Below are 57,671 nucleotides of genomic sequence, written 5' to 3'. Positions count from 1 at the left end.
TCAAAGACGCTGCTGAATACCAAGTCTCTTTGTTTGAAAAAGAAGGTGCAAGTTCTTTTGCCTTCACTTTAACACCCTACATCCTTGGCCAACCGTTTCGCATTCACGCTGTATGTGAAATGCTAAAATCCCTTCAGAACATAGATGGCTTAGCATTCTCAACAGCCTCAGAAACCGCACTAGATTTTAGTGAAGGAACATCATAATGCGATATTCCGCTCTAGCACTTCAAACAGTGTGTGACGCCGTCAACCAAGATAAGTCTACTGAAGATGCGCATGCGCGTATGGACCGCGCAATTGTCCGTATCACGCAGCAAATCGGTGCAGGAAAAGGCTTTCTAAAAGGCTTTAACGGCTATGACCTCAAACTTGTTGTATTACCAGAATATTGGATGACGGGTTTTCCTTTGGGTGAAACACGGGAAGAATGGCAAGCTAAAGCTGCCATAGATATGGATGGTGAGTTTGCTGATAAACTTGCGGCAGTCGCTCAAAAATTGGGTATCTTTCTATGCTCGAACCACTACGAGACTGACCCCAACTTTCCTAATCTGTATTTTCAATCCAATATCGTTTACGGACCAAACGGGAACACACTTTTGCGCTATCGCCGCATGATTTCCCTCTACACGCCAAGCCCATATGATGTGTGGGATAAGTATCTGGATGTGTATGGCGAGGACGCAGTTTTCCCAGTCGCTGATACTGAAATTGGTGTTTTGGGAACAGTTGCAAGTGAAGAAATTCTCTACCCTGAAATTGCGCGCATGCACGCCTTTAAAGGTGCTGAGATTATTCTTCACTCAACATCTGAAGTTGGCGCACCAACGCTTACGCCTAAGCACATTTGCAAAAAAGCACGTGCAATTGAGAACATCTCCTATGTCGTCTCCGCAAACTCCGCCAGCATTATTGGGACACCAGTCCCCCCAGCATCCACCGACGCAATGTCTACAGTGCTAGATTGGTATGGCCGCACATTAGCAGAAACGGGAACTGGCGAAACACTAAACGCAAACGCTGTTTTGGATATAAATGCTTTACGCGAAACACGTCGCAAAACTGGTATGACCAACACACTCTCACGCCTACCAAACACAGCATTCGCCACCCAGTATGCACAGGCAAATCATGCGCCCGCCAACCGCACACCAGACGGGCAGATGATTGGGCGCATGGAGGCACTAGCCCAACAGCAGGCAGCCATCGACAGCCTCGCATCTCGCAATATATTGAAATAGAAAGAGACCCCATGACGACTTTTCCAGAAAGACCACCCTTCGTACCGAAGATGACACAAACCTGTTATTTAGTGACATGTACTGATGGTCCAAACAGTGCTGAACCTCGCGCCGAGCATTTAGCCGGCCACCTTCAACACGTGGAAGACAATTGGACACGTTATATCACAGCAGGCCCTGTCCGCGAGCCCGGTGGAGAAGCACTTGTTGGGTCTATATTCTTGGTGCTTGCTGATTCTCTTGAAGATGCCCAAACATTAATGAATGGAGACCCATACCTGACATGCGGAATGTATGAAACGGTAAAATACCAAGAGTTTTCCAATTCTATTGGCCAATATATTGGTGGAAAAATCTGGAAAGACCTTGATTCTATTAAACATCGTGCCGCTGGTGGCCCCACAGATGACATCACGAAAGGTGTCAGCAAGTAACCTTGCACGTAAGAATTGAACAATAATAGATTGCGCAATTTGTCGCATTCTGTTTGGACATGTTGGATTTTCAGATTACAAGAGTCAAAAGCCACGACTCTTCAGGAAATCCAACCATGCCCGATCAAGTACCGCTAGTTATATCTCCTTCTGAAATTGACGAGAAATCTAGCACGCCACTATATCAGCAACTTTATGATATTCTTCGCGCCAAAATCATGGATGGCACGCTCGGGCTGAATACAAAACTTCCTGCAGAACAAGATATTACGAAAATGCTGGGCATTTCTCGTATAACTGTAAAACGCTCTATGAACGAACTCGCCGTCGCCGGCCTCGTACGCCGCCAGCGCGGAAATGGCACAGTCGTTATCTATGATGCATCTGCACCAACCATCCGTGGTAGTTTTGAAACCATGATTGATGGTTTGACCCGTATGGGCCTTGAAACTACCGTACAACTTCTTGATTGCACAATGAGCAGTGCAAGTCCTGCCATCGCTGAATCCCTAGAGCTGGAAAAAGGGGCAAGTGTTCAACGGATTGTCCGTCTACGTAAGTTAAATGACGAGCCCTTCTCCTACCTTGTCACATACATTCCTGACGACGTTGCTGACGCCTACGATGATAGCGAACTGACCAATCAATCATTGATCCGCCTACTTGAGCGCGCGGGGCATGCACCGATCAGTGCAGAACAAACCATATCCGCGTCAGCTGCGGAGCCAGCCGTTGCTGCAGTCTTAGGTGTTGCTGCAGGATCGCCACTATTGCGTATCCACCGCGTTATGCGTGATGCAAAAGGTCGCCCCGTGCAAAACATTACCGCGAGCTACCGCGCAGATAAGTTTGAATATCACATGCGCTTAAACCGCAGCGATGCGCACCAAGTTGAGTGGCAAACAGAAAAATAGCAACTAGGTCTCGCCATTCCATTCTTCAAATGATATACCTTTTAAAGAATGGAGATTCCAAATTGCCTATTGAAGCCCTTTTTACTCTGTTACACGTCTTGGTATTCGTCTACTGGTTAGGTGGAGATCTCGGCGCGTTTTACACGAGTCGCTTTTTAATAAAGCCAGACATAAGCCGTGAACAACGTCTTCTCGCCCTAAAGGTCGTGAATGATGTGGACATGGCACCGCGCTCTGCAATTATCCTAGCGCTGCCTACAGGCCTAATCGTCGCGCAAGCAAAAGGGTGGTTAGCAATTTCACCTCTCCTGCTTACTGCGGTTATCTTGGTAAGCTTGGCATGGCTAATTCTTGCGTGGAAACTTCACCTAGACCACGGTAAATCCCCCAAACTGTTTAAAAACCTCGATATGGTCCTCAGACATGGTGCCCTGCTTGGTTTAATCGTTTTTGCAATTGCCGGTTTTATGGCGAAGCTCGATATTCCCATGTTCTTGAGCATCAAAATGCTCATTCTAGCTGGATGTATCAGTCTAGGCCTCTTCATTCGTAAAGTTCTCATCCCCCTCGGCCCCGCCATTGGAAAACTTATACAATCCAACTCTGAAAATGCTCAGAATCAAATTGCAGATACCCTTAATCGCGCTCGCCCTCTTGTTGTCGGAATTTGGACTCTACTCCTAGCCGCAGCATTGATGGGTCTTTGGATGCCGACGTCTTTTTAGGAAACAAACTATGACAAATGAAACCTCCCAAACCACTGAGATGTCCGCAGCACTGCGTGAAGTATTTTCCAAAGCTGGCTGTGTAGATAACGCAAACACCATCGCTCTCATGAGCCAAGATATATGGTCAAAAGGTGAAAATGCAGCCTTTATCGCCACTCCAGAGAATGTCGAACAACTCACGCAAATTGTGAAACTCGCCCATGAGAACGGTGTTGCTCTAAACCCGCGCGGCGGTGGAATGTCCTACACAAATGGGTATACGCCAGACCGAAAAAATGTTGGATTGCTTGATCTATCCCGCCTCAACAAAATCATCGAGATCAACGCCAACGATATGTATATCAGCGTTCAAGCTGGTGTCACTTGGGTCCAAATAGACGAAGCACTAAAACCTCTAGGTCTTAGAACACCTTTCTGGGGACCATTATCAGGTCTATCATCTACTATTGGTGGTGGACTGTCACAAAACAACGCGTTCTTTGGGGCTGGAACATATGGCCCATCAACAGAAAGTGTTACCTCCGTTACTGTTGTATTAGCGGATGGGACAGTTGTAAAAACAGGTAGTGCCGGCACAAATGGCGGCTCCCCTTTCTGGCGTCATTACGGGCCAGACCTCACAGGTTTATTCCTTGGTGACGCGGGTGCTTTAGGATTTAAGGCTGAAGCCACATTCCGTCTAATCCCTCGCCCAGAGTTTGAGGATTGGGCAAGTTTTGAATTTAAAACACAACAAGATAGCGCACGCGCAACAGCGGAAGTTGCCCGCCAAAACATTGCAAGTGAAGTTTTTGGTTTCGATCCAAACCTCACAAAGATTCGCCTAAAACGTGCCTCTCTTCTTGCCGATGTAAAAACACTTGGAAATGTAATCAAGGGCCAAGGGTCTCTGCTTAAAGGATTGAAGGAAGGTGCAAAAATCGCACTTGCCGGACGTGACTTCGTAGAAGCTAACACATGGTCACTTCACTTTGTTGTAGAAGGCAGATCACAAGCTGGCGTAAAAGAAGATATGAAACGCCTTCGTGACATTGTGGCAAAACACAATGCTGAAGAAACAGAAAATTCTATTCCTAAAATCATCCGCTCCAACCCATTCGCACCCCTAAACACTATTCTGGGGCCAGAGGGTGAAAGATGGGTCCCTGTACACGGCATAGTTCCAATGTCAAAGGCCGAGACAGTATGGGATGAGATTCAAGCGATGTTCGCTTCCAGAAAAGACGTTTTCGAGAAACACAAAATCGAAACAGGATATCTCACAACGACTTTGTCAACGAATGGCTTTTTGATCGAGCCCGTTTTCATTTGGCCTGAAGAAATATTTGCAATCCATGAAGCAACAATCGAACAAAGTGTCTTGAAAAAAACCAAACGTCACGCTCCTAATCCAGAAGTAACAGCGCTTGTGGCCGATGCCCGTAAGGAAGTCGTCGCAATCTTCCAGAAACATGGTGCCGCGCACTTCCAGATTGGGCGCACATACCCCTACAGTCAAAACCGTATCGCGGACTCTCAAGCAATGCTTGAAAAAATCAAAGCTGCCATTGATCCAAATGGCACTGTGAACCCAGGCTCTCTTGGATTAGGCTAAATCATGTCCCGTACACTCAATGTTAGAAACCCACGCAATGGCGAACTCGATTACACAATCGAGGCCGCTAATGAAGCTGCAATTCAATCAAAAGCTATCAAACTTCGTGATGCACAAAAAACATGGAGACAATTTAGCTTAGAGGATCGCGCCAGTAAGCTAAAAGACTTTGCTCGCCTAGTCGGACAACACAAAGACGAAATTTCTGCGGCGTTAGAAATAGATACTGGGCGCCGCAAAATCGCTGCCTTGGAAGTCGATACTCTGGTGGGCACCATTATGGGGTGGACAGCTCAGACAGACGGCCTCATCCCAACAGGGTGGACACAAGGTCGCTCCAACCCTGCGATCCAACACGCACCACAATTAATTCCGTATGCACTCGTAGGCGTCATTTCTCCTTGGAATTTCCCGCTTGTACTGTCGATGATTGATACAGTTCCCGCACTTTTAGCTGGCTGCTCTGTGATGATCAAACCATCAGAAGTCACGCCCCGCTTTGCAGATGTCATGAGTTCAGTTATCGCCCAAAGCCCTCTAGCTGACATTTTATGTTTTGTTCAAGGTGATGGCCAAACAGGTGCTGCGCTCATCGAAAATGTCGATGCTATTTGTTTTACAGGTTCTGTAGCCACTGGACGTAAAGTTGCGATTGCAGCAGCCACGAACATGATCCCAGCATTCCTAGAATTGGGAGGCAAGGACCCTCTCATCGTGCTCGAAGATTCAAATCTCGAGCACGCAACAGATGCAGCTTTACGTGGTTCAACATTAGCGACGGGCCAAGCATGCCAGTCAATTGAACGCGTATATGTTCAAAATAGTATTCTTGAAGAGTTCACAACGCTTCTGGCAACGAAAGCGAACGCAGCAAAACTAAACTGGCCTGAGATTTCTTCTGGTCATATTGGGCCAATTATTTTCGACAAACAAGCAGCCATACTTACATCTCACATTGAAGATGCCGTTGCGAAAGGTGCTAAAGTTCTTTCTGGCGGTAAGGTCGAAAATCATGGCGGCGGCTTATGGCTGAATCCAACTGTTTTGACCAATGTAAACCACTCAATGAAAGTCATGGTAGATGAAACCTTTGGCCCGATTATTCCAGTCATGGGATTTGATACCAAAGAAGAAGCCGTCAGCATGGCAAATGATAGCGAGTATGGACTTTCGGCAGCTGTGTTTGCTGGAAACCTTAAAGATGCAACCGCACTAGGAATGCAAATTGAGGCAGGCGCTATCAGCATCAATGATGCTGCTTTAACATCACTCTTCCACGAAGCCGAAAAGCATAGCTTTAAGCTCTCTGGGATGGGTGGGTCCCGCATGGGCCCTGTAGGCTTTCAACGTTTCTTGAGACGCAAGGCACTTATAGCTAACACTGGTGCACCGGCACCACTCAGCGTATTTTCTGAGGACTAATTTTGACACAAGATATCCGATTAGACCTTGTTGGCTCCTATGCCGAAATCGTCTTGAACAAACCCGAAAAACGCAATGCCCTGTCTGTTAAAATGTGGCAGGCTATCCCTGATCTCATTGCTCAAGCTGAAGCCAATGAAGATGTAAAAGTCATTATTATTCATGGCGGTGACGCTGGTACTTTTGCGGCAGGTGCTGACATTTCTGAATTTGAAGAAATCTATAGCACCGCTAAAACAGCTAAAGCAGCCGCCGAGGGAATTGATGCCGCTCTAACTGCAATTGAAAACTGCTCTAAACCCACAATCGCCTCTATTGATGGAGCATGTATAGGCGGCGGTGTGAGTGTCGCAATGTCGACAGATATTCGCGTTGCATCTTCAAAATCAAAATTTGGAGTAACACCGGGTAAACTTGGCATGGTTTATCCTGTAGGTGATACGCGCCGCCTATTACAAGCCATTGGCGCAGGCGCTACCAAAGATATCCTATTCACGGGTCGCATTTTTCTAGCGCCAGAAGCTAAATCAATGGGATTGATTGATCACCTCACAACCGAAACGCCTGCAATTGAAAAGGCACGAGAACTCGCGGCTCAGATCGGTCAAATCTCTCAATGGTCCACGCGCGCAACTAAGAAAATGATCTCCGGCATTCTGGATAAAGGTTGGACGCCTACTTCACCAGAAGCAAAGGAATTATTCCTGCAAGGCTTCGCAAATGAAGACTTTGAAGACGGCTTCAAAGCATTCCTTGAAAAGCGTCCCCCAAACTTCACGTTCAAATAGTCAAAACAAAAAGGCTCCCAATTGGGAGCCTTTTTTCTAAGTATTTACTTTAAATAGATGGCGCTGGTGGCTGGCCAAACAATCGCTCTAATGCAGATGCAGCACTTAAAGTACGAGCATCAGCCCCTTCTGGCCCCATCACCTGACAAGATAATGGCAATCCATTTTCAGATACGCCCGTATAGACAGCACTTGCAGGCAAAGCAGCAAAGTCAGCCCATGCTGTAAAGTCAGCCTGATTAGCAGGCACGTCAGCATCAAATGAGAAAGCATTTTGCGGCGCTGTCGGTGCGATCACAAAATCAAACCGCTCAAACACCGCTTTAGCTGCGTCACGAACTGCCTTCACATGCGCATAAGCGTCTTTCAACTCTTGTGCAGGGCGTGCAACGCCCCATGCCATGAGCTTTCTGAATAGAGGTGAAAACCCATCTGGATTTTCAGCCAATTTTTCCGCATGCACTTCAGCGGCTTCACATTCAGAAATCAACAAGCCTGCACGACGAGATTTACCATACAAATACTCGGGAGGTGTCACGCTTTCTAATGATGCGCCCGCAGACTTTAACTTTGCAACAACATTTGCAAAACCCGCTTCAACATCCCCATCTAGTGCAACATCGCCTGCGCCATCCCAAATGCCGATACGCAGATCCGACAGATCAACCTTCTGGGTCACCACAGCCTGATCACTTAATACTGCTAAAACCGCAGCTAGTTCATCTACGCTGCGCGCATGTGGCCCCACATGATCAAGCGTATAAGACAATGCAATCACACCATCATCAGGCACTAAGTGCGTGGTAGGCTTATGCCCCTGCACACCACAATAAGCAGACGGAATACGCACACTTCCCATTGTGTCAGATCCAAGCGCCACATCACACAATGTCGCAGAAACTGCACTTCCAGATCCCCCGGATGATCCACCAGGCGTATAACCATGTTTCCAAGGGTTTTGCGTGCGCCCAAAAGCTTCATTATCCGTCGTTGCGCCCAAAGCCCCCTCATGCATATTCACAATGCCGAGTATCACCGCACCTGCCGCCCTTAAACGCGCAACAGCCACAGCATCTTCTGGTGCAATCACATCTTTGTACGCAGCAATTCCAGCGTGGTGAGGCATCCCCTTTACAGCAATATTCGCCTTCACACCGATACACCAACCGTCGATTGGTGATAATGCACGTCCATTGTCATGGCGCTGTTGAGATGCTTCAGCGTCCGCCTCTGCTTCTTCAAATCGCAAACTCACAAATGCGTTCAATTGCGGGTTAAGCGACTGGATACGATCGCGATAATATTGAAAGCGCTCAATGGGGGTCATTAAAAACGCTCGTCAATCAAACGGATAGGCTTTTGACGCACTTCAGTTTGCGTCAATGCAGCAAGATCACCCGGCCCAGAAAGCTCAATACCACAATCAATACCAATTTTCTGTTTCAAGAAGGCTTTATACTTCGCCACTTCTGTTTCACCGCGTGGACCATTCACTTCAGCACACACAATAAACTCATCACGGCCAGAACTGTCACGTTCAGCTTTACAGATGAACTCACCGGCGAAATTGTCCATTTCTTCGAGTAATGGACCCATCGCTTGTGGGAAGATATTGATACCGCGAATTTTCACCATATTGTCTGAACGTCCAAGGAAACCTTCAATACGCTTGAAGTTAATTCCCAATGCAGATGAATCTGTACGCACGCGTGTCACATCATGCGTGTTGAAACGAATGATTGGATAAATGTCATCCTTGTAGAGACAAGTACAAACCATGTCTCCATCCTGACCATCCGCCACTGGCTTACCATCATCAATACCACAAACTTCTAAGTATTGAGCATCTTCCATAACGTAGAGACCATTGCGGTCTGGGCCTTCACCAGCAATACATCCAGTATCGCCCACACCATACCAGTCAAAACACTCAACACCGCCCCAAGAATCAGACAAACCTTGTTTATCTTCACGGCCAAGATGTCCAGACACCATGCGGATGTTCAAATCTTTTACAGGATCAATGCCCTGCTCGACCGCAACACGTGCAAGCTTTTTGATATAATCAGCAAAACCAACAATCACAGTCGCACCAAAATCGCGCATCAACTCAACTTGCTTGATAGAGCGGGTCTCAACACCCGTACCCGCAGACATAAAAATAGCGCTTGTCCAGTGAATCACAGACTCACGCACATAGTGGCCACCATTAATCATGCCGTGCCCATAAACAGAATGTACCACATCATCAGGGCGCAGGCCTTGGAAACGATATAAACGTCCAAGTAGCAAGTTTTGCGCTTCACGGCTTTTCGCACCAAATAGCAATACTTGGGGTGTACCTGTTGTTCCCGACGTCGTGTGCATAATGACAGGCGGACGTCCGTCAGGATAAGTATTGAACCCAGAAAAATCACCCAATGGCGGTGCAAGCGCGATAGAGTCCATAATGTCTTTTTTATCAAACATTGGCAGAGAAGATAAAGTATCGAGTCCCTTTATATCTCCCGTTTCAATACCTGCATTTCCCCAAAGTCTTTGGTAAAATGGAATTTGCCATGCACGCGCGACACAACGCGCAAACAGTTTTTCCTGATGCGCGCGAATTTCATCCTTACTTTTCTTTGCGAAAGTGATGAAATCATCCCCAATCGGGTGCTCCTTCTGCATCTGGTTCCAGTCAGCAGAATCAAAGTAATTTTTATGTGTATCAGCCATTTAGGTCTCCTGTCCGGTTGCTAGACGGGAAAGGTGGGCGCAATCGTCCAGCGTTTCCAAATTGTCAGTAAGTTTAATAAGAGTATCTTCAGTTTGCGTGTTGTTTTGTCCCCAGCCAAAAGCGCAGCAGGAACGAAATTTTGCGATATGTTCTTCACGAGACATCGGTGATGCGGGGGAACCAAATAGCGCATCAATTGAAGCTTCTACGGTTTTGCCATCTTTCAAAACGGCAATTGCCGTTTGTGGGGCAAAAGCCGACGGACTAGGATGCCCGTCATTCTCCACAACAATCCGCTGCCCTAATGCATGTATTTTTTCATCTTGAAGCGATGTATCGGTAAAATCTTCTAACGTCACATTTCCTGTCATCAGTGCGACAGCTCCAGAATATTGGAAACACAATCGCGCATAATTGCTGGTCATGTCTTCAACTAAGGGACGCCCCACAAGACGTTCAATAATAGGCGGGGCGCGCAATGTCAGAGTCTCAAGATTGTCGATCGTAACGCCTTGAACTTTTAGCATTTGAACCAATACTATGCCGCCTTGCGCCGCACGTCCGGTCGGGAATGGCTTATGGCTAACTTCTGCGATCCGCCACACTTTACCAAGTGATTGAATAACTGGCTCTAAATCATATTCATCTTCAAACAGCGCAAAATATCCATATGGACCTTCAAGACTATCGTGTGGGCCTTCCATACCAAGCTCAGCAAGATCACACGCCATCACAGCGCCCCGTGCTCCATTACCAATTTGCACTGGTAAAGCCGGCTTACCTTCAACATGAGACTGCATCGTGCCTGAACAGAATGCGAGTGCATACCCAAGTGCGTTCTTGGTCTTCTCAGCATCAAACCCACGCAAACGCGAAATGCCTAAAGTCGCACCAAATATACCAGCATTTGCTGGCCTAAAGAATTTCAAAGGCGAGGAAACAGACACACCAATTCCCGCTGCAAAGTCCACAGCAACGGCCATTGCAACGGCTAGTTCTTTCCCATCAACCGATTTGAATTGACTATCTATCTCAGCCATTAGAGCGGATAATATTGTAGCTAAAGGATGGACTACCGCTGGCTCATGTACACAGTCATACTCCTGACAGTGAATTTGAAAGCCATTGATAAAAGCTGCATTGGCTGCGCTGGTCTTAACGCTATGACGTCCCCAGACATTCGAACGTCCGCCATCTGCCCACCGCGATGCAGAGTCTCTGATCGTTTTCGCGAGAGGTGCATTGGCACCCGCAATACCCACACCAATTGTGTCTAACAAAAAAGTTTTCACAGCAAGGACCGCTTGAGGTGGCATATCCTCAAACCGAACTGTCAAACCATGTTCGACTATCGCATCTATAAATTTCGTCATGCCAATGCTTCCTGCGACAGTTTTTCTGTCAGTTTAAATAAGAAAGAGGTATATTTAATTTGTCCGGACATATTATAGTGTTAGCATAATCAATATGGTTGCGTGAACCCAAAAAGAGCAAATTAGGCAAATTAAATGATATACCATTCAATTTCAGATGCACTAACTATTTTAAAAAAGGCACTTCCAGCAGCTTCAAGACTATATGTTGCAGGCTGTAGCGGAGAACCAATCGCTCTTTCCAACCATCTAAAAGAAAATGACACTTTTGCAGAAAACACCACATTTCTTGGAATTTGGATTCCAGGTGTAAATAAAACCGATTGGGCAAGCCTTCACCCGACAGCAAAAGCAGAAACCATTTTTCTAAGTGCCGATCTGCGATCCAGCTTTGAAACTGGTGACACTCAATTTTTACCACTTTCCTACACTCAAAGTTGGCGCTGGTTATCCTCAACACCTCTTGATGGCGGCGTTGTCATGGTTAGTCCCCCCGATAAAGACGGGAATGTAAGCTTAGGCGTTTCATCAGATTTTTCTCAAGCTATTTTAGCGCGAAATGATGTGCCCGTTCTTGCTTTAATTAACCACGCAATGCCATCGCCTCCCAATGCACCTAAATACCCTCTCAGTCGCTTTTTATGTGCCGCCCAAACCGACACGCCCCTCATTCAAATTGCACCAAATGATTTACCAGACACGTTCGCTAAAATCGGCCAGCATATAGCCAGCCTCATTGACGACGGAGACACACTTCAATTTGGCTTAGGCAACGTGCAACAAGCCGTATTGGGCAGTCTAAAAGAGCACAAAAACCTGAAAATTCACGCCGGAATGATATCTGACCCCCTACTCGACCTTATTGATTCTGACAGTCTTGATCGCTCAAAAGGAAGTGTCACGACCGGTGTGGCAATCGGAACAGACCGACTATATCAACACCTAAAAACAGATGAATCGGTCTGTTTTGAGCCTGTATTTCATACACATGATATTTCAACTCTCAGCGCCATTCCAAACCTAAAAGCCATCAACTCTGCGATTGAAGTTGATCTCTTTGGCCAAGCCAATGCAGAATTCATAAATGGCAAACAAGTTTCAGGAACCGGTGGCCTTGTCGACTTCTTGCGCGGCAGCGCCATAGCACCCAATGGGCAAGGCATTATCGCACTTGCATCAACAGCAAAGCGCGGCACTCTCACACGCATAACACCCCGCCTACAGCCCAATGCCACGTCTATAGCACGTGCCGATATGGATACGGTTGTCACTGAGCATGGAATTGCAGTACTTAAAGGAAAATCTATTGAAGAACGGGCCCAAGCACTCATTGCTATTGCTGACCCTGCTTTCCATTCAGAATTACAAGCTGCGTGGGCAAACATCAGGAGTTCACTCTAATCGATGACCAAAGATACGCAGCCACGATACAAGCAATTAGCTGATATATTTAGAGAAAAAATAATATCTGGCGAACTTAAACCCGGTGACGCATTCCCCACCGAAATGGAAATTTGCGACACTTATACTGTGTCTCGCCACACTGCTCGTGACGCTTTACGTATCTTATCTGAAGAACGTCTTATCCTGCGCCGACGTCGCGCGGGTACAGTTGTCGCTGATTATGGCGCACCAAGTTTTGCTCAACCCATCGGCGATTTTGACTCCATCCTACAATATGCCCGAGAGGCACGTTTTACGATTACAACCGAAGGCATTTGCGACACCGAAATGCTGGAGCGCTTTGACCTCACTGGAAGTTTTAAATGGTTTAGAGGATGTCGAGCCGTGGGTGATCAACCACCTCAAGCAATCACGACAGTCTATATACGCTCTGACTTAGCACCCGAAAACGCGCACATAATCAATACATTAACGGGCCCAATCTCAGAATGGATCGAAGCCCAAAAACAAGTCAGTGTGAAAGATGTTACTCAACGTATGGAAGCAATCGCCCTTACACATGAGCAAGCCAAAATGCTTCACGTTGAGCCTAAAAGTCCAGCACTCCATACGCTTCGTCGATACTTGAATGCGGCGGAGGAAACCTTCCTTCTATCGGAAAGTTTCCATCCTGCCGGCCGCTTTGCCTATGAAATCAACCTAACACGTACTAACGGCTAGTTGAGTCTCTCAAATATCTCCAATCGTGCGCCATCTGGAGCAGACATAGATACAATTTTAACTGGACCAATTCCTGAAAGCTCTAATTCCACAACTTCAGAGACAAACTCACCACCTCGCGCAGAAATAGCTTCCATTGTCGCATCTAAATTTTCGACAGGAAAACGCGTAACGGACACTCCAAAGTTATACGGCAACGCACGTTCTGAGATATCTCGTCCGCTCGCCCCCTCAAACTTCACAAGCTCAATGGACCCTTCGTTAACACCTTGAGGATGAAGGATATATACATCGCGGGGTACTTGAGTTGCTGTTTCAAATGGCAGTCCTAAAACATTGGGACCTGCAACTTCACTAGCTCCATTATGCTCAAGATAAGCCTTCATACCTAACACACCTTGAAAAAAGGAACGCGCTGCATCCATGTCGCGCACCATTTGAGTGGCGTTAAATGTACGGCTCATAGCTTTAAGGTCAGGCCAGCCCTCAAGTGTTGGCTTCAATCGCTCAATAAAAGCTACCCTTACCCCATCTGGACCTCGGGCAATCCATTCAATCACCTCAAAAGGACCAAACGTGTATTGAATAGGTTCTGAATCACCTTGCCATCCACGTGCAATCATTTTCTCACGCAGATCCCGCAAACCAAGAACCCGCACATTAAAATCAAAATATCCACCCACATCCCAAGGACGATCATCAACACGGATCATTTCCTGATCCGTGCCTTCAAGCTCTACAAAGCGAATAAATCCACTCTTCGAACCAATATTAGCAAATACTGTTTCTTGGCCTGAAACATCACCCGGAATGTTCCAAAGCTTTGCTAGCGCTGGGTCAATTTCTCCAGAATCTCGTTCTTCCCATCCTGCATCTTCGGTCAGGAATGATCGCCATTGTGATAAATTACGTGTTGTGATTACAATTTCTGTCCATCCAGAAAGTCCCGTTTCTGGGCCGTCAGGAATAGAAAAATCTTTACTGGCACTCGTTTCATGCGTGTCATGTACCGGTGTAACAGCTTCACTGGATGCGGGCTTATCATCCGCACCACAGCCCGCCAGCAGCAAAATTCCTGCTGCCCCCAAAATGAAATTTCTCATTAGCTTTCAACCTTCTCAAAGGCCTCTACAAGGAATTCGTTCGGTGCCAAGAAAGTCGCTACTCGAATTTTACCGTGAATAGGATCATCGATAAGAGCAGGCTCATGGACAATATTTGTTCCAGCAGTCTTAGCATTTGCCATAACAGTATCTAAGCTTTTCACAGGAAAGCTCCACATGCCTATGCCGCGATTTGGAACGCGTGGCGGCGCGTTTCCTTCAATACCATCAACATTTTTGAAATCGACAAAAAGCATATGCCCACCCGGTCCATATCCTTTTGCAGCTAAAATAGCGAACCGAAATTCAGATCCATTTGGCAGGCTCATTGCGCCATCTTGCCCAGCACTCTTGAAGATGCTGTCACGACGGATCTCTAAACCAAGTACGTCTGTGTAAAACGCCAATACAGGCACAGAATCATCGACAACCTGCGCAGAGTATCCCGGCCCGCCTAGCCCCGTCTCGGCATCAATTGCTCCAAGCGCATCCATATCCACACGTGTAATTCCGACACCATGCACATAATCAGGCGCATCAAAGATTGTTTCTTGAATCTCATACATAGACCCATCAAGGCGCGGCACTTCGTAGATTTCATGCTCATTGCGCGCTGTGAATCCTAACGCACGGATCTTCGCATCCAGCTTCACATTATCCATATTAGGAAAGCCCATTGAGAACCCGCCATATGAGCGAGAATCCCATGACGCATGAACATGTGGCGTTTCCTTATTCAACACCAACACGCGGATGCTCATCGCTCCGCGATCTTGCACCTTTCCACTTGGGCGGGTCAGACTGTATTCCGTCCAATCTACGTCATCTGGAACAGCCCATAATGCCCGTTGAAGTGCTTTTGTTTCAGCAGACACTTCAAACGGGCCATTCAATGTCATCCCCATTCCATCCACATAAAACCTTTTCGTCCCCTCAAAGTCGGTCGTAGAAAGCGTGACAGTCTGCAAAGGTAAAGCGAGTGCATCTTCTCTTTGGCTTTTGGGGGACATTGAATCCAACGGATTAAATTGGAGACTATTGGAAACCTCCACCTGCTCAACAACTGCTTCTGGTGTTTCAACATCAACAGTCTCAACTGGCTCATTGCTACAAGCGACAAGCGTTATAGCAGCTGTGGTCGCTAATATTACTTTTACAAATTCAGATGTTTTGGTCATTGGTTTGCCCCTCCATGGACATTAAGTTCGCTTAATTAGCGACCTGCTCAAGCTTAAATTCAGTTGAAACCACATTCTTCAATTCTGGCTGCTCAAGGATTTGCCAACTTGAACCATCAGGCCCAATGAAGAAGAAACTATCTTCGCCAAACTCATTGCGAATACGTTTGGTAGGTTCAAGGCCACGCTCTTTTGCCAATTTATGAACCATGCCGATTTTTGGCGTAAACACGGTATGCATTGTAATGCCAAGTTCGCCCAACCTTTGCTGGTCAGACCTATCGCGGACAAATTCAGAATCTCGTGCAGTAAAGAATTTTAGCTTTCCGCAAATATTATTAGGGGACACGAACCCACGATACCAATGCGCTGTTCCATCATCCATTTGAAACACTTTGCGCGGGCCATTTTGCCAGTCACCATCCAACACTGGTTCATTTTCTGACACGAACCCCAAAACGTCTTCATAATATTGGGTAACTTCTGCGATATCGCCTTTGATCACAAAGTCATGATGCGTAAATTCGCTCGTTTGCAGTTCGGCATCTTCAATCGTGCCATACCCTGGAATGACATACCCATATCTTTGGAAAAAAATATGATTGAACAACTCGCCATATACAGCCATCTCACGCACACCAACCCGACGCGTGGTGATAGAGTAAGCGCCCTGATCCATATCATATAGATCGTCATATACAGGTTCCGTTGGCGACACAGGAACAACACTTTGCTCTCTCATGTCTTTGAAGACATCAAAAATCCGGAACACATCTTTCGTGCGCATTACAGCCATACGCTGTCCGATAGTTTCAGCTGGTGCATATCCGACACCATCGCCCAGTGGTGTCTCCCATTCGATAATTCGCAGAAGGCCGTGTGAATCGATTTCACCATTCTGCAAACGGTAAATTTTTGCCGCGCTAGGCACGCCGTAAATCTTCTCAGCCTGTTCTATTGTAAGCGCTGTAGATTTTACGACTTCGAAACCAAACTCACCAAAATATTCAATTGAAGGTTCCACATCGCTCACCCCCATTACTACCTCATATACCCCAGAAACCCCTGTATCAGGCCGGCTCTCAGCGTATGCATTCATGCCAAAAGCAACATGCGTTGCCATAGCAAGCATCGTAAAAATGCGTAACATAGATCTCTCCTCCAAAAGACAAATAAATGGTATATCTTTTGAGGAGGTTGAAAAGGTCCAAACTTAAAATAAAGAAAGGTTTTGAGAATTTAGGCCTTAAATCACACCACGTTGCTTTAAATCTGTGACGCTTTTTTCGGGAATGCCTGCTTCTCTTGCAATCTCTTCACTATGTTCGCCATAGGAAGGAATGCTGGCGCTAAGGCGAGGAGGCTCATTTTTAAATTTAATAGCTGGACCGATATGTTTATATCCATCCGCATCCGTGAACACCATTTCTCGCTCTTGCGTAAAAGGGTCGTTCATCGCTTCAGTTAAGCTGCGTACCCAACTCCAACAGCAATCAACATCCGCAAGGAAGTCTTGCCATTCTTTCAAAGTCTTTTCAGAGAAACGCGCCTTAAAGAAATCACGCAAAGGTGCCTGTTCCGGTCCGGGTTCAACTTTAGCATAGGGCAACAAGTCACTACGCCCCATAGCTTCTAGTAAATTGGCAGCGAATTTGACTTCCGACCCACCAAGTATGACAAACTCACCGTCTGAAGTTTCATACAAATTATACATCGCGCTGCCGCCAAAACTGCGCATATCTTTAGCAACAGGCTCTTTATTTTCGCCCCATGTTGGACCCAGCACATTGGGTGTCCAAGCAATACATGCATCAAACATGGCGATATCCACATAATCACCTTTACCCGTTTGCTGCATACGATAAAGGGCCATCAGGATACCTGAAAAAGCCATCAAAGAAGCAGTTGTGTCAGCCACAGGCATATTCGGCATTGCTGGCTTACCATCTTCTAAACCGCGATTAAAATCGACAATCCCCGCCATGCCTTGAATTGTAAGATCATGCGCTGGCTTTAATGCAAGAGAACTATCCTGTCCGAAAGCCGAGATTGAACAATAAACAAGCTTCTCGTTCATTTCCTTCAGCGTCTCATAATCAACGCCTAAACGCTTCACAACACCGGGACGAAAAGCTTCAATGACAACATCGGCTTCTTTGGCCAATGCATAAAATAAAGCGCGACCTTCTTCGTCCTTCAGATTCAGTTTTAAACTGCGCTTTCCTCTCGCTATATTGCGAAACCACACAGAAATACCGTCATCCGTTTTTTGTCCGATCTCCCTAGTAGGCTCTCCCATACCATTGGCAGGCTCGATCATTATCACATCGGCACCATGATCAGCCATCATCATCGTCATGTGCGGACCAGGAAGGAATGCCGAAAGGTCGAGTACTTTGAGACCGGATAGTTTCATTATTTTATCAACTCTTCTGAATGCTCACCCATTTTAGGAGCACGCGTCAGCTTTGGACGCTCTCCGTTTACACGGAATGGCGAAGAAAGCGCACGTAATCCTTTGGGTGCATCGGGATGGTCAACTTGTGACGTCATTTCAACATGCTGAACATAAGGGCTGTCTAAAGCTTCAGCGATATCCATCACCGGTGCAAATGGTACATGCCCGCCTAAAATATCCATCCACTCGGCAGTGGAACGCTGCATCATCACAGCGTCCACTTCCGTAGTGAGAGCCTCCAGATTCTCGCGCCGCGCAGGGATAGTGGCGAAACGATCGTCTGTTGCGAGCGCCTCAGCACCCGTAAGTTTGCACCATAACGACCAAAATTTTGGCGTCTGGCACATGAGAAGGCCCCATCCATCGGACGTCTTTACAGACTGGCTGGGAGCGATGGATGGGTGAGCGCCACGAGGTAACCGTCCCGTTTTATGTTTTTGATTTAGATACCAAGTGGCGGGGTAAGAAAGCTGATGAAGGGCAGTATCGAAAAGACAAACATCGACATCACACCCTTCACCAGTGCGGGAGGAACTTAAAATTCCGGCAAGCAGAGACGTTGCAAGATGACTTCCTGTGTGAAAGTCCACCATAGACAATCCAAAGCGCACAGGTGGGCCATCTGGCTCACCTGTCATAGACATAAAGCCCGCTTCTGCCTGCATTAAATAGTCATAACCGGGCCATGCTGCGCGCTCAGACTTACGTCCATAGGCCGACAAGTGAGCACATACGATTTTAGGATTAATCGCTTTTAAGTAATCATAAGTAATCTTCAGTTTTTCAGGCTGATCACCACGAAGGTTATTCGCCACAGCATCTGCCGTTTTTACCAATTCCTCAAAGGCTTTGCGGCCATCTTCGGACTTAAGATCAAGTGTCACAGACTTTTTCCCATAGGAGAAAGTCTGAAAGAACTCACTGTCTTGTTCACCCAGCATATATGGGCCAACTGATCGCGAAACATCACCGCCGCGACCAGCATCTTCCACTTTAATTACTTCAGCGCCCAGGTCAGCAAGAAGCATAGTTCCATAAGGTCCGGCACCATACTGCTCAACAGAGAGTATTCTAACGCCTTCAAGTAATTTAGCGGTCATAAGATGAACTCCGTTTAAACTGGGTTACGCTTCACAAGCTGTTTGGAAATGATGATACGTTGCATCTCATTTGTTCCCTCACCGATACACATAAGCGGTGCATCACGGTAAAGGCGTTCAATCGGATACTCTTTTGAGTACCCATAACCACCATGAATACGCATCGCTTCTGTCGCACAGTAAACAGCTGTTTCAGAAGCAAAATACTTCGCCATACCAGCTTCCATGTCCACGCGCTCACCTGCATCATACAAGCGCGCAGCATCTTCAACGAGGAGTTCAGATGCACGTGTCTTTGCGGCCATTTCACCTAATTTCAGTTGGATAGCTTGGTGCTCACAAATTGGCTTGCCCATAGTTTTGCGAGATTGCGCATAAGCCACAGATTCGGCCAACGCACGTTTAGCAATACCAACAGAGCGAGCTGCAACGTTAATGCGACCGATTTCAAGGCCGCCGGTTGCCATGTAGAAGCCTTTACCCTCTTCGCCGCCAACGAGGCAAAGCTCGGCATCACATTCATAATCTTTGTAAATCAACTCACCAGAGTCGATGCCTTTATAGCCAAGCTTTTCAAGCTTTTTACCATTCGTCACACCCGGAAGAGGTTCACCCGTTTCTGGGTTTTTCGTCTGGGTAATCAGGATAGACATACCTTTGTAGCGCGGATCTGCATTAGGGTCTGTTTTCACAAACAAAGCCACACACGAACCTTCAATACAGTTGGTAATCCAAGTCTTCGCGCCTTCAACAACGTATTTGTCACCAACGCGAGTTGCTTTCGTTTTAATCGCTTGCAGGTCCGTCCCCGCATCTGGCTCAGTGAGACCAAGCGCGCCACGAATTTCACCTGTCGCAAACTTTGGAAGCCAATGCTCTTTTTGTTTTTGCGTACCAAATTTTTGAACAATCATGGCCATCATCAAGTGTGAGTTAAACACACCCGACAAGCTCATCCATTCAGACGAAATCAGCGTCACAATCTTTGAATACAAAGATGCAGACATTCCAAGACCGCCAAATTCAGGCTCAATTAGCGCACCAAAGAGACCAAGCTCTTTCATGTCTTCCACAAGCTCGTGTGGGTATTCATCGTCATGCTCAAGCTGCATCACGACAGGTTTAACTTTTTGAGTTAGCCATTTCTCGATGGAGTCGAGGATCATGACTTCTTCTTCTGGTGTCATCACTTCGCTAGTCATGGCCGTCTCCTAGTAATTACCGACTTTATCTTCCACAGCGTTTCCGCGTGAAGGGATCAACATGTTACGCACAAATGTACACACCATCGTGCCGTCTTGGTTGTAACCACGTGTCACAATCGTCACGATACCTTGGCCCGGGCGGGACTTACTCTCACGCTTTCTTAGAACTTCACTTTCACCAACAATCGTATCACCAGCGAACACAGGAGCAGTGAACTTCACTTCGTCCATTCCAAGGTTTGCAATCGCTTTTTGCGAACAATCCGTCACGCTCATACCAATCAGCAAAGCCAATGTGTATGGAGACACAACAAGGTTTTTCTTAAACTCAGATGCTTTGGCAAACTCTGCATCAAAGTGCATTGGGTGCGTGTTCATCGTCATCAAAGTGAACATGTGATTGTCATATTCAGTGACAGTTTTACCCGGACGGTGCTCGTAAATGTCACCTTCATGGAAATCTTCGTAATAGCGACCAAATGTTTCGCGATAGCGGTTTGGTCCAACTTCTTTCCAGTTCTGTACCATAGTTATTTCCTTTTATTCTTGGGAGGCTTTCGCCAAAACACGTTGCGCAGCGAGGATAACTGGTCGGTCCACCAATTTCCCCTTATGTAAAACAGCTCCACCTTGAGCCGCTTCTAAAGATTCGATAATTGCTTTTGCATCCTCAATTTCAGAGGGACTCGGGGTAAACACCCCGTTCACACCTTCAACCTGTTTCGGGTGGATACATGTACGACCAGCATAGCCAAACGCTTTGACTTTCGTCGTCATTTCGATGAGGCCATCATTATCTTGGACATCAAGATATGGCACGTCATACGCTGGCACACCCGCCTCACCGCATGCAGCAGCAATCTGTCCACGCGCAACCAACATTGCGTCCCAGTTTGAAAGGTCAGCACCTAAGCTCGCGCTATAATCAGCACCGCCAAACAGCATGCCTCCATCGGACACCGCAGCAATATCAAAGACATTTTTTAATCCGCGACCACTCTCAACAACAGAGATGATCGGTACATTTCCACCGAGTGCCTCTTTAACAATCTCAATATCAATACTGGTTTCAGCTTTGGGAACCATGACAAAGTCTGGTTTGGCATCAGATTGAACAAGCGCCGCTATATCTGCACATCCAGTTGCTGAACGCGGGCTATTTATACGCACCCCAGCCACAACATTGCTTGCGCGTTTGCTCAACCAATCCAATGTCGCTGCCCGCGCGCTATCCTTATCGTCAGGCAACACCGCATCTTCAAGGTCAATAATAATCGTATCAGCATTGGTTGCTGCCGCTTTATCAAACCGATCAGCGCGCGCGCCGGGAACAAATAATAAAGATCTAAATGTGTAGGTCATGATTCAATCCATTTAATTGTCCGGACAAATTAAACTGAACATCCAGAAAATGTCAATCAAGAACTGAAAAGATATATCATAATTCAAGAAAAAAGCCGCAGAGCGATAACGCAGCTGCGGCTTAAAACTATATTGGCCTCCGTTGGAAGCATTCACATATAAAATGCTCTACTTCGCATCCCGTGGATCATGAAGCTTTTGATTTAGTTCAATTGTGTGACCATTCATATCGACAAGCATGGACACCATAACAACAATGTCTCCCGCCGGCGAAGGATAACGTCGCTCATGAGGCTCACCCAAAACTTTTACGCCAGCAACTTTTGAAGCCTTCGCGAAAGTTTCTTTCAAGTTTTCAGCATGAAACAGCAACACAATCTCACCAGGAGTAAAGTCAGCCGGATCAGGTTCGGCAAGATCTTTTTCAGTTTGATCTAAAAACTGCCAAAGCCCTACCATTCCCATTTGCCCAGAATTTGTCTGCATCAAAACAAGTCGCGAACGGTTTTTACCGTCAGCTTTGTGTCGCGTCGACAAACCTTCTGAAGATAACTCCTGATCATACACAACCTGCATACCTAGAGCGTCACGATATAGAGCAAGTGCCGCTTCCATATCTTTCACAACCATAGTGGTTCGACGCAGATTTACCGGGTTCACAGGATAAGGGTTTTTGTCACGATATTGAACGATTTCTTCACCCGTCATGTTACCATGAGCACGAGAAGTATCAGTCGTTGTCGCACAAGCTGAAAGACCAAGTGCAGCTGCGATACCTACAATAAACTTCAATTTCATCTTACTTACTTTCTCGCTGGAACATTTGCCGCAAAGTGCTCAGCAATTTGCTCACGCGTAGCAACCCACACATCAGAGTGATTGCGTACATGTTCTAAAAATTGTTGGAAAACTTCGATACGCCCGGGACGCCCGATAATGCGCAAATGCAGCCCCAAGCTCATCATCCGCGCGCCCTCTTCTTGCGCTTCATTATAGAGCCAGTTGAATGTACGCTTTGCATAATCCAACCACATGTCCGGCATGAATGAAGGATCAATCCAAAACTTCATATCATTGCTATCAATGGCGTAGGGAAGAATTACAATCGGCTCTTTAGATCCATTCGTCATCTCAACCTCATCCCAATACGGAAAATCATCGGAATAATCATCCATGTGATAAAGGTATCCAGCATCTTTCAATAAACCACGTGTATTTGCTGAATATAGATACCGAGACAACCACCCCGCCGGACGGCGGCCACAGGTCTTTTCAATGCTGCTCGCACTTTTTTCAATAAACGCAGCTTCTGCATCTTTTTCCATAAATGCCGTGAAAGCCCATTTATGACCGTGATCAGCTGGCTCATCACCGCGCTTCATAATTGCATCTGCAAGCCATGGTGCTTTTTCAAGGGCTTGCCCACACACTGTCCAAGTTGCGTTCACGCCTGCTTTATCAAGGATTTTAAGCACACGTGGCGCACCGCGATTAATTCCGTATTCGTAATTGCTCTCATTGCTGTAGACACGAATTGGCTTTCTAGGCACCGCTTTTAGTTCGTCCACAGGCTCAGGACCGCGATCGCCCTCATCAACGCGTTTCTCAGCACCTTCTTCAACATTCACAACGATGGACAGCGCTAGTTTTCCACCATTTGGCCAACGAAAATCTGCTGGAGCAGGTTCATTATTCTTCATCATTAGTGTGGCTCCTCTCCACCAGACACATTCATGCTTTCAGCGGTAATATATTGAGCCTCGTCTGAGCATAGCCACGCCACAGCGTTCGCTGTATCTTCAGGCAAACCAGGGCGCCCCATTGGAATACGTGCAGCCATTGCCTTCATATAAGCCTCAACGGACTCAGCGCCTGTTACTTTTGCAAAATACTCATTCTGCCAAGCGCCAAGACCTGTCGTTACATGGTTTGGACACACATTGTTGACGGTGATCTTGTCACCACCCAACTCAACAGCCGCAGATCGCACGAGACCCACGAGACCATGCTTTGAGCTTGTGTATGCCTGAGCATGTGGGAAACCAGATTTGGCCGCCTGACTAGCGATATTGACAATACGCCCGCCCTTGCCCTGCTTCGTCATCACTTCCGCAGCAGCCTTAACACCAAAGAATGCACCCGTTAAATTAACATCAATAACGGCGCGCCATTCTGCCTCGGTTACATCCAGTAATGGCTTCATAATATAGCCAATACCTGCATTATTCACCCAGATATCTAAGCTGCCATGCGTATCCACGGCGTGCTGGGCTAACTCACGAACACTCTCTAGCGAGCGCACATCACAAACCTTTGTAGATACTTCAACACCCATAGCTCGAAGATCAGCAGCAATTGCCTCCATCTCATCAGTCGAACCTATGTGCTCAGCACCTGTAGCGTCGTCTTTAGGGGCACCAATATCAGAGATTACGATATTCACCCCTTCTTTTGCCAATCGGATGGCAATCGCCTCACCCAATCCAGCACGACGGCCCGATCCAGTGATTACAGCTGTTTTACCCTTCATGCTCGCCATTGCTTTTTACCCCAATTTTTCAGTTAGAATGAAAAACAGATCACTCGTCATGCCTTGGAATTCTGCAGCAATCGCTTGCATTGCTTCAGTCGAAACATCTGCACCGAATCCATCCATGTCGTTGACATCAATGATTTCTACGTAAGAATAAGGTGGCTTTTCATCCGTGCCTAAAAGTGCAACTGACTTGAACACAGAAAAATCATCAATCGACTTTAAGCCATTAACAGTTGGAATGTCTGTGCTTTTTGCCCAGTTCTCATAGTCTTCCACGCTTACATCAGGCTTCAAATTAAACAGTGCGACAATTTTAGTACTCATTTTTTTATTCCCCTTATGGCAATTATGGATATAAATGATATATCTTTTATTGGACTTTCATACCCCTCATCCCTAAATGAGTCACGTAGAAAGCCGACATCGGCATCAAAAAAACGGGAGATGCGACATGGTAGACAAAAAAAATAGCGGTAATAACAGCCCAGCTTTCCAATATGACGGGCCTCCGGACTATCGCGTCGTAGGCAAACACGCCGTCTACCCAGAGACAACCCATGATGAAACTGCACGCTTCAATTTTCTAGCGCAGATGAATCGCCACCTTTCCACACGCATTATGGGCGGTGTCGCTGAAGCATATCAAACGCGCGTTGAGCCAGAGTTCAAAGAAGAAAACGGACGAGGTTTTAAAGATCGTCATGAAGTGCGAAAAGCACTCACGAAAGACCCAATGTTTCAATGGTGGTCAGCGCTACGCCGCTCCACAATGGAATCCCGCCAACAAGCAGGCCGCTGGGTGACGCTTCGCCAAGCTGATGCGTTGAATGAAAAAGCCCGCCTCCTTACAGAAGGTGATGACCGCCTCAAACTTGATCCAGACTTCAAACAGCCACGCTCCACAGAGGCAATAGACCATCACTGCATGCCAGGCAGCTACTACACAGAGCTAGTACAGGGCGATATCACAGGGGCAGCAAATTACGATTCTGGTATCTTTGCGACCACTGGCGGCATGCTAGGACGCTTCAATGATGGCGGCGGAGTTGCAGTCTCTCAATGGGTTGCTAAAAACCTACCAGACTTCAAACCCAAGCGTATTCTCGATATTGGTGCAGGTCTTGGACACAATGTCTTGCCTATCGCCCAAGCCTTCCCTGACGCACATGTTGTTGCGGTGGATGCTGGTGCCCCAATGCTACGTTACGGCCTCGCACGTGCAAAATCACTCGGTGTTGAAAATGTTGAGTTTGTTCAAGCTGATGTATCAGACTTGAGCCGTTTTGAAGATGGTAGTTTTGACTGGATTCAATCGACCATGTTCCTGCATGAAACGAGCTACAAATCCATGCCTAAAATCTTCGCAGAGACATACCGCCTCCTAAGCCCTGGCGGCATTGTGCTCCACGTTGAACAGCCGCAATACGCTGACTCCATGCCTCTTTTCGAGCAAGCCATGCGTGATTGGGATGCATTTTACAACAACGAACCCTTCTGGACTAAGGTTCACGAAATCGACCTTGATCAATGGATGGTAGATGCCGGATTCGACCGCGAAAGCCTTATTCATGGCGGCGTCGCAGCGGTTGTAGATGCGGACATTTTCCCAGAAGCAGCTGAAGATACAGAACAAGAAGATTATGGCCGCAAAGCCGCATGGCATGTTGTTGGCGCAAGAAAGGCAGTCTAATGAGCACTCAATCAATTGACCCCGTAAAACTGGCTGGCGCAAAATCTAAAGGCAAACGCCCTTGGTTCTTGGAAGACACTGATGTTGAGCGTCTCATGAACATCACTCACGCCCTTGTCCAAGAGGTCGCCGTCATACGTGAGCGCATGGATACAATTGAACGTCTTTTAGAGCGAGATGGCAAAGTCACTAAGGAATCAATCGAAGCCTACAAACCTGCACGTTTTGAAGCTGATGAGCGTGGCCTCCTTATGCAGGAATATATCGCACGTGTATTCCGAATCATGCAGCAAGATGTTGAAGCAGCCTCCATGCCAGATGAAGCCTCTAGCGCAGAAGTCGCAGAAGAGTTTGCCCAAACGGACTAACATTCTCTCCTGAAATTAAGTCTAAAAATAAGGCATTTGCATAAACATCATTGTGCAAATGCCTTATTTTTTCGAGCATTTCCAAAAAAATCAAACCTGCTTCAATTTCGCCCACTTGCACCATTTTCAAAAAGATATATCATTTACTCCCAAGATACCAATAAAGAATACCAACTCGGAGGGCTCCCATGGGAGAGTTTTTAGCAACGAATGAATTGCACATTCTAAGATGGCTACATATCGTCGCCATGGTGTACTGGCTAGGTGGCGAATGGGGTGTGTTCCAAACCTCTTATAAAGTGGTCAACCACAAGCTCCCCTTGGAAGAGCGTGCACGCCACATGTCGACAGCCTACCGCATCGATATCATGGCCCGCACAGGGATCATCTCCCTACTCCCGCTCGGCCTACACATGGGTTATTTATGGGGCGTCCAACCCCTAGGTGGCGGCTGGTTGGTCGCAATGTGGCTCCTATGGGTTGTATGGATGGTCATCACATGGGGCGCTTTTGCAAACCGCACAAATGAATTGGGCAACAAGCTTGCTTTGGTTGAGGATTGGACGCGCTACCCACTTATCCCAATCCTTATTATTAGTGCTCTTTCATCCCTAATGGGCAATGGTCCATTCGCGGCAGGCGAAGGCCAAATGTGGTTCTCCGCAAAAATCCTAACTTACGGTCTAGCACTCATTATCGGTGTTATTTTACGCATTATCATGCATGAATGGCGTAAGATTTTCCCTATTCTTGCGCAGGGACCAAATGCTGAGCTCGAAGCAAAGCTGGATAAATCAATTCAACTCGGTCGTAATGTTGCGTATCTATACTGGGTACTGATCCTTACAACCGCTTTCTTTGGTGCAGTGAAACCATTTTAATCTGAAACACCAACGTTTCAAACAAAAAGGCCAGCTCAAATCTGAGCTGGCCTTTTTCATATCTACTTTTATTTTATTCTTAAAATTCTGGCCGACTGGGCGTCTCTGTAATGACGAAATTCTCCTCATCAAACACAGTATTCACCTCAAAGTCAGTCCACACTGCTTCATTCGCTTTCTGTCCATTATAGAACAACCTCACCCGACCGGCCTGCTTCCAGCTCACATCAGGCTTTTCAAAGAAATGTGAATACCGCCGCTCATGCCATCCACGTGGCGTATCAAACCCCACATACACGATCGCAAAATCAGACTGTCGAATTCCAAATAAGGTTTGCTTTTCTGAGGGGTCAGTTAACTCAATCATATACGTCGGCTCGCCATCTATTTGACGATCCGCGACTCGCTTTTGAGACCATCCATCATCTAGCGCATGGCGAATTGCACCAAATCCAAAACTATTTGCCCACATCTCATTGGCAGATTGGTCTTCCATCAAACCGTTTTGGTTATAGGTCTGCTTTCCATCAAAAGAGAGCAACAATTGAAGCTTTCCATCCGTCCAGCCCTCAATTCTTACCTTGCCATTTGCTTCGTGCGCATCCGTTTTGTTTGACGCATACTCTCGCCACATAGCGTACTTATCCCAAAGCAATTCCTTATCTCCAGCACGGATTATATTATAACCCTTCAGCCAAAGCGTTTGAGGGCGCGTAAAACTATCCCCGCCCGCAGCCATATAAGCAGATTCTAAAATCGCCTTGGCGGACATCTCACTTTTCATCTGCACAGCGGCAGGCATGGATTCGCGCGAATCTGCCAATGGAGGTGGCTGCGCCATCGCAGCCCCAACACAAGCAGTCGACACCAACAAAACACCAATAAAACGTTTCATCATGCTGGCTCTTCTACAACCATCACATGAGCTTCACTATAAGGCGCACGCGCTTCTTTTAGTTTCTGATATTCAGCACTTTCCCAAAAAGCATTTATTGCTGCTTTATCTGGCCATTTGGAAATCACAACACTCTGACCATCAAACATACCGCCCTCTTTGGCCTCAACGCCTGGCGCACGCACAACATATTCACCGCCATATTGCGCAACAAGTTTGGCTGCCGGCACCGCATATTTCTCAATGAAAGGTTGGCGATCAGATATTTTTGCGAAAACAATCATATAAGCAGACATAATAACTTTCCTTTTGATTTGGAACTTTACACATCAAATGATATATCATTTAGTAAGTAAAGCACTTTCGCTCGATTTGAAAAGGACAATTGAATTATGAAATTGTTACGTTCAGCAACTCTCGCCGTTGCCGACATCAAACGCTCGACCTCTCTATATGCCGAGTATTTTGATTACACAGTCATAGAGGAAGGCCAAATCGACGCGAATCTAGCAGAAAGCTGGGGTACGCCAAATTCAACCAACTGCCCTTATGCGATTATGCAACCAAGCTCTGGTGCAGAAGTCTATATCCGTTTTGTCGAACAACCAAGCGTTAAAAGCTATAAAGCGCTGCGTACATATGGTTGGAATGCAATTGAAATTTGCGTTACCGATGTCCTTGCTGCAAATGAACGTGTCCTCAATAGCCCATTTGAAATTATCGGCCCTCCGCGTGAAATAGAGGGGCTTCCTGCAATTCATCCAATGCAAGTAAAAGGCCCTGATGAAGAGGTTGTTTATCTAACTCAGATCAAAGATGACCTTCCTGCATTTGACCTCCCAAGAGCTGAAACTCTATTCGATAAGCTATTTATCCTCGTTATGGGCGCAAGCGATATGGACGCAACGAATAAATGGATAGAAAAGCATGTCGGACTTCACATGGGACGCGACATGGAAATCGTCTATACAATGCTTGCAAACGCATATGGTACAGACATAAACGCACTACACCGCATCTCAACTATGGTTCACAATAGAGATGTATTTTTGGAAGTAGACCAATACCCAGATGCAGCTAGCCAACGCGAAAGACACTCTGGAATGCTTCCGCCCGGATGCGCCATTGGTACATTCTGGCATCCTGACTTTAATACGCTCACTGGACCATGGATCACCGAACCAGTCATACGTAACGGCCCTATATATAAAGGCAAACGCGTTGGCACCATGAAAGACCCTGACGGCACCCTCATTGAAATCGTAGAAGGCTAAACAATTATGAAACTGATCACTACAAAAACAACAATAGATCACAAACCAACCGCTGATGATTTCATCGCTATTGATGTGCCTACACCTAATTGTCCTGAAAATGGTGCGCTTGTGCGTGTCGTTCACCTATCGTTAGACCCATATGTTGGCTCCATCATTCGCAATCGTCATATGGGACATACAGCCCCAGTACCAATGAAAGAAGCTATCTCCGGAGCCATTGTTGGTCAGGTATTGGAAAGCAAGGTTTCTGGCATTAGTGCTGGCGATTGGGTGCATTCAATGGAAGGTGGGTGGCAAGAAATTATTGCTATTGATGCACAACACCTTCGTAAAATTGACCCGTCCATTGCGCCATTGTCAGCGCATGCTGGTGTATTAGGTATGCCAGGCCTAACGGGTTGGGCTGGGATTACCCAACTCGCGAAAGTAGGTGAAGGTGACACAGTTCTCGTGGATGCAGCTGCTGGTCCAGTAGGTGGAACCGTGGGACAAATTGCACGCATTAAAGGCGCAAAGCGTGTTGTAGGTATTGCTGGTGGTGCTGAAAAATGTGCCCTTGTTGAAAACACATACGGCTTTGACAAATGTGTTGACTATAAAGCCGACGGCTGGCGCGATGCATTGGGTGAAGCTCTCCCCGAAGGTTTATCAGTTTTCTTTGAAAACGTATCAGCAGATATGGCCATGATCGCACTTGGCCACGCAAACCTTTATGCGCGCGGTGTTCTTTGTGGCCTTGTAGATGCCTACCACACAACAACACAGAGTCAGCACGCTATGAATATCGGTTTTGTTATTGGTAAGCGCGCCCAGTTGAGCGGTTTAGTCGTATATGACTATTACGACCGCTGGAATAATTATGTCGCAGAAGCTGCACCATGGATCAGAGACGGAAAGCTAAAATTCGTTGAAGATCGCGTCGAAGGTTTGGACAATGCACCTGTGTTATTCGAGCGCCTCATGAATGGTAAAAACCTCGGAAAAGCAGTCGTCACAGTTTCAGCAGAGAATGTGTAATGAACGCGGTAAAACGCTTATATGTTGACGGTACATTTGGACAAATCCATGTACGTGTAGCATCACCTTTAGGGGCAGCCTCACGGCCGCCCCTTTATTGTTTGCATCAAAGCCCAAAGTCTTCCCTAGAGTTTGAAGACTTTATGAAACACGCAAGCTCAGACCGTATCGTTGTAAGCTTTGATTACCCCAAATACGGCATGTCTGACGGCCCTGAAACAGAATCTGAAGTTAGTATTCGCGTCTACGCCGAAGCAGCATTCCAAGTAGCTGATACGCTTGGGCACGATTATATAGATTTATTCGGCAATCATACGGGCGGGAAAGTGGCCGTTGAAATGGCCCTTATGCGGCCACAGGCTATTCATGCCATAACGATGATTTCAGCTGCCATCTTCACGCAAGAAGAACGAAAATCATTTGAAGATCTCTTCACACCAATTCCATTGGATGCTGAAGGCACACGTCACAAAGTAAATTGGCAACGCATTATCGAACGCCACACAGACAACGTATCGCTGGAAACGCTTGATCGGTCATTCTATATGACAATGATGGCAGGAGAAGCTTATGAGTGGGGGCATACAGCAGCCTTTGCATACGATATTCCCTTCAACGAAGGCCTTAAAACCTTAGACCAAAGAATTACAATCTTTAATCCGACCGATGATCTTACATTTTGCACACAACGGGCAACAAAGATTTTGAAGAATGGAGAAGTGATTGAGAAGCCAGAATGGTCACATAACCTGCTCGCGGCATTTCCTGAAGATATCGCCAAATGCGTACGGGAGAAGCTAGACGCCTCTCCCGTTTAAACCTTCGATCAGCATTTTTTAAAGACCAAGGGTGGCCGCTATTCAGCGGCCACTTCTGTTTCTGCTGTTTTCTTTTTCTTGTGGTCTTCGAAATCATATTGATACTTACCCAAAAACAAGAGCGGTATCGTAGACACAAACAACACAATCGCGGCCGAGACCAATGTGAAGTGCCAATCATGTCCGGGAAGTATTCCAAGGTTTGCACCCAAGAAGTGGATCCCTCGACCATCAGCAATATCCGTCATAATTGAGGGCCCAAGCCCCGCACCTAACGCGAAGAATCCGTAAATCGCACCATAGATCGCAGAATAGCTTTTCATGCCAAAGTATTTTGAGATCATGAACGCCATGAAGTCATACTCCACACCCGCACCGAAACCAATCATCAAAATAGCAATCGTCGCTGTTGTCGCATCCACACCCGGCTGAGCAAGCATCCACAAAGCAATGGCAGGAGAGGCAAGGAACGCGAATGCAACACCCGGTGCCCAAAAGCGGTCAATCAGATAACCACCTATAATACGGCCACTCAACACAGCCAGACCTGTAAGTGTCGCAAGCCCAACCGCTTCATCCATGCTAATACCATTGAATGTGAGTACGCGTTCAATGTTTGGAATAATCGCACCGACTGAATACGAAATCGGCACAAAGCTTATAGCCAAAACCCAAAAGCGCCATGTTTTGAACGCTTCCATCAGCGTCAAACCCGGCAAAACAACAACAGTCCCTTTTTCCACCTGCGGCGGCGCTTTTTTGATATCTAGAAGCAACATTAAGGAGACGGGAATTAGCACCATGGCACAAAATACATAGGCCATAAAATACTCTAATCGAAGGCCATGCGCCCCCACTAGCGGCGTCACCTGCTTGATCACAAGTGTGACCAAAATCAGCGTACCAATCATAGAAACGGCTAGGATAGGATATTTGAACTTTGTAATGTTGGCATCTTTAGCAGACACATCATCCACATCCCTTAGGCCCAACCAAGCCATAGGCAGTGCAATAGCCAGCGGCAAACAGCCCAGCATCACATATGCCGAACGCCACCCAGAATTACCAATTATATGAAACGCCTCGTTGGAAACGATAAATTGCGCGTAAAATTTAGCAAGTGCACCGAATACACCCGTCGCAATCAACGCTATACCTAACGCCATCCCTCGATTCTTCACAAACCAGTTAGCTACAGGGCGCGTAAACGTAACGGGCAACGTTCCGGCACCCGCAAACGCCAGCAGAAACCATAAGAAGATATAAAGTGGCTTAGAACCATTGTTCAAAGCCAATGACATCATGGACAGGCCAAATGTTATGATAGAAATCAGAGTAACTTTACGTGCTCCGAATTTCTCAGCAACCATACCAACTAGCGGCGCAGCCGCAAAAGCACCAAAAGTGTATATTGCAAGCGCATTAAGGATGTCACCTACACTCCACCCCATTGGCGCAAACTCTTGCATCAATGGCGGGATGAACACACCCACAGTGTAAAACGGTAATGGCGAGAGACCCAATCCAACCCCAACAGCCGCAGCTGTTAGGACTGGCCAGCCCTCACTAAATTCACTTTTATTCGCCAATTTCACCTCCCGAAATTTATTGATGCCCTTGGCAGACACAACTTTATAGGACTTAATGGTATATCATTTCAACAGTATGTCGAGAGAGATCAAGCCAGTGAATTGGACAAGACGTAAAATAATACTATCAAGCGCGGCACTTGCCTCAATTTCGTGCGCTCCTGCCGCAAAAAAGGCCCTTGACGCTGACGTTATCATACTTGGAGCCGGATTATCAGGCTTAAATGCCGCACGCCTTTTGGAAAGCGAGGGCGCAAACGTCATCGTTCTAGATGCCAGCAGCAAAATTGGGGGACGAATGTACACCCTCGACGATGTTCCAGGTCGTCCAGAAGCTGGCGGACAGCAAATAGGTCAAAGTTACGCTCGTATCCGATCGACTGCATCTGATCTTGGAGTCAACATAATCGATACGCCCACAAATGGTTCTAGGGGAAAAACCATGGCGTTAGATGGAAAGCTGTTTAACGCAAAAGAATGGGCAAATTCGACTCAAAACACCTTTCCCGAGTCATTCAAACACGCCACGCCTGATTCAGCTATTTTCCTCACTGCAATGAAAGAAAACCCTCTTGCGGATGAGTACGCCTGGAGGGAAATGACCGCTGACAAAGATATTTCAGCCAAAGATTTTTTAGCTAAGAACGGGTTTAACGAGGAAAGTATTCGATTGTGTGATATCGCACTGAATGCAAATTCTTTGGACAGCTACGCCATGCTAAACGTGTGGAGAAGCCTTAAAATTTTCACAGCTGATGCATTTGGCAGTGAAATAGAGGGCGGCGCGCAACGCCTTCCAGAAGCAATGGCGGCCAGTTTAAGAGATGTGCGCACCAATACACTGGTAAAAGGTATAGATGTTGATGCTTCTGGCGTGGATGTACATACCTCAAACGGCAGTTTACGTGCTTCCTATGTTATCAGTGCACTCCCTCTTCCGGCGACACGCAACCTTAAAATCAACGCGCCATTAAGCGTTGAAAACAAAGAAGCCATTGCAGCCATTCCTTACACGCAAATTCAGCAAGTTCACCTAACTGTAGAAAATGCTTTTTGGGAAAAGGACGGGCTGCCAATTCAAATGTGGACTGATACACCTATAGAACGAGTTTTTCCTGTCCAAAATTCACAAGGGGAAACGATATCTCTAACATGCTGGATCAATGGTACAGGTACTAAACCCGATATATCAGATCAGGAATGGGGTGAACTTGCGGTCAAAACCATGCATGACTTACGCGGTGCAAAAACGAAAGCGGCTAAAGTTGTACGATGGGATAAAAACCAACCTCTATCTGGCGGTGCATATATGCATTGGGCACCTAAGCAAGCAGCCCAAATTGCAAATACAATGTCTAAACCAGCAGGACGCCTGCACTTTGCTGGCGAACACATGTCTCACCTTCATACTGGTATGGAGGGTGCGATGGAATCTGGTGAACGCTCAGCATTTGAAATTCTGGACACGATCAATGCCTAATAAAAAACCACTCATCTTATATCAAAGATGAGTGGTAAAGTTCGGAATGCGTACACCCCGTTGAGAGACTATAAAAGCTAGATCATGCTGGACATTGCAAAGCTTCAAACCCGATAAGCTCAACTTCAGGAGCTATATATTCAGGTTTCACCGGCTCTTCACGTCCCAAGTCAGTTGAGAGATACTTTTTGTTGTCATCCGCAAATACGGTTGCAACAGTGGAATTTACACCCAGCCTATCTTGAACCATCAAAGCACCAATCAAGTTTGCACCGGAAGAAATCCCGACAGCAAGCCCCAATTGGGAAGCCAATTTTTGTGCCATGATAATACTATCGCCATCACTTACAGACACAACGCTATCAGTCTTTGAAAGATCAACAATAGCTGGAATAAATTCATCTGATATACCTTGGATACGGTGAGCACCCACTTTATAGCCAGTTGTAAGCGTCGGTGATTCAGATGGCTCCAATGGGTGAATTGCAACGTTTGAATTTGCAGCTCTTAGTGCACGGCCAACACCCATAATGGTGCCACCTGTCCCCACACCGGCAACGAAGCCATCAGGGACTTTGCCGATAGAGGCCAATTGTTTCAAAATCTCTTGGCCAGTTTGTAATTCGTGAGCGCCGCAATTGTCTCTATTACTAAATTGGCACGGCAGAAAAACATCACCGCGCTCAGCAGCAAGCTTTTCAGTCGCAGCGATAGATCCAAGAAAGCCACCTTCTTCTTTGCTCACAAGGTGTAATTCGGCACCAATTGAACGAAGAAGTGATTTACGCTCTGAACTCATCCAGTCCGGCATATAAATACAAACTTTATGACCAAGTGCACGCCCAAGTGCCGCAACTGCGATACCAGCATTACCACTTGTAGCCTCAACGATAAGATCGCCAGGTTTCAATGCGCCACTTTCGCTCGCACACCGAAGAATATTGTAAGCCATCCGATCTTTGATCGAACCGGTAAGACTGTAATGTTCGGCCTTTGCGTAAACAACACGGCGCTGTCCACGCCATCTTAGGTGCACCGCCAGTAAGGGTGTGCGACCAATAAGATTTGACAGACTATTGAAACGGTCTTGAACCGAAAAGTCTTCGTCCAGTGGTAGTGTATCAGCCATAATAAAATCTCCTGATTTCATTATCATTTAGGTCTGATCAAATTGCATTCTAAAAATACAAAGGGTATACTTTTATATTGGGGAGAATTTTCGATATTTAATGGAAAAATGATATGATTGATAACACAGATCGCCAAATATTGAGATTATTACAATCTGACGCGACTCATTCGCTAGAAACTATTGCAGCTAAGGTGAATGTGTCAGTCAATACATGCTGGCGACGTGTCAAACATCTTGAAGAAACGAAAGTTATTACAGGGCGTGTAGCGATCGTTGATCCCAATGCCGTGCAATTGGGTCAAACAGTGATGGTAGCAATTCGTACCAACAACCACTCCGCAGCATGGTTAGAAAAATTCACAGAGAAAACGCGCGCCATTCCCGAAGTGATGGAATTTTACCGCATGGCAGGCGATGTAGATTATCTTCTCAAGATAGTTGTAAACACGGTCGCTGATTATGACCGTGTTTACAAAATTATCATTTCAGACATGGAAATTTCGGACGTCAGCGCAACATTCGCAATGGAGTGCATCAAAAACACGACTGTTTTGCCGGTCTAATTCCACGCCTAAAATTATTTCGTTTCGTGAGTACAACTCACCTGAATCCAACGCAGGTTCATACCAATTCGGTCTGCGCCGCCTTCTGCCCAAGTGTAGGACACTGCACGATCATCATCCCCTTCCATGACATATAACGTCAAAGATGGGCGATTTGTCCCGTAAGTCCAATCGACATCACGGAGTTTAAGGCGCACCTTATGAGATGGTGTTTCGTCTGTCTCAAGAACGGCTTCACCGCCCTGGTCATGAATCTTGACGCCGCGCTTGAAGTACCAATCATTCATCCCCTTGCCGCTATCGCCATGCTTTGCACCACGCAGAACCGCCGCCCAACACTCAAACGGACGCGCTTTTCTGAAACGAGATTCAACAGGCACATCACCTCCATGGCTCGTGACCCAAAATTCGGAATCCGAAAGTGTCATTTCTACGTTTTGCGACGTCGCATCACCCTCATGTCGAAAGAACTCGCCACAAGTGCTTCCGCTGCCCACACCCACGAATTGATCACCTTGGCGCCTCCATTCAACCACGCATCCAGCAGGCGTAGAGCTGCCCCCATCCAGAACACTAGAAATAGTCTGTCTAATCGTCTTTTTATCCGCATTTATTGATAAAACATGACGCAGGCTAATCGGGTTTTCGTCTTGAAACAGTTCAGTAGATTGAAACTCAGACGGCATAGAATCTGAATCTTCTTCAGCAGAAATCGGTTGGAACTCAATGTGTTGGCGCGGTGCCAAAGAGTTCAAATCCACACCAGCATCTTCTGCAAAGAATATATGCCGCTCATTATCCCAGCGCCCCTCAAGCAAACCAGAAAACTCGGCAAAGTCTTTTTTCAACCACCCCGCAACAGCCACTTCTTCTGCTGCTGGCTCAGCTATAATTGGGGCTGTCGTACAAGCACTCACAAAGACTGCGAACGACAAAAAGTGTTTCAATTTCATAATCTTCTCCCAAAACAAAGAAGAGACGAACCGCTAAAGCTCGTCTCTTCAATTTGTTATCTAACTAAGCTTAGAATGACTTCTTCAATGTCACACCAACTTGGCGTCCTCTAGGCATGAACACAACGTGTGCACGACCAAAGAATCTGAAGTTACCTGGGTCAACATAACGGAATACGTTGCTTGCAGTATCATCGTCCAGAACGTTTTTACCCCAGAACACAAGCTGTGTACCACTGTCGTCATGGCCCAATGTGTAGCGCAAGTTCAACTTGAAGCGGTCACCCGTTTCTTGAAGGTTGTGCACTTGTGCATAGCGAGATGATGAGTAAATACCGTCCATACGGATAGTGTTTTCCCAGCCACCTACATCACCGAATGTGTAGCTAGCATTCACAGCTCCAGAGTTCTTAGAAACACGTGGAACTTTATAACCTGCAAGGCTACCTGTACCTGGCCCAACAATTCCATCATCGATATCATCGATAGTGGTTCTTTGAGCGTCGTCAGTACCTTCTTTGATTTCACTATCAGCTGTTGCCCAAGACGCCCCAATTGTTAGGTTGTCTGTTACAGCGAATGTTGTATCCAACTCGAAACCATTAATTTCAGTTTCACCTACATTCAACACAACTGTTTCTTGTGTCTGCTGTGGTGTACCTTCATTAAAGATTACAACTTGGCTCAACTGCTGGTCAGTAAGTTCAGTGCGGAAAATAGCAGCTGTGAAGTTACCACGACCGTCAGCATAATCAGTTTTGAAACCAATTTCATACTGAGTTGCAAGCTCTTCATCATACTCTAGGAATGGAGCTTCGTTAGGATCGTTTGGATCAACAGCGGAGTTGAAACCACCTGCTTTATTACCTGTAGACACACTTGCGTAGAGCAAACCACCGTTTGGCAAAGTGTAGTCACCCGTTACACGGTATGTGAAACCATCTTCGGTTTTTGAAAGTGTATCACCAACAGCATTTCCACCTGCAACAAGTGTCGTGTCACGTTCACTTTCGTATGCACGTCCCTCAAGACCGATAGACAGCGCATCAATTGGTTTAAACTCGATAGAACCAAAAATAGATTTTTCGTTCAGCTTGTTTAGTCCACCAAATCCAAGATCTGCTTCAAGGATTGAGCGGTCTGTGTTTTCGTCTTCTTCATCATAGTAGAAAACGCCACCCAACCATTCAATCTTATCACCGATAGATCCGTTGAAACGAACTTCGTGTGACATGTATTCTGTTTTGTTGCGGTCGTCAGTTACCCAATCAGAATAGAACGAACCAAATGAGTTACCAACCACAACTGGGGAGTAAGACTGGTTCAAAATTGTGTGGCTAGATTCTTTAGTGTAACCACCTTGGTAAAGCACTGTAATATCATCTGTAAGATCATAGCTTACATCACCCCAGATACGGGCCGTTTCACGCTCAGATCCGGCTCTAAAGTCCCAAGCTGCTACCGCTGGCCCAGCTGGACCAGTCACATTCAAGACATCGCCTTGATTCACTGCAGTCGCGATATCTAACTCATCTGGTGTAGAAACCGTGCCACAGAAATATGAACGGATAACATTTGGACACGCATTTCCACCAGCAGGAACTGAGTTGTTGAAAGGTGTTCCATACAAGTGACCAGCGAACTGACCATCTTCATCATTTGAATAATATCCGCGGATATTAGCTTCAAACTTTGGCATGCTTTCTGGCACGAAGTTCAATGCACCATAGTAAGCTGTTGTATTTTCTTCACCAACATCACGAGCACCGCGAGTGTTATCATTCACGTTGTCGTACTCACCGCCATAGGTGTAATAGCGACCACCGATAAGACCATTTACGCCTGGAAGTATCTGACCAGAAATGTTTCCGCCAAGCTCAACTTGGTCATGCTGTGCGTAAGTTGCTGAAAAATTGCCTTCAAATTCTTCTGATGGCTTCTTAGTAAGGTAGTTGATAACACCACCATATGTAGAACGTCCGTAAAGTGCACCTTGTGGCCCCTTAAGCACCTCAACACGCTCAACATTATCAAGCATGGAAGAAATAAGACCCGAGCGAACGAACACACCATCAATATACAAACCGACAGGTTGAGACACAGTTGCTTGAATGTTGGCAACACCACGAATAACTGGACGCTCAGACTCACGTCCCAAATCACCTTCAATTTGCAAACCTGGTGTTAGGTCAGCAATATCTTTTGCGCTGATTGCACCTGCTGCTTCAAGCATCTCAGCATTGAAAGCAGATACAGAAATTGGTGCCTCAAGAAGAGTCTCCGCTTTCTTACGACCCGTTACAACGATAGTTGATTGAATAGATTTCTTTTCAGTGGCTGTATTATCCCCATCAGCTGCTTGCGCAAAAACTGGTTGGGCATTTGCCATCACAGCGATTGCTGCAGTGGTCAATAAAACCTTCTTACTCATGGTATCTCCTCCTCCGAGACAGAGAAAGAACGGTCCCTGTTACCGGGTGTTTTACCGCACTTTCTTGATTGGTATATCATTTACTCTGACCAAATCATGGCGCTTTGCAAGCCCCTTTCAGAGTAGGGAATGTGCGTTTCCACGCCTATTGATACCCAAAAGTCACACTTAAAATGCGGACATACCCCCCTAAATCTGTGTAAATAATCATCAAAACTACCTAAAAAAGATATATATTTTAAAAAATATATCAAATACCTCCAGAATATCGAAAATACTCACCACACTTAGGATTATGATCATCATTCAATTGATATATCAAATGAACACAAAAAAAGCTGACCGGAAATTTTTTTCTCCGGCCAGCCTGTCAGTTTTAAAGCATTAGTGACTATCTTTTAGGCAATTCAATGCTGCCTTCCGTCACTTGTTTGTAATACTCCCAGCTCGTCATGTTTTTACGTGGGTCCCCTGCTGGTGGCGGCTCAGCATATTCTGGATAATGATTCGCGATTTCGCTCTTCATTGTATCGGACAACTCATCAAATTGACTAAGTTTACGCCCTGCAGTGTGCATATAGAGAACACCTTCGCGACCATTCATATTCATCCATGGAAGCCAATCAGATATACGAGACCAACCTACATTGATTTTAGCTGTAGTTGTTTTCGGGTCTAGCAGATCGTCTGTACGTCCAAAAAAGTTGAACATTTCTGTCGCGTGATATGTCGCACCAACTTCTTTTTGGTATTCACCTCCAAGTGGACTTGGATACCAAAGCGGGAATGTGTTGCGGTTCCACCATGTTCCGCCGCTTACAACTCCACTCCACACCGCTGGCTCACCATTACGGTTAGTTTCGTACATTTTGAAGTTTACTGGATCATTTGCTACATGCTGCACAGTGACAGTTTCACCAGTCCAAGGGTTATCCCAAGTTTTTAATACCTCGCCCGTGTCTTTATCCAAATATAGCAGGATCTCACGGGAAACGAGATGGAAACCTTTCTTTCCATCATCAGATTCAATCGCTGTACATTGACGGATATTCATGCCTTCCACATCAAACATGTGAAGGTCTTTTTCACCCTGACGACGCGCATACGCAACACCATCCCACGCATAAACTGCTGGCTCATTATCAATCGTGGAGCATTGCAGCTTCCGCATGATGTGAAGTGTGTTTTTAGAATCTGCTGGATCAAGCAGAGGCTCTTTAGCCATGCCGACGCTGGCACACGCCGACAAAGCAACAAACGACAGACCGATCGTTGCCATACGAGTTAGATTAAACATGCATTTCCTCCAAAATGATATACCATTACAGATATGCATGTTTATCGATAAATGCCAACCCTTTTCTCTACGCTTTTCCGTCTAGTTTGTTACGCTTTTCCGTAGTAAGGCGGGCATCACTTCCGAGACAATAAAGGGAAGAAACGCCCCGATCCAAGGTATACTCCTTGCCCAAACCGCACCTGGGCCAGCTTCTAAAACAAACTCAAATAAGAGTGACAAAGCAAACCCAATTAATATTGATGCTAAAACTGCCCATCCTTTTGGTACCCGGCCGACCGAACGCACAACGACTGTTGGCCCAAAAGACGCACCTAACGCCACCCATGCAAATAAGGTTCGTGCAAATATGGAAGATGGAAAATTGAGGGTAATCAACACAGCTGCAATACATACAACCAATATTCCACACCGCAACGCCAGCACATCACGCCCCTTAAAGATACGGGAAACGCCTAGATCATGACTAATTGATGCGCCAGCTACCAATAGCTGACTATCAACTGTCGACATAATTGCCGACAAAGTCGCTGCTGCTATGACGCCTGATAATATCATTGGTAGCAAATCACCCGCCAGTACGAAAAAGATCGATTCAGCTTCAGCCTCATTCCCCAGTATCGCTCGCGCAGATAGTCCCAAAACGGCCATACCTGCATACACAACAGCTCCCCAGCCTATCGCGACAAATGCGCCTGTGATGCGAGATTTGGTATCCTTTGTTGCCATAATCCAAGCTGTAAGGTGTGGCTGTCCTAAAGCGCCAAACCCTGTCGCCATAAGTCCAGTCACAAATCCACACGCTATCCAACCAGTGCGCCCACCAAAGACGTGTAAAAAATTCTGAGAGTTTGGATCTTCCGAAACAATGGAGATCGCCTCTTTCAAGCCAGAAAACCCGCCCGCTTCCAAAAAGGCTAAAACCGGAAGTATAACCGCGACAACACCGATTAGAATGCCTTGGATAGTATCAATAACTGAAACCGCTAAAAATCCACCAAAGAAAGTATAGGCCAAAATTATGGCGGCACCGATTAGCACACCTGTTGATAATCCGGTTCCAAATAGACCATCAAACGCGACGCCAGCTCCCTGAAACTGAGATGCAACGTAATATGAAAAACAGAATGCGATCATCAAAGATGCCGCTATTTTTATAAAAGCGGCGATACGTTTATCTGCCCCGTGGGTTAAAAAATCCGTCAGAGTAAGATTTCCGCCCTCAAGACTCGCTTTCTGCAAAACAGGGCCAGACCAGAGCCAGATCACAGCATATCCTGCAAGTATACCTGGTACCATCCAGACGGCCGACACCCCCACAGCATAAACAAAGCCGGAGAACCCCAGAAGGACCCAAGCACTAGAGCTGGAGGCTGCATATGCAAGACCAGCAACCCACGGCCCGAGGCTTCGGCCTCCCAAAAGAAACGAATCCTCAGACTGAGATTTACGAGCTGCCCAAACGCCTACACCCAACAGGACACACGCATATACAATAAGCGTAATCAGTGCAGATACATTCATCGGCACCCCCTAATAACTGATATTACTAAGCTTTTTTAAAACCTAGAGGTAAACCTGCCAATGGTGTAAACCCATACAATTCTTCATCTGGTAGGCCATTTTGTAAAGTTTCACGCGTTTTCATAAGCGCATCAAGATCAATACCCGTCTTCACGCCCATTGATTCAAACATGAAAACAAGATCTTCAGTAACAATATTACCGCTCGCCCCCGGCGCTGTTGGGCATCCACCCAGCCCACCAAGAGACGAATCAAAGGTCACTATACCCTCATCATACGCCGCCAACGCATTTGCCAAGCCCAGACCGCGTGTGTTGTGTAAATGAACACCTGTTAGTTTGTCAGCTCCAATAGTGGCGCGCACGGCACGAATAAGCCTTTTTACAGAATTTGGATCACCATACCCTGTTGTGTCCGACACACCGACTTCATCACAGCCAGCTGCCATCAATCGCTCTGCACATTTCAAAATTGTTGTTTCTGCGATTTGCCCCTCTAAGGTACATCCAAAAGCAGTTGATAATGATCCCTCAAAATGCGGACGCTCGTTCTCAGGAAGAGATTGTATCAATTCCGAGATAGCTTTTGCTTCATCTATCAACTGGTCATGTGTACGACGAATATTGCGAATTGAATGGGTCTCACTTACTGACATTGGAAGCGTAATTTTATCCGCTCCAGAATCAATTGCCAGTTGAGCTCCCTTCAGATTTGGCACCAAAACCGCGACTTCCAAGCCCTTAATTGTCTTTGAGTATCGCGTTATCTCACCTGTATCTGCCATTTGAGGCAAAAGTTTAGGTGATACAAATGAACCAACTTCGATTTCCCGAATACCACACGCGGCTAACTCAGAAATCCATTGCTTTTTCAATTCAGTAGGCATTATTGATTTACAGTTTTGCAACCCATCACGCGGACCAACTTCACTGATTAAAACCGTTGAGGCAGACATTTTATTCATCCTTATTTGCAGTCAGGGAGTGACCTTTTCTTAAAATGATATATCAATTAAACGCAAGTAAACAATCAAAACCTCCAATTTAGGTTTGATTAGGGAGAAAAAAATGACAAATTCCGCATCACTCCTGTCCGGTTTGAAAGTGGTTGAGTTCACCCACATGGTGATGGGGCCTGCTGCTGGTTTGATGTTGGCCGATTTAGGGGCTGAAGTAATCAAGGTCGAACCTGTTGGTGGCGACAAGACACGACGATTGCGCGGTTCAGGCGCAGGTTATTTCTCGATGTATAACCGAAACAAAAAAAGTTTATCGATAGATCTAAAGTCAGATGAAGGCAAAGCTCTTGCCCTAAAGCTGATCGCAGATGCAGACGTATTTATCGAGAACTTTAGACCTGGCGCATTGGATAAACTAGGATTTGGCTATGAAGACCTTTCCCGTTTAAACCCCAAACTTATCTACTGCTCCGAAAAAGGCTTTTTGAACGGTCCATATTCTCATCGCACGGCGCTAGATGAAATCGCGCAAATGATGGGTGGTCTTGCATATATGACAGGTCCACCCAATCGTCCCCTCCGTGCAGGTGCATCAGTAATTGACGTCACTGGCGGTATGTTCGGCGCAATTGCTGTATTGGCCGCCCTGAATGAACGTCACGCAACAGGCAAAGGGAAACACGTAAGCGCTTCCCTTTTTGAAACCACTGTTTTCCTTGTGGGACAACATATGGCTCAATTTGCAGTGACAGGCCAACCTGCCGCACCAATGCCAGCTCGCATATCCGCTTGGGCTGTTTATGATGTATTTGACGTTAAGGATGAAGAAAAGGTCTTTGTCGGCGTTGTATCAGACACGCAATGGAAGTCATTCTGTACTGCATTCAAACTAGATGATTGGGCTGCAGATGAACATTTGGCGCTGAACAACAACCGCGTCGCCAAACGGGATGAAATAATACCGCGCCTAAGAGAGTTGTTCCTCACCTTTACCAAAGAAGAGTTGATGGAGCTTCTCGAAAAAACGGGCCTTCCATTTGCACCAATTATGCGACCTGAAGATCTCTTTGATGATCCGCACCTTTTAGAAAGTGGCGGCCTTCTAAATATGACTATTCCTGATGGTGGAGATATTGCTCTGCCTGCGCTGCCAATTTCAGTAGATGGCTCTCGTCCAGAGCTTTATCAGAACCCGCCGGCAATTGGTGAGCACTCTGAATCTATCCTTGAATCGCTTGGTCTGAGCAAAGAGGAAATCTCCAACCTTAGAGAAAAAGGGCTTATCGACTTAGCTTAGCCCCCCATAGTTACAACAGAAAAGCCCAGTGAGTTACTCACTGGGCTTTTTTAATCTAACTCATAACGGATTGAATATTTCTAAACATATTCAGCACATTAAACCTTAGTACAACCATGGGCGATTATTGCTATCTTTAGCAATATACGCATCGATTTGATCGCTATTTTTCAACGTCATCTGGATTGGGCAAAGCCCCTCAAGCAGCATACGCTTAGGGTATGCACCTATTTCGAACCGAGCCGTCCAATCAGGCAAAGCATCTGCGCTAACTGTTTGAGCCTCCAGATCGATGTTGATTTCACTTTTCCCGGCAATTTTAGCCAGAGTATCCATATCCTCATCGGATAAGCTAAGTGCCAATATACCATTGCTAACGCAATTAGCTTGAAAAATCTCACCAAAAGACTTTGCAATAATGGCGCGGATACCAAACTCATCCAATGCCCATACCGCATGCTCGCGGGACGATCCGCATCCAAAATTTTTACCCGAAATCAGAATACTAACTTCAGCCATATTGGGTTGGTTGAGTATGAAACTCATATCTGGGTCACGCCCACCTGGCTTTGTGTAGCGCCAGCCAGCAAACAACCCTTCGCCCAAACCTTCTTTACTTACAGTTTTCATTTCTCGAGACGGAATAATCTGATCCGTATCAATATTATCTATCAATAAAGGTGCTGCAACACCGGAGTGTTTTCTAAACTTCATACCCATGATTTTAGCCCCTCCCGTCAAGATCAGACGGCGCACAAATAGCACCTGCAACGGCCGATGCAGCAACCACGGCCGGGCTTGTTAAATGAGTACGCACACCTGGTCCCTGACGCCCTTCAAAATTTCTATTTGTAGACGACACCACACGCGTTTTAGGCGCGAAGGTTTCTCCACCCGCGTAAAAACACATCGCACACCCAGGCTCCCCCCATTCAAATCCAGCAGCCTTAAAAATCTTATCGTAACCTAATTTTTCAGCTTCAGCCTTCACAGCTTTGGAACCTGGCACACAAACAGCGCGCACACCTTCCGCAACCTTACGCCCCTTGAGTACCTCTGCAGCAGCGCTTAAATCGCTCAACCGACCATTGGTGCACGACCCCACAAATGCGCCGCCTATTGGCTTCCCAACAATACCTTGTCCTGCTTTCAAACCCATATAATCCAACGCGCGTTGGTCTGCCGCTTCTGGAATTGTATCATTTAGTGCAAAGCTATGCTCAGGGCTGGTCCCCCAACTTATTTGAGGGAGGACAGATTCAGCCTTTATCTCGATTGCGAAGTCAAACTCAGCTTCAGAATCAGTAAACAATCCATCCCAGCGTTTTAGAGCATCGCTTAAATTCTTACCGTCAGGAGAAAATGACTTTCCTGCAACATAATCATACGTCTTCTGATCTGGAGCAATTACAGCAGTGAACGCCGCGAACTCAACAGCTAGATTACAAAGTGTAAGTCGTCCTTCTACAGACATATTTTCTATCGTTGAGCCACAAAATTCTATGGCACTACGTTGTCCGCCAGCCGCACCATATTTGGAAATCATATAGAGCGCTAAATCCTTGGCGCTTACTCCTACTGGCAAATCACCACTGACGCGCACACGCATTTGCTTTGGTTTTTTTGCACGAATAGCACCTGTAGCCATAACATGTTCAGCTTCACTTGAACCAATACCCCACGCGAGCGCACCTAAAGCGCCTAAGCTACAAGTGTGGCTGTCAGGACAAACCATTGATAATCCAGGCAGCGCAATTCCCATCTCAGGTGCAACAACGTGTACGATGCCTTGGTGCGAACTATCCGTATCTATTAAGTGAATACCAGCTTCCAGCGCCTTCTCACGCGTCTGCGTGATAAACACCTCACCCCCAGGGCTTCTTGCCTCATCACGATTACGTCCAGCTCGGAATGACACAATATGATCCATTATCGCAAACACACGATTTGGGTCTTTTAATTTCAAACCTCGGGCAGCCAATTCTTTCAGCGCCACTCCACCCGTTCTCTCGTGGAGCAATAAGCGATCAATTGCTAATAGATCATAGCCATCTCCTGCATCTGCGACGCGGTGATACTGCCAGAGTTTATCGAAAAGGGTCTCTTTCACATCATTCTCCAAAACATAATGATATATCTTTTAAAGCATGCAATGCAATGTGGAAACCAATTTTATGTGAAAACACAGAAAGAACACAAAATCCCATATAATCAGGATAATGAGCGACAGTTGATACTTAATGTATGGAGAAAAATTTCCCTTCTTAGTGTTACTAACTAACACTAGAAGAAAATGGTGTGCCCGACAGGAATCGAACCTGTGACCCATTGATTAAAAGTCAATTGCTCTACCGACTGAGCTACGGGCACCCAAGAAGAGGCCGGAACATACGTATGGATATCTGATACGTCAACATGAAAATGGAGCTTTCTTCAATTTTTTTTCTGTGCTCAATAAATGATTGGTTTAAATGGTCACTTCTTTCCTTTCTGCGAGTCAAAATTAATGCGCAACATATCGAAAAAGCTGTTAGTTTTTAATATCTTATTAACCCCCTTTCTTGTCTCATCCTGCTCCACTGCGACGGCAAAAAAAAACTCCTCCACTGTCGTTTCAGGCTCAATGGACACTGCAAAAACCCGCACTAAAGATGGAATCGGTGATGCCACCTTACAGCCACTAAGCGACCTAAATATACGCAGAGAACAAATACCTGACGCGTTAAAGAATATGCGCACACCCTATGGTGCTGTACCAATCGGATGTGATCCGATAGCAAACGAAGTGAATGCACTTACCGAAATTCTTGGTCCCGATAGCGATGCGCCATCTCAAAACGAAGAAGACCCCACACTTTCTGAAGAAGCAGGAGAAGAAATAGGCGAAGAAGTTGCTGACTACGCATTAGACACGGTTCGAGGACTGACCTCTGATGCTATCCCCTTTAGAAGTGTCGTGCGACGTGCAACAGGTGCTAAAAAGCACGATAAAAGGGTACGTCAAGCATATGAGAAAGGCCTGCAACGACGCTCATACTTAAAAGGAATCGGCATGGAGCGTGGCTGCATTCCTCCTGCCTCACCAGAGATACAAATATTTGAAGAAGCTGAAGAGGTGGAAATAGAATACCGTAAAACAACTCCGAACTAGGCGTCACAGAATAAAAAAAGGCCGCGCCAAAAACTAGCGCGGCCTTTTACTATTTTAGATAATCGTTCACAGATTAAACTTAAGCAGCAATTACCGCTTTGATAATCTTACCAGGAGCACGTGGCGGCTCACCTTTAGGCAGAGCATCAACATGCTCCATACCATCTGTCACTTCTCCCCAAACAGTATATTGGCCGTCCAAGTAAGAAACATCATCCAAACAGATGTAAAATTGACAATCACCTGAGTTAGGATCTTGCGCACGCGCCATTGAACAGGCACCTCGCACATGTTTACCAGAATTAAATTCAGCTTTTATTTTTTGGCCTGTTCCACCCATACCATTTCCATCTGGGCAACCACCTTGAGCTACGAAACCGTCGATGACGCGGTGAAACGTTAAACCATCATAAAAACCTTCACCCACAAGTTCCTTGATCCGTGCAACATGGTTTGGAGCAAGATCCGGGCGGAGGCTAATTTTCACATCTCCGCCATCAAGCGTAAAGATGAGCGTGTTTTGAGCGTCACTCATAAGAATTATCCTTCTTCATTTTCGGGAATTGATACGATTGACGGTGTTTGTGGCAAATCGCAAATTGATTTATTTCTTCCCGTTTCATCAAGAAACGTGGAGAATAAAGGGCTATCATGGCGCAAAACCCAGATTTTAGGTTGCTCGTTTGACGATAGATCAGAAGCCATAACAGCTGAAGTAAGGATATCAGGACGAACTGGCGGCTCACCAACCGCTAATGAACGCGCAACATCCAAACCTTTAAGCATCCGTCCCCAAGGCGTATACTTACGGTTCAAGAAATCAGACTCATCACGCATTAGAAAGAACTGGTCTTTCGCACTATTGGGGTCATTCGTTCTTGCCATAGATACAACACCAGGACAGTGTGGCATCCAACTTTCAACAAGGCCGTCTTCAGAATAATTTGCTAACTCATCTTGGCGGGTTTCAATAGGAAAACCGTTGTAAAAGCCAGTATACTGCTTTTTAACGCGGTCTGCATCGTTGATCGGCGTTAGCTCCATAGCGTTGGGATCACGCCGAAACACGAATTCGCCATTCACATTGTCAAATTCAGGCTCACGTCCCAATGTCGCAGCAATATCACCACCCTGCGCCATAAAACCAGATATAACGCGGTGAAACTGAGTACCACTATATAGTCCAGAACGTACAATTTTACGAATTTGTGCTGCGTGGTTTGGAGCTATTTCGGGAGCCAACTCAATATAGATATCGCCCTTTGTTGTTTTGAAAATCACAACATTCTCAAGATCAACACTTCTCCAGCTCGCTGGATCCGCCTGCGCCGTTTCTGCAGTCAAAGCTATTTGGGCTGTCGCCATTGGCGCACTTACTAAAGCTCCCATCGCGACAAGGGAAAAGGCTATATTTTTAATCACAGTAATTCCTGCTCTGCTCTACTTAGTCTTACCATATTTAGTATACAACTGACGGCTTACACCATCTGGAACGAAAGCATCTATGTTTCCATCCAATCTTGCAATCTCTTTTACCAGTCGAGATGACACAGCTTGGTGTTGCGGATCAGCCATAAGAAAGACAGTTTCAATCGTGTCATTCATCTTCTGATTCATCGCAACCATTTGAAATTCATATTCAAAGTCAGAAACGGCTCGAAGCCCGCGAACAATCGTATTTGCTCCACACGTTTCAGCGAAATGGATAAGTAAATTATCAAAAGGCTTAACTTCAATCACAGCATTCTTGGAAAAGGCAGCTGTCTCTTGTTCAACGAGAGCCACACGCTCATCTATGGAAAAAAGCGGACCTTTTGCATTATTAACAGCAACACCAATAACCAGTTTATCAACTAAAGTGACTGCACGACTGATAATATCTAAATGCCCAAATGTAATTGGATCAAAAGTACCGGGATATAAACCTATCCTCATCTGAAACTCACCCTTTCCACTTGGAAAATTGCTTCACCCAATACTGGGTAAAGCAATTTGACCTACATTTTTTTATTCTTCATCTTTTGATAGGTCATCATTATCGCTGTTTTGCTCACCCGATTGAGCGGCATCACTGGTTACTTCTTCAATTTCCGCACCTACGTCAACACCTTCATCGTCAACGTCTTCACTTTGCTCCGCAAGCCGCTCCACAGATACAACCCGCTCTTCACCACTCGTACGAAGCACACGCACGCCTTGAGTTGCACGCCCAGCGATACGAATTTGCTTCGCAGGTGTCCGTATTAACTGACCAGCATCCGTCACCAACATAATCTCATCACCATCTTCAATGGGGAATGAGGCAGCAAGACGGCGGCCAGCATTTAGTTTGTGCGCGATCAAGCCTTTACCGCCGCGACCAGTTACGCGGTAATCATAAGCAGATGCACGCTTACCCATACCATCCTCTGTAACGGTCAGGATAAACTCTTCAGCGGCCCCAAGTTCTGCAATACGCTCAGGCGATAAAGCAGCTTCATCTCCATCTTCTTCACCTTCTGGCTCAGATACAGCTTCTACATCACCCTCTTCTTCCCCCAACGCACGACGCATTGCAGATGCATGCTTAAGATAAGCGCGCGCCTCTGGAGAATTGATATCCATGTGATGCAATACGAGCATTGAGATGACTTCATCATCTTTTCCAAGACGTATTCCACGCACCCCCGTGGACGTACGACCTGTAAACACACGTACATCTTCGACCTTAAAGCGAATACATTGTCCTAGCGCAGTCGTCAGCATGACATCATCATTTGGCGAACATGTCTGCACACCAACAATACCGTCATCGCTGCCGGCAATTTGTGCTTCGTCCAATTTCATCGCGATTTTACCATTACGGTTCACTTGCGTGAAATCTGACAATTTGTTCCGGCGAACGCCCCCAGACCGTGTTGCAAACAAGATATTCATGTTTGCCCGTTCTTCTTCATCCTCAGGTAAAGGCAGAACAGAAGAAATGGTTTCGCCTTTATCTAGCGGCAGCAGGTTCACTAGCGCTTTACCGCGAGATTGTGGCGTCCCGAGCGGCATGCGCCAGACTTTAGTTTTATAAACCATTCCCGTAGATGAGAAAAAGAGCATTTCGGTATGGGTATTTGCAACAAAGAAGCGCGTTACCGCGTCCTCTTCTTTTGTTCCCATACCAGACCGTCCACGTCCACCACGGTGCTGTGTGCGATAGGCAGATAGAGCCGTACGTTTCGCATATCCGCCATGAGTAAACATAACGACCATGTCTTCCTTCTCAATGAAGGCTTCATCGTCCATATCCAACTCAGCTTCAATGAACTGCGAACGACGCGGGACTGCAAACTCTTCGCGTACAACAGTAAGCTCGTCTTTAATAATCTCCATTACGCGCGGACGCGAAGATAAGATATCAAGCAAGTCAGCAATTTTGTCTGCTAGACCACGCGCCTCGTCGCCGATTTCATCACGCCCAAGACCTGTCAAACGTTGCAATCTTAGATCTAGAATTGCGCGAGCTTGCTCTTCCGATAGACGGATTTCACCCGCTTCGTTTGCAACAGTACGTCGATCCGCGATCAAATTAATCAGCGAAAGCATGTCCATTGCAGGCCAAGCACGATCCATCAACTGGGCGCGCGCAGACGCAGGGTCTGGAGAGTGACGAATGATCTTGATCACTTCATCAATATTAGCAACAGCAAGCGCTAGACCCACCAATGTGTGCGCGCGAGAGCGTGCTTTGTTCAATTCAAATTTAGTACGGCGCGCAACAACTTCTTCACGGAAGGCAATAAACGCCTGCAACATCCCTTTAAGAGACAACAGTTCCGGACGCCCACGATTCAGCGCGAGCATATTCATACCGAAAGATGTTTGTAATTGCGTGTAACGGAATAGCTGGTTGAGCACGATTTCAGGAGAGGCATCGCGCTTCACCTCAACGACGACACGCACACCATCACGGTCACTCTCATCGCGCATGTCTGCGATGCCTTCGATACGTTTATCACGTACGAGTTCAGCAATTTTCTCAATCACTGATGCTTTATTCACCTGATATGGAATCTCAGTAAATACGAGAGCTTCACGGCCATTCTTCAGCTCTTCTATTGAGCTTTTAGACCGCATAATAACTGAACCACGCCCCGTCGTCAGACCGGATCTTGAACCTGAACGCCCGATAATCAATGCACCGGTTGGGAAGTCCGGTCCTGGTACGATTTCAAGCAACGCTTCATCATCAATGTCAGGTTCAGCAATCATGGCTAAAGTCGCGTCAACAACCTCTCCAAGATTGTGTGGTGGAATATTCGTCGCCATACCAACAGCGATACCACCACCACCATTGACCAAAATATTTGGGAATCGGGCTGGCAATACCATGGGCTCTTTTTCTGAGCCATCATAGTTGTCTTGGAAGTTAACTGTATCACGGTCTATGTCAGTGAGAATGTGGTTTGCCACTTTCTCCAACTTGACCTCGGTATAACGCATAGCAGCCGCAGGGTCGCCATCCATGGACCCAAAGTTACCTTGACCATCGAGCAAAGGCAGCCCCATGGAAAAGTCTTGCGCCATACGCACAAGCGCATCGTAAACTGATTGGTCACCGTGCGGGTGATATTTACCGATTACATCACCAACCACGCGTGCAGATTTTTTGTACGCTTTATCGAACGTATATCCCTGCTCATTCATGGAAAACAGAATACGTCTATGCACTGGCTTCAAACCATCACGTACATCTGGCAGCGCACGGCTTACGATCACGCTCATCGCGTAATCAAGATAAGACTTCTTCATCTCATCTGAGATATTAATCGGAGAAACGCCGTCCTCGCCTGGATCAAACCGAACAGGTAGTTGTGGTTCGTCTGGCCCACCAGCTTCCCCGTTCATTGTTTCAGGGTTTTCATTCTCTGGGTTTTCAGTTTCGTCAGACACGCGCAATTCCTACCTATTCAGACGAGTGCAAATAAACACTCCGATTCTATAGATTCGAGATTTAGTTTACGATGCTTTGCACCAGAACACCAAACGTAGAAATGCAGTTCAGCAGCAAAACAGCGGTGTTTTCACAATCAAATATCGGTTTTTCGGCTTCTAAAGCCCCATAGAGACATTTTCATCACATTCTGCAGCAACACAAAGCAATCAGTAAACACGCCTCTAACTTGACGAAATTTGATTTTCATCTGGTCTGACATACAAAAAAGCGCGATGGAACCACAAAGGTTTCACACCGCGCTTTCAATCATTTTTTCTTTAAACACCGCTTCAAGGTGAGAAGAAAAAAATTTTAATGTTAGCCTTAGAACGGAATCTCATCGTTCAAATCAGCAGAGAAATCCTCTCTTGGGCCATCAACCTGACGTGGAGCCCCGCCATAGCTGCCACCTTCTTCACTAACGCCGCGACCGCCGCTTGGTCCATCACGACCATCAAGCATTGTCAGCGTTGACCCAAAATTACGTAGCACAACTTCAGTTGTGTATTTCTCTTCACCTTTATTGTCAGTCCACTTACGAGTTTCCAACTGTCCTTCAATGTAGACCTTCGATCCCTTTTTAAGGTAGCGTTCGACAATCTTCACAAGACCTTCAGAGAATACCGCCACGCGGTGCCACTCTGTTTTTTCTTTACGTTCCCCAGAATTACGGTCTTTCCAACTTTCAGACGTTGCAACCGTAAAACTTGCCACTGACCCACCATTTGGAAATTGGCGGATTTCTGGGTCGCGCCCTAGATTGCCCACGAGGATAACTTTATTCACTGATCCGGCCATTTAATTCGTCTTTCCAATCGGCTGTTCGTATAATCGGCGAAACACTAGACGTGATAACCAAGACATTCTAGCACCCATTAACGTTTGAAACCATTTGTTAACAGTAAATTTGATTCATGTTCTATGTTTGTTCTTGAGTCTTGTCAAATTCAACGCAATATAGGACGACTGCTGACAGAAACATGTGATCGGAATAACCACTATGCTCGTATCTATGAAAAGTTAACGTTAGAGAGTTTTGCTTTTCACGCTCCTACACTATGTCTGTTTTCAGCTTCGACTTGCCTTAGAGTCGTTTCTTGCTAACCGCCACTCAAAATACCAGAGATGCTTTTATGTCTACAGAACTAAAGTCCATCCGCGTTCGCGGCGCTAAAGAACACAATCTAAAAAATGTAGACATTGATATTCCGCGTAATGAATTGGTTGTTATGACCGGGCTTTCTGGGTCAGGAAAATCATCATTAGCATTCGACACAATTTATGCTGAAGGGCAAAGGCGATATGTCGAGAGCCTATCTGCCTATGCGCGCCAATTCTTAGAGTTGATGCAAAAGCCTGATGTTGAGTCAATTGAAGGGCTATCCCCTGCAATTTCTATTGAACAAAAAACAACATCTCGTAATCCGCGTTCAACTGTTGCAACCGTAACCGAGATATATGACTACATGCGCTTGCTTTGGGCACGCGTAGGTATCCCTTACTCTCCCGCAACAGGACTTCCAATCCAAAGCCAAACCGTTACACAAATGGTAGATCGCACGCTCAATCTTGATGAAGGTACACGACTCTATTTGCTCGCGCCTATCGTGCGAGGGCGCAAAGGTGAATATCGTAAGGAATTCGCAGACCTCCTCAAACGCGGTTTTGCACGCGTTAAAGTTGATGGGGAATTTTACGATCTAGAATCTCCACCTACTTTGGATAAAAAATTCAAGCACGATATTGATGTTGTTGTAGATCGCATTGTTGTTCGCGATAACATGAAACAACGCCTTGCGGAGAGTTTTGAAACCGCGTTAGAATTAGCAGATGGATTGGCCGTAGCTGAATTTGCAACGCTTGCAGAAGGTGAAACTACGCCCCGCCGCATCATCTACTCTTCTAAATTTTCATGTCCTGAATCCGGTTTCACACTTCCTGAAATCGAACCGCGCCTTTTCTCATTCAATAACCCATTTGGCGCATGTCCTTCCTGTGACGGGCTGGGTGAAATGCTCAAAATGTCACCGGACCTGATCGTGCCAGATCACGATAAAACACTTGAAGGCGGCGCGATCGCACCTTGGGCAAAATCATCTTCCCCATACCAAATCCAAACGTTACGCGCCCTTTCACGCAAATATGATTTCAAACTTGAAACACCTTGGAAAAAGCTTCCCAAAAAGGTGCAGGACATCGTGCTCTACGGTACAGGCGAAGACGAGGTTGATTTTGTATATGATGACGGTGCACGCCGCTATGAAGTTACCAAAACCTATGAAGGCGTTATTCCAAACCTTGATCGACGTTGGCGCGAAACAGACTCAACTTGGGTACGCGAAGACATTGCCAAATATCAAGGCTCTGCCCCGTGTCGCGCTTGTGATGGTTACCGCCTCAAACCAGAAGCTCTTTGTGTGAAAATTGGCGATGAACACATCGGACATATCACACAGCTATCTATCAAAAATGCGAAAACATGGTTTGACGAGGTCGAAACAAAACTCAGCCAACAACAGACAGAAATTGCATCGCGTATACTAAAGGAAATCCGAGACCGTCTAAAATTTCTGAACGATGTTGGGCTTGATTATCTGGGGCTATCTCGTGCGTCGGGCACACTATCAGGTGGAGAAAGCCAACGTATTCGTCTTGCAAGTCAAATTGGATCAGGGTTGACCGGTGTTCTCTACGTACTCGACGAACCTTCTATTGGTCTTCACCAACGAGACAATGAGCGTCTCCTTGAGACACTGCGTCACCTACGTGACCTTGGAAATTCAGTTCTCGTTGTTGAGCATGATGAAGATGCCATCCTTACAGCTGACTTTGTAATCGACATGGGGCCAAGAGCCGGTGTGCATGGTGGAGAAGTCGTTGCGGCTGGAACACCAGCCGAGATTCAGGCCAACCCCAATAGCCTTACTGGAAAATACTTAAACGGGGTCGAAGAAATCGCAATTCCCAAGCGTCGTCGCTGGGGGACACGCACCAAATGCGTTACCCTTAAAGGTGCCCGCGGTAACAACCTTAAAAATGTCGATGTTGAAATTCCACTTGGTACATTCACGTGTGTGTCTGGAGTTTCAGGTGGAGGAAAATCCACTCTCATCATCGAAACACTCTACAAAGCATTGGCTCGAAAATTACAAAACACTTCAGCAGCGCCTGCTCCTTACGAGAGTTTAGAAGGACTCGAACATCTCGATAAGATCATCGACATTGACCAATCCCCTATCGGCCGTACACCACGCTCCAACCCAGCCACCTACACGGGAGCATTTGGCCCAATCCGTGACTGGTTCACAGGGTTACCAGAAGCCAAAGCGCGCGGGTATAAAGCAGGCCGCTTCTCTTTCAATGTAAAGGGCGGACGATGTGAGGCATGCCAAGGTGATGGTGTCATTAAAATCGAAATGCACTTCTTGCCTGATGTGTATGTCACTTGCGAGGAGTGTCACGGCAAACGCTACAATCGCGAAACTCTGGAAATACTCTATAAAGGCAAGTCTATAGCAGATGTCCTAGATATGACGGTCGAAGAAGCAAAAGACTTTTTTGCTGCTGTTCCTGCTATCCGTAACAAGATGGACACGCTGTTCCGTGTTGGGCTTGGTTATGTAAAAGTTGGCCAACAAGCCAACACTTTGTCGGGTGGTGAAGCTCAACGCGTCAAGCTCGCAAAAGAGTTATCCCGCCGCGCAACCGGTCGCACAATGTACATCTTGGACGAACCAACAACTGGGCTTCACTTTGATGACGTGCGCCAATTGTTGGAAGTGCTTCAAGAGCTCGTGGACAATGGAAACTCTATCATTGTTATCGAGCACAATCTTGACGTTATCAAAACCGCCGATTGGGTCATAGACCTTGGCCCCAATGGAGGTGATGGTGGTGGAGAAATCGTTGCAGTCGGTACACCTGAAGACATTATAAAGATCGAAGCAAGCCACACTGGTCGCTTCCTAAAAGAAACTCTTGAACGCCAAGCTGAACGTAGCGCGCGCCAAAAAGCAATTCTAAAAGCAGAGGCCCGCGCAGAGATAGCAGCGTCTCAAGAAACAGACGCGGCTACGGACGACAAGCCGATACGAAAACCACGAGCACCCGCTAAAACAAAAGCTCAACTTGCAGCAAAAGCTACTAATGCAGCTGCACGTAAGGCGAAAACGACACACAAGAAAAAAGCCCCAACAAAATAGTTGGGGCTTGGTATAACTCTTTAAATGCGAGCGATATCTTTATCAGGAGGTTTTAGAATTCAAAGCCTCTAATTCTTCATCTGATGGACGAAGTCCTTTATAAAGGTAAGCGATTAGCGCGATGCTCGCGATGGAGACAATTGCGTTTACAAACCCCTCTATCGCACTCACTACAAATAATTGCGGCAAGCTCGCCGCAATCATATTCTCAACCTCTGTACCGCCAACAATCACCAGCTGAAAAATGCTGACAATAATTCCGCCAACCAGTGCAAGTGGCAGAACCGTAAGCAAAATTGCCCCTACAATGCGCCAGAAATTGCCTTTGGCAAAACTCCAAGTCTGAAACACCATCATACGTCTTTCAGCAACAGTTGCCGCAGTCACAAAGGTCAGCCGGACCCCAGCAAAAAACATTCCTGCAAAAATCAAAATACCAAAAATTGCCAATATCGGACCATTGCCCGATCCCAAAGCAGCAAAGAATTGTTCCAAAAACAGCTCAGGATTCGTGCTCGCTAATTCAGCGTCTAAACCATTACTTGCAACGAGGATTGAAGCTGCAACAGCAAAAATCAGAACAATGAAAAAACCCAATATACCAAACAAAAGCGCTAAAGAGAACGTAACACCCAAGACGCGCATTTCATCTATGCCAAAGCTTAAACCTATGGGAGGCAAATACTCATCACGCAAAACGTGTCGATAAATCGCCACACCCACCACAATGTTCACAAGCATAAATATACAGAAAACCCCAAATGCGATCATATTAGAGTTCACACCATTTGCGGCATCCAAAGCCGTCCTGATAACCTGCATCTGATACCACCCAGAAGCCGCACCAAGCAGCAAGCATGCGGGGATCCATCTCTGCCAATTTGCGGCAAGGTATTTGTACGCC

At 46.3% G+C, this 57,671-nt stretch carries 53 protein-coding genes and 1 tRNA gene (2 of these 54 running past the window's edge); 21 read left to right on the top strand and 33 right to left on the bottom strand.

What is annotated here, in order from left to right; all coding sequences use genetic code 11:
• The 8 genes from ACFQS8_RS01695 to ACFQS8_RS01660 form a co-directional block, all read left to right on the top strand.
• Positions 1-206 carry the 3' end of a polysaccharide deacetylase family protein gene (locus ACFQS8_RS01695; protein WP_382165111.1) on the top strand. The gene continues 706 nt to the left of window position 1, outside the view, so the window shows 206 of its 912 coding nt (coding positions 707-912); its start codon lies off the left edge, out of view; its stop codon occupies positions 204-206.
• The gene (locus ACFQS8_RS01690; RefSeq protein ID WP_382165109.1) at positions 206-1,243 is read left to right on the top strand and encodes a nitrilase-related carbon-nitrogen hydrolase; all 1,038 of its coding nucleotides are present in this window, start codon (positions 206-208) and stop codon (positions 1,241-1,243) included. Before ACFQS8_RS01695 ends, ACFQS8_RS01690 begins: the two co-directional genes overlap by 1 nt.
• A gap of 11 nt (positions 1,244-1,254) precedes the next feature.
• Complete coding sequence (locus ACFQS8_RS01685; protein ID WP_382165107.1) at positions 1,255-1,677, top strand: YciI family protein; 423 nt, start codon at positions 1,255-1,257, stop codon at positions 1,675-1,677.
• 116 nt (positions 1,678-1,793) lie between these two features.
• Entirely contained in the window at positions 1,794-2,591 is a 798-nt protein-coding gene (locus ACFQS8_RS01680; RefSeq protein WP_382165106.1) for a GntR family transcriptional regulator, read from the top strand.
• A 62-nt stretch (positions 2,592-2,653) separates the two neighbouring features.
• Complete coding sequence (locus ACFQS8_RS01675) at positions 2,654-3,316, top strand: hypothetical protein (RefSeq protein ID WP_382165104.1); 663 nt, start codon at positions 2,654-2,656, stop codon at positions 3,314-3,316.
• A 10-nt stretch (positions 3,317-3,326) separates the two neighbouring features.
• Positions 3,327-4,913: an FAD-binding oxidoreductase gene (locus tag ACFQS8_RS01670; protein WP_382165103.1), complete on the top strand. Its 1,587-nt coding sequence runs from the start codon at positions 3,327-3,329 to the stop codon at positions 4,911-4,913.
• Positions 4,914-4,916: 3 nt separating this feature from the next.
• Positions 4,917-6,335 (top strand): aldehyde dehydrogenase family protein, encoded by a 1,419-nt coding sequence (locus tag ACFQS8_RS01665; protein WP_382165101.1) that lies wholly within the window; start codon positions 4,917-4,919, stop codon positions 6,333-6,335.
• Positions 6,336-6,337: 2 nt separating this feature from the next.
• Positions 6,338-7,123, top strand: a complete 786-nt coding sequence (locus ACFQS8_RS01660; RefSeq protein ID WP_382165099.1) for an enoyl-CoA hydratase/isomerase family protein — start codon at positions 6,338-6,340, stop codon at positions 7,121-7,123.
• A 49-nt stretch (positions 7,124-7,172) separates the two neighbouring features.
• Here ACFQS8_RS01660 and ACFQS8_RS01655 read toward each other — a convergent pair whose 3' ends face one another.
• The 3 genes from ACFQS8_RS01655 to ACFQS8_RS01645 are packed head-to-tail and all read right to left on the bottom strand — an operon-like array spanning position 7,173 to position 11,215.
• Positions 7,173-8,450, bottom strand: coding sequence for an amidase (locus tag ACFQS8_RS01655; RefSeq protein ID WP_382165097.1), 1,278 nt, complete (start codon positions 8,448-8,450; stop codon positions 7,173-7,175).
• Positions 8,450-9,841 carry a phenylacetate--CoA ligase family protein gene (locus ACFQS8_RS01650; protein ID WP_382165095.1) on the bottom strand — a complete coding sequence of 464 codons (1,392 nt, stop codon included), beginning with the start codon at positions 9,839-9,841 and terminating at the stop codon, positions 8,450-8,452. The genes ACFQS8_RS01655 and ACFQS8_RS01650 overlap by 1 nt, the downstream gene beginning before the upstream one ends.
• Entirely contained in the window at positions 9,842-11,215 is a 1,374-nt protein-coding gene (locus tag ACFQS8_RS01645; protein WP_382165093.1) for an MmgE/PrpD family protein, read from the bottom strand.
• Positions 11,216-11,350: 135 nt separating this feature from the next.
• Here ACFQS8_RS01645 and ACFQS8_RS01640 point away from each other — a divergent pair, with 135 nt between their 5' ends.
• Both ACFQS8_RS01640 and ACFQS8_RS01635 read left to right on the top strand, forming a co-directional pair.
• A complete protein-coding gene (locus tag ACFQS8_RS01640) occupies positions 11,351-12,616 on the top strand; it encodes an acetyl-CoA hydrolase/transferase family protein (RefSeq protein ID WP_382165091.1) in 1,266 nt (421 codons plus the stop codon).
• 3 nt (positions 12,617-12,619) lie between these two features.
• Entirely contained in the window at positions 12,620-13,339 is a 720-nt protein-coding gene (locus ACFQS8_RS01635; protein WP_382165089.1) for a GntR family transcriptional regulator, read from the top strand.
• Here the strand turns inward: ACFQS8_RS01635 and ACFQS8_RS01630 are convergent.
• The 12 genes from ACFQS8_RS01630 to ACFQS8_RS01575 form a co-directional block, all read right to left on the bottom strand.
• Complete coding sequence (locus ACFQS8_RS01630; protein ID WP_382165087.1) at positions 13,336-14,442, bottom strand: VOC family protein; 1,107 nt, start codon at positions 14,440-14,442, stop codon at positions 13,336-13,338. The two genes, ACFQS8_RS01635 and ACFQS8_RS01630, sit on opposite strands and share 4 nt — an antisense overlap.
• Positions 14,442-15,620: a VOC family protein gene (locus ACFQS8_RS01625; RefSeq protein ID WP_382165085.1), complete on the bottom strand. Its 1,179-nt coding sequence runs from the start codon at positions 15,618-15,620 to the stop codon at positions 14,442-14,444. The genes ACFQS8_RS01630 and ACFQS8_RS01625 overlap by 1 nt, the downstream gene beginning before the upstream one ends.
• Positions 15,621-15,651: 31 nt before the next feature.
• Complete coding sequence (locus ACFQS8_RS01620) at positions 15,652-16,770, bottom strand: VOC family protein (protein WP_382165083.1); 1,119 nt, start codon at positions 16,768-16,770, stop codon at positions 15,652-15,654.
• Positions 16,771-16,866: 96 nt separating this feature from the next.
• Positions 16,867-18,036 (bottom strand): CaiB/BaiF CoA transferase family protein, encoded by a 1,170-nt coding sequence (locus ACFQS8_RS01615; RefSeq protein ID WP_382165081.1) that lies wholly within the window; start codon positions 18,034-18,036, stop codon positions 16,867-16,869.
• Positions 18,036-19,178, bottom strand: coding sequence for a CaiB/BaiF CoA transferase family protein (locus ACFQS8_RS01610; RefSeq protein WP_382165079.1), 1,143 nt, complete (start codon positions 19,176-19,178; stop codon positions 18,036-18,038). Before ACFQS8_RS01610 ends, ACFQS8_RS01615 begins: the two co-directional genes overlap by 1 nt.
• Positions 19,179-19,192: 14 nt before the next feature.
• On the bottom strand, positions 19,193-20,380 hold the full coding sequence (locus ACFQS8_RS01605; RefSeq protein ID WP_382165077.1) for an acyl-CoA dehydrogenase family protein: 1,188 nt from the start codon (positions 20,378-20,380) through the stop codon (positions 19,193-19,195).
• A gap of 9 nt (positions 20,381-20,389) precedes the next feature.
• Positions 20,390-20,911 (bottom strand): MaoC family dehydratase, encoded by a 522-nt coding sequence (locus ACFQS8_RS01600; RefSeq protein WP_382165075.1) that lies wholly within the window; start codon positions 20,909-20,911, stop codon positions 20,390-20,392.
• A gap of 12 nt (positions 20,912-20,923) precedes the next feature.
• The gene (locus ACFQS8_RS01595; RefSeq protein ID WP_382165073.1) at positions 20,924-21,745 is read right to left on the bottom strand and encodes an HpcH/HpaI aldolase/citrate lyase family protein; all 822 of its coding nucleotides are present in this window, start codon (positions 21,743-21,745) and stop codon (positions 20,924-20,926) included.
• A 168-nt stretch (positions 21,746-21,913) separates the two neighbouring features.
• Positions 21,914-22,543 (bottom strand): VOC family protein, encoded by a 630-nt coding sequence (locus ACFQS8_RS01590; protein WP_382165072.1) that lies wholly within the window; start codon positions 22,541-22,543, stop codon positions 21,914-21,916.
• Between the two features lie 5 nt (positions 22,544-22,548).
• On the bottom strand, positions 22,549-23,448 hold the full coding sequence (locus tag ACFQS8_RS01585) for a polysaccharide deacetylase family protein (protein ID WP_382165070.1): 900 nt from the start codon (positions 23,446-23,448) through the stop codon (positions 22,549-22,551).
• Positions 23,448-24,284, bottom strand: coding sequence for an SDR family NAD(P)-dependent oxidoreductase (locus ACFQS8_RS01580; protein WP_382165068.1), 837 nt, complete (start codon positions 24,282-24,284; stop codon positions 23,448-23,450). Before ACFQS8_RS01580 ends, ACFQS8_RS01585 begins: the two co-directional genes overlap by 1 nt.
• A 6-nt stretch (positions 24,285-24,290) precedes the next feature.
• Complete coding sequence (locus tag ACFQS8_RS01575; RefSeq protein WP_382165066.1) at positions 24,291-24,605, bottom strand: REDY-like protein HapK; 315 nt, start codon at positions 24,603-24,605, stop codon at positions 24,291-24,293.
• 127 nt (positions 24,606-24,732) lie between these two features.
• Here ACFQS8_RS01575 and ACFQS8_RS01570 point away from each other — a divergent pair, with 127 nt between their 5' ends.
• From ACFQS8_RS01570 to ACFQS8_RS01560, 3 genes are all read left to right on the top strand, one after another.
• The gene (locus ACFQS8_RS01570) at positions 24,733-25,971 is read left to right on the top strand and encodes a class I SAM-dependent methyltransferase (protein ID WP_382165064.1); all 1,239 of its coding nucleotides are present in this window, start codon (positions 24,733-24,735) and stop codon (positions 25,969-25,971) included.
• Entirely contained in the window at positions 25,971-26,339 is a 369-nt protein-coding gene (locus ACFQS8_RS01565) for a hypothetical protein (RefSeq protein ID WP_382165062.1), read from the top strand. Before ACFQS8_RS01570 ends, ACFQS8_RS01565 begins: the two co-directional genes overlap by 1 nt.
• Before the next feature lie 188 nt (positions 26,340-26,527).
• Positions 26,528-27,220, top strand: a complete 693-nt coding sequence (locus ACFQS8_RS01560) for a hypothetical protein (protein WP_382165060.1) — start codon at positions 26,528-26,530, stop codon at positions 27,218-27,220.
• 79 nt (positions 27,221-27,299) lie between these two features.
• On the opposite strand, the gene ACFQS8_RS01555 is transcribed toward ACFQS8_RS01560, so the two are convergent.
• Together ACFQS8_RS01555 and ACFQS8_RS01550 are read right to left on the bottom strand one after the other, a co-directional pair.
• The gene (locus ACFQS8_RS01555; protein WP_382165058.1) at positions 27,300-28,118 is read right to left on the bottom strand and encodes a hypothetical protein; all 819 of its coding nucleotides are present in this window, start codon (positions 28,116-28,118) and stop codon (positions 27,300-27,302) included.
• On the bottom strand, positions 28,115-28,411 hold the full coding sequence (locus ACFQS8_RS01550) for a DUF1330 domain-containing protein (RefSeq protein ID WP_382165056.1): 297 nt from the start codon (positions 28,409-28,411) through the stop codon (positions 28,115-28,117). Before ACFQS8_RS01550 ends, ACFQS8_RS01555 begins: the two co-directional genes overlap by 4 nt.
• Before the next feature lie 96 nt (positions 28,412-28,507).
• On the opposite strand from ACFQS8_RS01550, the gene ACFQS8_RS01545 reads away from it, so the two are divergent.
• From ACFQS8_RS01545 to ACFQS8_RS01535, 3 genes are read left to right on the top strand one after another with little or no spacing between them, the layout of a single operon-like run.
• Positions 28,508-29,389 (top strand): hypothetical protein, encoded by an 882-nt coding sequence (locus ACFQS8_RS01545; protein WP_382165054.1) that lies wholly within the window; start codon positions 28,508-28,510, stop codon positions 29,387-29,389.
• A 6-nt stretch (positions 29,390-29,395) separates the two neighbouring features.
• Entirely contained in the window at positions 29,396-30,409 is a 1,014-nt protein-coding gene (locus ACFQS8_RS01540; RefSeq protein ID WP_382165052.1) for an NADP-dependent oxidoreductase, read from the top strand.
• Positions 30,409-31,227, top strand: a complete 819-nt coding sequence (locus ACFQS8_RS01535; RefSeq protein WP_382165050.1) for an alpha/beta fold hydrolase — start codon at positions 30,409-30,411, stop codon at positions 31,225-31,227. The genes ACFQS8_RS01540 and ACFQS8_RS01535 overlap by 1 nt, the downstream gene beginning before the upstream one ends.
• Positions 31,228-31,265: 38 nt before the next feature.
• Here ACFQS8_RS01535 and ACFQS8_RS01530 read toward each other — a convergent pair whose 3' ends face one another.
• The gene (locus ACFQS8_RS01530; protein ID WP_382165048.1) at positions 31,266-32,816 is read right to left on the bottom strand and encodes an MFS transporter; all 1,551 of its coding nucleotides are present in this window, start codon (positions 32,814-32,816) and stop codon (positions 31,266-31,268) included.
• A gap of 97 nt (positions 32,817-32,913) precedes the next feature.
• On the opposite strand from ACFQS8_RS01530, the gene ACFQS8_RS01525 reads away from it, so the two are divergent.
• Positions 32,914-34,296 (top strand): flavin monoamine oxidase family protein, encoded by a 1,383-nt coding sequence (locus ACFQS8_RS01525; RefSeq protein WP_382165047.1) that lies wholly within the window; start codon positions 32,914-32,916, stop codon positions 34,294-34,296.
• Between the two features lie 82 nt (positions 34,297-34,378).
• Here the strand turns inward: ACFQS8_RS01525 and ACFQS8_RS01520 are convergent, their stop codons facing one another.
• Positions 34,379-35,425, bottom strand: coding sequence for a PLP-dependent cysteine synthase family protein (locus ACFQS8_RS01520; RefSeq protein WP_382165045.1), 1,047 nt, complete (start codon positions 35,423-35,425; stop codon positions 34,379-34,381).
• A gap of 116 nt (positions 35,426-35,541) precedes the next feature.
• Between ACFQS8_RS01520 and ACFQS8_RS01515 the strand changes: the two genes are divergently transcribed.
• Positions 35,542-35,991 (top strand): Lrp/AsnC family transcriptional regulator, encoded by a 450-nt coding sequence (locus tag ACFQS8_RS01515; protein WP_465262334.1) that lies wholly within the window; start codon positions 35,542-35,544, stop codon positions 35,989-35,991.
• Between the two features lie 14 nt (positions 35,992-36,005).
• Here ACFQS8_RS01515 and ACFQS8_RS01510 read toward each other — a convergent pair whose 3' ends face one another.
• The 5 genes from ACFQS8_RS01510 to ACFQS8_RS01490 form a co-directional block, all read right to left on the bottom strand.
• The gene (locus ACFQS8_RS01510; protein ID WP_382165041.1) at positions 36,006-36,944 is read right to left on the bottom strand and encodes a hypothetical protein; all 939 of its coding nucleotides are present in this window, start codon (positions 36,942-36,944) and stop codon (positions 36,006-36,008) included.
• A gap of 70 nt (positions 36,945-37,014) precedes the next feature.
• Entirely contained in the window at positions 37,015-39,375 is a 2,361-nt protein-coding gene (locus ACFQS8_RS01505; RefSeq protein WP_382165039.1) for a TonB-dependent receptor, read from the bottom strand.
• Positions 39,376-39,766: 391 nt separating this feature from the next.
• Positions 39,767-40,672, bottom strand: coding sequence for a DUF1838 family protein (locus ACFQS8_RS01500; protein WP_382165037.1), 906 nt, complete (start codon positions 40,670-40,672; stop codon positions 39,767-39,769).
• Between the two features lie 81 nt (positions 40,673-40,753).
• Complete coding sequence (locus tag ACFQS8_RS01495) at positions 40,754-42,196, bottom strand: sodium/proline symporter (protein WP_382165035.1); 1,443 nt, start codon at positions 42,194-42,196, stop codon at positions 40,754-40,756.
• A 25-nt stretch (positions 42,197-42,221) separates the two neighbouring features.
• Positions 42,222-43,151 (bottom strand): hydroxymethylglutaryl-CoA lyase, encoded by a 930-nt coding sequence (locus tag ACFQS8_RS01490; protein ID WP_382165033.1) that lies wholly within the window; start codon positions 43,149-43,151, stop codon positions 42,222-42,224.
• A gap of 112 nt (positions 43,152-43,263) precedes the next feature.
• On the opposite strand from ACFQS8_RS01490, the gene ACFQS8_RS01485 reads away from it, so the two are divergent.
• Positions 43,264-44,451 carry a CaiB/BaiF CoA transferase family protein gene (locus tag ACFQS8_RS01485; RefSeq protein ID WP_382165031.1) on the top strand — a complete coding sequence of 396 codons (1,188 nt, stop codon included), beginning with the start codon at positions 43,264-43,266 and terminating at the stop codon, positions 44,449-44,451.
• Positions 44,452-44,556: 105 nt separating this feature from the next.
• Here ACFQS8_RS01485 and leuD read toward each other — a convergent pair whose 3' ends face one another.
• The 3 genes from leuD to ACFQS8_RS01470 form a co-directional block, all read right to left on the bottom strand.
• Entirely contained in the window at positions 44,557-45,171 is a 615-nt protein-coding gene (leuD, locus tag ACFQS8_RS01480) for a 3-isopropylmalate dehydratase small subunit (RefSeq protein ID WP_382165029.1), read from the bottom strand.
• 4 nt (positions 45,172-45,175) lie between these two features.
• Positions 45,176-46,561, bottom strand: coding sequence for a 3-isopropylmalate dehydratase large subunit (locus tag ACFQS8_RS01475; protein WP_382165027.1), 1,386 nt, complete (start codon positions 46,559-46,561; stop codon positions 45,176-45,178).
• A 184-nt stretch (positions 46,562-46,745) separates the two neighbouring features.
• Positions 46,746-46,821, bottom strand: a tRNA-Lys gene (locus tag ACFQS8_RS01470).
• Between the two features lie 253 nt (positions 46,822-47,074).
• On the opposite strand from ACFQS8_RS01470, the gene ACFQS8_RS01465 reads away from it, so the two are divergent.
• Positions 47,075-47,602 (top strand): hypothetical protein, encoded by a 528-nt coding sequence (locus ACFQS8_RS01465; protein ID WP_382165025.1) that lies wholly within the window; start codon positions 47,075-47,077, stop codon positions 47,600-47,602.
• A gap of 79 nt (positions 47,603-47,681) precedes the next feature.
• On the opposite strand, the gene ACFQS8_RS01460 is transcribed toward ACFQS8_RS01465, so the two are convergent.
• From ACFQS8_RS01460 to ssb, 5 genes are all read right to left on the bottom strand, one after another.
• Positions 47,682-48,137: a peptidylprolyl isomerase gene (locus ACFQS8_RS01460; protein ID WP_382165023.1), complete on the bottom strand. Its 456-nt coding sequence runs from the start codon at positions 48,135-48,137 to the stop codon at positions 47,682-47,684.
• A gap of 5 nt (positions 48,138-48,142) precedes the next feature.
• The gene (locus ACFQS8_RS01455) at positions 48,143-49,024 is read right to left on the bottom strand and encodes a peptidylprolyl isomerase (protein WP_382165021.1); all 882 of its coding nucleotides are present in this window, start codon (positions 49,022-49,024) and stop codon (positions 48,143-48,145) included.
• 18 nt (positions 49,025-49,042) lie between these two features.
• Positions 49,043-49,537 (bottom strand): pantetheine-phosphate adenylyltransferase, encoded by a 495-nt coding sequence (gene coaD, locus ACFQS8_RS01450; protein ID WP_382165019.1) that lies wholly within the window; start codon positions 49,535-49,537, stop codon positions 49,043-49,045.
• A gap of 72 nt (positions 49,538-49,609) precedes the next feature.
• A complete protein-coding gene (gyrA, locus tag ACFQS8_RS01445) occupies positions 49,610-52,522 on the bottom strand; it encodes a DNA gyrase subunit A (RefSeq protein ID WP_382165017.1) in 2,913 nt (970 codons plus the stop codon).
• 367 nt (positions 52,523-52,889) lie between these two features.
• Positions 52,890-53,363, bottom strand: coding sequence for a single-stranded DNA-binding protein (ssb, locus tag ACFQS8_RS01440; protein WP_382165015.1), 474 nt, complete (start codon positions 53,361-53,363; stop codon positions 52,890-52,892).
• A gap of 335 nt (positions 53,364-53,698) precedes the next feature.
• On the opposite strand from ssb, the gene uvrA reads away from it, so the two are divergent.
• On the top strand, positions 53,699-56,767 hold the full coding sequence (gene uvrA, locus ACFQS8_RS01435; protein WP_382165013.1) for an excinuclease ABC subunit UvrA: 3,069 nt from the start codon (positions 53,699-53,701) through the stop codon (positions 56,765-56,767).
• Positions 56,768-56,809: 42 nt separating this feature from the next.
• On the opposite strand, the gene ACFQS8_RS01430 is transcribed toward uvrA, so the two are convergent.
• Positions 56,810-57,671, bottom strand: partial view of a hypothetical protein gene (locus ACFQS8_RS01430; RefSeq protein WP_382165011.1) — the 3' portion only. 50 nt of this gene lie beyond the right edge of the window; only the last 862 of its 912 coding nucleotides appear in the window; its start codon lies off the right edge, out of view; it ends in the stop codon at positions 56,810-56,812.

Source organism: Hirschia litorea (genome assembly GCF_042665075.1).
GTDB lineage: Bacteria > Pseudomonadota > Alphaproteobacteria > Caulobacterales > Hyphomonadaceae > Hirschia > Hirschia litorea.
The sequence above is the reverse complement of the archived record's forward strand: the minus strand, read 5'-3'. Positions and strand labels throughout refer to the sequence as shown.

Excerpts from the sequence above, each read along its gene's own strand:
- ACFQS8_RS01690 (WP_382165109.1), top strand. The coding sequence starts at position 206 with ATGCGATATTCCGCTCTAGCACTTCAAACAGTGTGTGACGCCGTCAAC.
- ACFQS8_RS01685 (WP_382165107.1), top strand. The coding sequence starts at position 1,255 with ATGACGACTTTTCCAGAAAGACCACCCTTCGTACCGAAGATGACACAA.
- ACFQS8_RS01680 (WP_382165106.1), top strand. The coding sequence starts at position 1,794 with ATGCCCGATCAAGTACCGCTAGTTATATCTCCTTCTGAAATTGACGAG.
- ACFQS8_RS01670 (WP_382165103.1), top strand. The coding sequence starts at position 3,327 with ATGACAAATGAAACCTCCCAAACCACTGAGATGTCCGCAGCACTGCGT.
- ACFQS8_RS01665 (WP_382165101.1), top strand. The coding sequence starts at position 4,917 with ATGTCCCGTACACTCAATGTTAGAAACCCACGCAATGGCGAACTCGAT.
- ACFQS8_RS01655 (WP_382165097.1), bottom strand. The coding sequence starts at position 8,450 with ATGACCCCCATTGAGCGCTTTCAATATTATCGCGATCGTATCCAGTCG.
- ACFQS8_RS01650 (WP_382165095.1), bottom strand. The coding sequence starts at position 9,841 with ATGGCTGATACACATAAAAATTACTTTGATTCTGCTGACTGGAACCAG.
- ACFQS8_RS01645 (WP_382165093.1), bottom strand. The coding sequence starts at position 11,215 with ATGACGAAATTTATAGATGCGATAGTCGAACATGGTTTGACAGTTCGG.
- ACFQS8_RS01640 (WP_382165091.1), top strand. The coding sequence starts at position 11,351 with ATGATATACCATTCAATTTCAGATGCACTAACTATTTTAAAAAAGGCA.
- ACFQS8_RS01635 (WP_382165089.1), top strand. The coding sequence starts at position 12,620 with ATGACCAAAGATACGCAGCCACGATACAAGCAATTAGCTGATATATTT.
- ACFQS8_RS01630 (WP_382165087.1), bottom strand. The coding sequence starts at position 14,442 with ATGAGAAATTTCATTTTGGGGGCAGCAGGAATTTTGCTGCTGGCGGGC.
- ACFQS8_RS01625 (WP_382165085.1), bottom strand. The coding sequence starts at position 15,620 with ATGACCAAAACATCTGAATTTGTAAAAGTAATATTAGCGACCACAGCT.
- ACFQS8_RS01620 (WP_382165083.1), bottom strand. The coding sequence starts at position 16,770 with ATGTTACGCATTTTTACGATGCTTGCTATGGCAACGCATGTTGCTTTT.
- ACFQS8_RS01615 (WP_382165081.1), bottom strand. The coding sequence starts at position 18,036 with ATGAAACTATCCGGTCTCAAAGTACTCGACCTTTCGGCATTCCTTCCT.
- ACFQS8_RS01610 (WP_382165079.1), bottom strand. The coding sequence starts at position 19,178 with ATGACCGCTAAATTACTTGAAGGCGTTAGAATACTCTCTGTTGAGCAG.
- ACFQS8_RS01605 (WP_382165077.1), bottom strand. The coding sequence starts at position 20,380 with ATGACTAGCGAAGTGATGACACCAGAAGAAGAAGTCATGATCCTCGAC.
- ACFQS8_RS01600 (WP_382165075.1), bottom strand. The coding sequence starts at position 20,911 with ATGGTACAGAACTGGAAAGAAGTTGGACCAAACCGCTATCGCGAAACA.
- ACFQS8_RS01595 (WP_382165073.1), bottom strand. The coding sequence starts at position 21,745 with ATGACCTACACATTTAGATCTTTATTATTTGTTCCCGGCGCGCGCGCT.
- ACFQS8_RS01590 (WP_382165072.1), bottom strand. The coding sequence starts at position 22,543 with ATGAAATTGAAGTTTATTGTAGGTATCGCAGCTGCACTTGGTCTTTCA.
- ACFQS8_RS01585 (WP_382165070.1), bottom strand. The coding sequence starts at position 23,448 with ATGATGAAGAATAATGAACCTGCTCCAGCAGATTTTCGTTGGCCAAAT.
- ACFQS8_RS01580 (WP_382165068.1), bottom strand. The coding sequence starts at position 24,284 with ATGGCGAGCATGAAGGGTAAAACAGCTGTAATCACTGGATCGGGCCGT.
- ACFQS8_RS01575 (WP_382165066.1), bottom strand. The coding sequence starts at position 24,605 with ATGAGTACTAAAATTGTCGCACTGTTTAATTTGAAGCCTGATGTAAGC.
- ACFQS8_RS01570 (WP_382165064.1), top strand. The coding sequence starts at position 24,733 with ATGGTAGACAAAAAAAATAGCGGTAATAACAGCCCAGCTTTCCAATAT.
- ACFQS8_RS01565 (WP_382165062.1), top strand. The coding sequence starts at position 25,971 with ATGAGCACTCAATCAATTGACCCCGTAAAACTGGCTGGCGCAAAATCT.
- ACFQS8_RS01560 (WP_382165060.1), top strand. The coding sequence starts at position 26,528 with ATGGGAGAGTTTTTAGCAACGAATGAATTGCACATTCTAAGATGGCTA.
- ACFQS8_RS01555 (WP_382165058.1), bottom strand. The coding sequence starts at position 28,118 with ATGATGAAACGTTTTATTGGTGTTTTGTTGGTGTCGACTGCTTGTGTT.
- ACFQS8_RS01550 (WP_382165056.1), bottom strand. The coding sequence starts at position 28,411 with ATGTCTGCTTATATGATTGTTTTCGCAAAAATATCTGATCGCCAACCT.
- ACFQS8_RS01545 (WP_382165054.1), top strand. The coding sequence starts at position 28,508 with ATGAAATTGTTACGTTCAGCAACTCTCGCCGTTGCCGACATCAAACGC.
- ACFQS8_RS01540 (WP_382165052.1), top strand. The coding sequence starts at position 29,396 with ATGAAACTGATCACTACAAAAACAACAATAGATCACAAACCAACCGCT.
- ACFQS8_RS01535 (WP_382165050.1), top strand. The coding sequence starts at position 30,409 with ATGAACGCGGTAAAACGCTTATATGTTGACGGTACATTTGGACAAATC.
- ACFQS8_RS01520 (WP_382165045.1), bottom strand. The coding sequence starts at position 35,425 with ATGGCTGATACACTACCACTGGACGAAGACTTTTCGGTTCAAGACCGT.
- ACFQS8_RS01510 (WP_382165041.1), bottom strand. The coding sequence starts at position 36,944 with ATGAAATTGAAACACTTTTTGTCGTTCGCAGTCTTTGTGAGTGCTTGT.
- ACFQS8_RS01505 (WP_382165039.1), bottom strand. The coding sequence starts at position 39,375 with ATGAGTAAGAAGGTTTTATTGACCACTGCAGCAATCGCTGTGATGGCA.
- ACFQS8_RS01500 (WP_382165037.1), bottom strand. The coding sequence starts at position 40,672 with ATGTTTAATCTAACTCGTATGGCAACGATCGGTCTGTCGTTTGTTGCT.
- ACFQS8_RS01495 (WP_382165035.1), bottom strand. The coding sequence starts at position 42,196 with ATGAATGTATCTGCACTGATTACGCTTATTGTATATGCGTGTGTCCTG.
- ACFQS8_RS01490 (WP_382165033.1), bottom strand. The coding sequence starts at position 43,151 with ATGTCTGCCTCAACGGTTTTAATCAGTGAAGTTGGTCCGCGTGATGGG.
- ACFQS8_RS01485 (WP_382165031.1), top strand. The coding sequence starts at position 43,264 with ATGACAAATTCCGCATCACTCCTGTCCGGTTTGAAAGTGGTTGAGTTC.
- leuD (WP_382165029.1), bottom strand. The coding sequence starts at position 45,171 with ATGGGTATGAAGTTTAGAAAACACTCCGGTGTTGCAGCACCTTTATTG.
- ACFQS8_RS01465 (WP_382165025.1), top strand. The coding sequence starts at position 47,075 with ATGGACACTGCAAAAACCCGCACTAAAGATGGAATCGGTGATGCCACC.
- ACFQS8_RS01460 (WP_382165023.1), bottom strand. The coding sequence starts at position 48,137 with ATGAGTGACGCTCAAAACACGCTCATCTTTACGCTTGATGGCGGAGAT.
- coaD (WP_382165019.1), bottom strand. The coding sequence starts at position 49,537 with ATGAGGATAGGTTTATATCCCGGTACTTTTGATCCAATTACATTTGGG.
- ssb (WP_382165015.1), bottom strand. The coding sequence starts at position 53,363 with ATGGCCGGATCAGTGAATAAAGTTATCCTCGTGGGCAATCTAGGGCGC.
- uvrA (WP_382165013.1), top strand. The coding sequence starts at position 53,699 with ATGTCTACAGAACTAAAGTCCATCCGCGTTCGCGGCGCTAAAGAACAC.